Annotated in this window: 56 protein-coding genes (2 of these 56 only partly in view); 33 read left to right on the forward strand and 23 right to left on the reverse strand. The window is 55.2% G+C overall.

Translation table 11 applies throughout. From position 1 onward, the window contains the following. Positions 1-311, reverse strand: partial view of a helix-turn-helix domain-containing protein gene (locus DBR37_RS08530; RefSeq protein ID WP_233588315.1) — the 5' portion only. Its footprint begins 139 nt before the window's first position; only the first 311 of its 450 coding nucleotides appear in the window; it begins with the start codon at positions 309-311; its stop codon lies off the left edge, out of view. Between the two features lie 97 nt (positions 312-408). Here DBR37_RS08530 and DBR37_RS08535 point away from each other — a divergent pair, with 97 nt between their 5' ends. After that, complete coding sequence (locus DBR37_RS08535) at positions 409-1647, forward strand: MFS transporter (protein WP_124574002.1); 1239 nt, start codon at positions 409-411, stop codon at positions 1645-1647. Here DBR37_RS08535 and DBR37_RS08540 read toward each other — a convergent pair. Together DBR37_RS08540 and DBR37_RS08545 are read right to left on the reverse strand one after the other, a co-directional pair. Beyond that, positions 1627-2232, reverse strand: a complete 606-nt coding sequence (locus DBR37_RS08540; protein ID WP_124574003.1) for a glutathione S-transferase N-terminal domain-containing protein — start codon at positions 2230-2232, stop codon at positions 1627-1629. The genes DBR37_RS08535 and DBR37_RS08540 overlap by 21 nt on opposite strands. 1 nt (position 2233) lies before the next feature. Continuing rightward, on the reverse strand, positions 2234-3442 hold the full coding sequence (locus DBR37_RS08545; protein WP_124574004.1) for a YbfB/YjiJ family MFS transporter: 1209 nt from the start codon (positions 3440-3442) through the stop codon (positions 2234-2236). Positions 3443-3564: 122 nt separating this feature from the next. On the opposite strand from DBR37_RS08545, the gene DBR37_RS08550 reads away from it, so the two are divergent. Beyond that, on the forward strand, positions 3565-4461 hold the full coding sequence (locus tag DBR37_RS08550; protein WP_124574005.1) for a LysR substrate-binding domain-containing protein: 897 nt from the start codon (positions 3565-3567) through the stop codon (positions 4459-4461). Positions 4462-4515: 54 nt separating this feature from the next. Beyond that, a complete protein-coding gene (gene gltS / locus DBR37_RS08555) occupies positions 4516-5727 on the forward strand; it encodes a sodium/glutamate symporter (protein ID WP_124574006.1) in 1212 nt (403 codons plus the stop codon). Between the two features lie 17 nt (positions 5728-5744). Here gltS and DBR37_RS08560 read toward each other — a convergent pair whose 3' ends face one another. The 4 genes from DBR37_RS08560 to DBR37_RS08575 are packed head-to-tail and all read right to left on the reverse strand — an operon-like array spanning position 5745 to position 9886. Further along, the gene (locus tag DBR37_RS08560) at positions 5745-6110 is read right to left on the reverse strand and encodes a response regulator (RefSeq protein ID WP_124574007.1); all 366 of its coding nucleotides are present in this window, start codon (positions 6108-6110) and stop codon (positions 5745-5747) included. 35 nt (positions 6111-6145) lie between these two features. Then, a complete protein-coding gene (locus tag DBR37_RS08565; RefSeq protein WP_124574008.1) occupies positions 6146-6697 on the reverse strand; it encodes a hypothetical protein in 552 nt (183 codons plus the stop codon). Positions 6698-6702: 5 nt separating this feature from the next. Continuing rightward, positions 6703-7422 (reverse strand): methyl-accepting chemotaxis protein, encoded by a 720-nt coding sequence (locus DBR37_RS17370; protein WP_124574009.1) that lies wholly within the window; start codon positions 7420-7422, stop codon positions 6703-6705. Between the two features lie 43 nt (positions 7423-7465). Continuing rightward, complete coding sequence (locus DBR37_RS08575; protein ID WP_124574010.1) at positions 7466-9886, reverse strand: HAMP domain-containing protein; 2421 nt, start codon at positions 9884-9886, stop codon at positions 7466-7468. Positions 9887-10210: 324 nt separating this feature from the next. Here DBR37_RS08575 and DBR37_RS08580 point away from each other — a divergent pair, with 324 nt between their 5' ends. The 3 genes from DBR37_RS08580 to DBR37_RS08590 are packed head-to-tail and all read left to right on the forward strand — an operon-like array spanning position 10211 to position 12788. Next, entirely contained in the window at positions 10211-10507 is a 297-nt protein-coding gene (locus DBR37_RS08580) for a helix-turn-helix transcriptional regulator (RefSeq protein WP_124574210.1), read from the forward strand. 21 nt (positions 10508-10528) lie between these two features. After that, complete coding sequence (locus tag DBR37_RS08585) at positions 10529-11701, forward strand: MFS transporter (RefSeq protein WP_124574011.1); 1173 nt, start codon at positions 10529-10531, stop codon at positions 11699-11701. A 28-nt stretch (positions 11702-11729) separates the two neighbouring features. Continuing rightward, positions 11730-12788: an alkene reductase gene (locus DBR37_RS08590; protein WP_124574211.1), complete on the forward strand. Its 1059-nt coding sequence runs from the start codon at positions 11730-11732 to the stop codon at positions 12786-12788. Positions 12789-12792: 4 nt separating this feature from the next. Here the strand turns inward: DBR37_RS08590 and DBR37_RS08595 are convergent, their stop codons facing one another. Then, positions 12793-13152, reverse strand: a complete 360-nt coding sequence (locus tag DBR37_RS08595) for a GNAT family N-acetyltransferase (RefSeq protein ID WP_233588316.1) — start codon at positions 13150-13152, stop codon at positions 12793-12795. Between the two features lie 84 nt (positions 13153-13236). Here DBR37_RS08595 and DBR37_RS08600 point away from each other — a divergent pair, with 84 nt between their 5' ends. Next, positions 13237-13665, forward strand: coding sequence for a DUF4440 domain-containing protein (locus DBR37_RS08600; protein ID WP_124574012.1), 429 nt, complete (start codon positions 13237-13239; stop codon positions 13663-13665). Between the two features lie 35 nt (positions 13666-13700). On the opposite strand, the gene DBR37_RS08605 is transcribed toward DBR37_RS08600, so the two are convergent. The 4 genes from DBR37_RS08605 to DBR37_RS08620 form a co-directional block, all read right to left on the reverse strand. After that, on the reverse strand, positions 13701-14108 hold the full coding sequence (locus DBR37_RS08605; protein WP_124574013.1) for a lysozyme inhibitor LprI family protein: 408 nt from the start codon (positions 14106-14108) through the stop codon (positions 13701-13703). Positions 14109-14223: 115 nt separating this feature from the next. Continuing rightward, positions 14224-14985 carry an ABC transporter permease gene (locus tag DBR37_RS08610; RefSeq protein ID WP_124574014.1) on the reverse strand — a complete coding sequence of 254 codons (762 nt, stop codon included), beginning with the start codon at positions 14983-14985 and terminating at the stop codon, positions 14224-14226. After that, positions 14982-15908, reverse strand: coding sequence for an ABC transporter ATP-binding protein (locus DBR37_RS08615; RefSeq protein WP_124574015.1), 927 nt, complete (start codon positions 15906-15908; stop codon positions 14982-14984). Before DBR37_RS08615 ends, DBR37_RS08610 begins: the two co-directional genes overlap by 4 nt. Positions 15909-16032: 124 nt before the next feature. Next, on the reverse strand, positions 16033-16692 hold the full coding sequence (locus DBR37_RS08620) for an NmrA family NAD(P)-binding protein (RefSeq protein ID WP_124574016.1): 660 nt from the start codon (positions 16690-16692) through the stop codon (positions 16033-16035). Between the two features lie 169 nt (positions 16693-16861). Here DBR37_RS08620 and DBR37_RS08625 point away from each other — a divergent pair, with 169 nt between their 5' ends. Then, the gene (locus tag DBR37_RS08625; RefSeq protein WP_124574017.1) at positions 16862-18688 is read left to right on the forward strand and encodes a diguanylate cyclase; all 1827 of its coding nucleotides are present in this window, start codon (positions 16862-16864) and stop codon (positions 18686-18688) included. 95 nt (positions 18689-18783) lie between these two features. On the opposite strand, the gene DBR37_RS08630 is transcribed toward DBR37_RS08625, so the two are convergent. The 3 genes from DBR37_RS08630 to DBR37_RS08640 form a co-directional block, all read right to left on the reverse strand. Continuing rightward, entirely contained in the window at positions 18784-19833 is a 1050-nt protein-coding gene (locus DBR37_RS08630; protein WP_124574018.1) for an asparaginase, read from the reverse strand. A gap of 176 nt (positions 19834-20009) precedes the next feature. Further along, positions 20010-21539 carry a cellulose biosynthesis protein BcsG gene (bcsG, locus tag DBR37_RS08635; protein WP_124574019.1) on the reverse strand — a complete coding sequence of 510 codons (1530 nt, stop codon included), beginning with the start codon at positions 21537-21539 and terminating at the stop codon, positions 20010-20012. Positions 21540-21855: 316 nt separating this feature from the next. After that, on the reverse strand, positions 21856-22275 hold the full coding sequence (locus tag DBR37_RS08640; RefSeq protein WP_124574020.1) for a hypothetical protein: 420 nt from the start codon (positions 22273-22275) through the stop codon (positions 21856-21858). Positions 22276-22590: 315 nt separating this feature from the next. Here DBR37_RS08640 and hemN point away from each other — a divergent pair, with 315 nt between their 5' ends. The 12 genes from hemN to DBR37_RS08700 all read left to right on the forward strand — a co-directional run bounded on the left by hemN (position 22591) and on the right by DBR37_RS08700 (position 36308). After that, the gene (gene hemN, locus DBR37_RS08645) at positions 22591-24045 is read left to right on the forward strand and encodes an oxygen-independent coproporphyrinogen III oxidase (protein WP_124574021.1); all 1455 of its coding nucleotides are present in this window, start codon (positions 22591-22593) and stop codon (positions 24043-24045) included. Positions 24046-24055: 10 nt separating this feature from the next. Continuing rightward, a complete protein-coding gene (locus DBR37_RS08650) occupies positions 24056-24829 on the forward strand; it encodes a sulfite exporter TauE/SafE family protein (RefSeq protein ID WP_124574022.1) in 774 nt (257 codons plus the stop codon). After that, positions 24829-27315, forward strand: coding sequence for a heavy metal translocating P-type ATPase (locus tag DBR37_RS08655; RefSeq protein ID WP_124574023.1), 2487 nt, complete (start codon positions 24829-24831; stop codon positions 27313-27315). Before DBR37_RS08650 ends, DBR37_RS08655 begins: the two co-directional genes overlap by 1 nt. 8 nt (positions 27316-27323) lie before the next feature. After that, positions 27324-27476 (forward strand): cbb3-type cytochrome oxidase assembly protein CcoS, encoded by a 153-nt coding sequence (ccoS, locus tag DBR37_RS08660; RefSeq protein ID WP_124574024.1) that lies wholly within the window; start codon positions 27324-27326, stop codon positions 27474-27476. A gap of 183 nt (positions 27477-27659) precedes the next feature. After that, positions 27660-29084: a cytochrome-c oxidase, cbb3-type subunit I gene (gene ccoN, locus DBR37_RS08665; protein ID WP_124574025.1), complete on the forward strand. Its 1425-nt coding sequence runs from the start codon at positions 27660-27662 to the stop codon at positions 29082-29084. A 33-nt stretch (positions 29085-29117) separates the two neighbouring features. Continuing rightward, positions 29118-29732 (forward strand): cytochrome-c oxidase, cbb3-type subunit II, encoded by a 615-nt coding sequence (ccoO, locus tag DBR37_RS08670; protein WP_124574026.1) that lies wholly within the window; start codon positions 29118-29120, stop codon positions 29730-29732. 2 nt (positions 29733-29734) lie between these two features. After that, entirely contained in the window at positions 29735-29917 is a 183-nt protein-coding gene (locus tag DBR37_RS08675; protein WP_124574027.1) for a cbb3-type cytochrome c oxidase subunit 3, read from the forward strand. Further along, positions 29910-30851 (forward strand): cytochrome-c oxidase, cbb3-type subunit III, encoded by a 942-nt coding sequence (ccoP, locus tag DBR37_RS08680; protein ID WP_124574028.1) that lies wholly within the window; start codon positions 29910-29912, stop codon positions 30849-30851. Before DBR37_RS08675 ends, ccoP begins: the two co-directional genes overlap by 8 nt. Before the next feature lie 5 nt (positions 30852-30856). Continuing rightward, entirely contained in the window at positions 30857-32257 is a 1401-nt protein-coding gene (gene ccoG / locus DBR37_RS08685) for a cytochrome c oxidase accessory protein CcoG (protein ID WP_124574213.1), read from the forward strand. A 22-nt stretch (positions 32258-32279) separates the two neighbouring features. Beyond that, positions 32280-32813: a FixH family protein gene (locus DBR37_RS08690; RefSeq protein ID WP_124574029.1), complete on the forward strand. Its 534-nt coding sequence runs from the start codon at positions 32280-32282 to the stop codon at positions 32811-32813. A 290-nt stretch (positions 32814-33103) separates the two neighbouring features. After that, entirely contained in the window at positions 33104-33841 is a 738-nt protein-coding gene (locus tag DBR37_RS08695; RefSeq protein WP_158610240.1) for a hypothetical protein, read from the forward strand. Positions 33842-34187: 346 nt separating this feature from the next. Then, positions 34188-36308 carry an autotransporter domain-containing protein gene (locus tag DBR37_RS08700; RefSeq protein WP_124574031.1) on the forward strand — a complete coding sequence of 707 codons (2121 nt, stop codon included), beginning with the start codon at positions 34188-34190 and terminating at the stop codon, positions 36306-36308. 24 nt (positions 36309-36332) lie between these two features. Here the strand turns inward: DBR37_RS08700 and fnr are convergent, their stop codons facing one another. From fnr to DBR37_RS08720, 4 genes are all read right to left on the reverse strand, one after another. Beyond that, positions 36333-37091: a fumarate/nitrate reduction transcriptional regulator Fnr gene (fnr, locus tag DBR37_RS08705; protein ID WP_124574032.1), complete on the reverse strand. Its 759-nt coding sequence runs from the start codon at positions 37089-37091 to the stop codon at positions 36333-36335. A gap of 86 nt (positions 37092-37177) precedes the next feature. Further along, positions 37178-37522: a ferredoxin FdxA gene (fdxA, locus tag DBR37_RS08710; RefSeq protein ID WP_124574033.1), complete on the reverse strand. Its 345-nt coding sequence runs from the start codon at positions 37520-37522 to the stop codon at positions 37178-37180. Between the two features lie 115 nt (positions 37523-37637). Next, positions 37638-37967 (reverse strand): multidrug efflux SMR transporter, encoded by a 330-nt coding sequence (locus tag DBR37_RS08715; protein WP_124574034.1) that lies wholly within the window; start codon positions 37965-37967, stop codon positions 37638-37640. Between the two features lie 40 nt (positions 37968-38007). Then, complete coding sequence (locus DBR37_RS08720; RefSeq protein ID WP_124574035.1) at positions 38008-38970, reverse strand: arsenic resistance protein; 963 nt, start codon at positions 38968-38970, stop codon at positions 38008-38010. 177 nt (positions 38971-39147) lie between these two features. Here DBR37_RS08720 and DBR37_RS08725 point away from each other — a divergent pair, with 177 nt between their 5' ends. From DBR37_RS08725 to DBR37_RS08750, 6 genes are all read left to right on the forward strand, one after another. Beyond that, positions 39148-41349: an OsmC domain/YcaO domain-containing protein gene (locus DBR37_RS08725; protein WP_124574036.1), complete on the forward strand. Its 2202-nt coding sequence runs from the start codon at positions 39148-39150 to the stop codon at positions 41347-41349. A 272-nt stretch (positions 41350-41621) separates the two neighbouring features. Then, positions 41622-42524, forward strand: coding sequence for a substrate-binding domain-containing protein (locus DBR37_RS08730; RefSeq protein ID WP_158610241.1), 903 nt, complete (start codon positions 41622-41624; stop codon positions 42522-42524). A gap of 33 nt (positions 42525-42557) precedes the next feature. Then, positions 42558-42791: a hypothetical protein gene (locus tag DBR37_RS08735; protein WP_124574038.1), complete on the forward strand. Its 234-nt coding sequence runs from the start codon at positions 42558-42560 to the stop codon at positions 42789-42791. Between the two features lie 213 nt (positions 42792-43004). Further along, complete coding sequence (locus tag DBR37_RS08740; protein WP_124574039.1) at positions 43005-45212, forward strand: TonB-dependent siderophore receptor; 2208 nt, start codon at positions 43005-43007, stop codon at positions 45210-45212. Continuing rightward, on the forward strand, positions 45212-46351 hold the full coding sequence (locus DBR37_RS08745; protein WP_124574040.1) for a PepSY domain-containing protein: 1140 nt from the start codon (positions 45212-45214) through the stop codon (positions 46349-46351). The genes DBR37_RS08740 and DBR37_RS08745 overlap by 1 nt, the downstream gene beginning before the upstream one ends. A 6-nt stretch (positions 46352-46357) precedes the next feature. Then, positions 46358-46555: a hypothetical protein gene (locus tag DBR37_RS08750; RefSeq protein ID WP_124574041.1), complete on the forward strand. Its 198-nt coding sequence runs from the start codon at positions 46358-46360 to the stop codon at positions 46553-46555. A 41-nt stretch (positions 46556-46596) separates the two neighbouring features. Here the strand turns inward: DBR37_RS08750 and DBR37_RS08755 are convergent, their stop codons facing one another. Further along, a complete protein-coding gene (locus tag DBR37_RS08755) occupies positions 46597-47685 on the reverse strand; it encodes an NADH:flavin oxidoreductase/NADH oxidase (RefSeq protein WP_124574042.1) in 1089 nt (362 codons plus the stop codon). Between the two features lie 118 nt (positions 47686-47803). On the opposite strand from DBR37_RS08755, the gene DBR37_RS08760 reads away from it, so the two are divergent. Continuing rightward, positions 47804-48109 (forward strand): helix-turn-helix transcriptional regulator, encoded by a 306-nt coding sequence (locus DBR37_RS08760; protein ID WP_124574043.1) that lies wholly within the window; start codon positions 47804-47806, stop codon positions 48107-48109. Positions 48110-48387: 278 nt separating this feature from the next. Here the strand turns inward: DBR37_RS08760 and DBR37_RS08765 are convergent, their stop codons facing one another. Then, entirely contained in the window at positions 48388-49149 is a 762-nt protein-coding gene (locus tag DBR37_RS08765) for a helix-turn-helix transcriptional regulator (RefSeq protein ID WP_124574044.1), read from the reverse strand. A gap of 121 nt (positions 49150-49270) precedes the next feature. Between DBR37_RS08765 and DBR37_RS08770 the strand changes: the two genes are divergently transcribed. From DBR37_RS08770 to DBR37_RS08785, 4 genes are all read left to right on the forward strand, one after another. Continuing rightward, positions 49271-50452 (forward strand): MFS transporter, encoded by a 1182-nt coding sequence (locus DBR37_RS08770; RefSeq protein ID WP_124574045.1) that lies wholly within the window; start codon positions 49271-49273, stop codon positions 50450-50452. 443 nt (positions 50453-50895) lie between these two features. Then, positions 50896-52629, forward strand: a complete 1734-nt coding sequence (locus tag DBR37_RS08775) for an ABC transporter permease subunit (RefSeq protein ID WP_124574046.1) — start codon at positions 50896-50898, stop codon at positions 52627-52629. A gap of 9 nt (positions 52630-52638) precedes the next feature. Beyond that, positions 52639-53940 (forward strand): AAA-associated domain-containing protein, encoded by a 1302-nt coding sequence (locus DBR37_RS08780; protein WP_124574214.1) that lies wholly within the window; start codon positions 52639-52641, stop codon positions 53938-53940. Positions 53941-54081: 141 nt separating this feature from the next. Next, the gene (locus tag DBR37_RS08785) at positions 54082-54900 is read left to right on the forward strand and encodes a class III extradiol ring-cleavage dioxygenase (RefSeq protein ID WP_124574047.1); all 819 of its coding nucleotides are present in this window, start codon (positions 54082-54084) and stop codon (positions 54898-54900) included. A gap of 40 nt (positions 54901-54940) precedes the next feature. Here DBR37_RS08785 and DBR37_RS08790 read toward each other — a convergent pair whose 3' ends face one another. Continuing rightward, entirely contained in the window at positions 54941-55141 is a 201-nt protein-coding gene (locus tag DBR37_RS08790; RefSeq protein WP_124574048.1) for a hypothetical protein, read from the reverse strand. A 94-nt stretch (positions 55142-55235) separates the two neighbouring features. After that, positions 55236-55517: a hypothetical protein gene (locus DBR37_RS08795; protein WP_124574049.1), complete on the reverse strand. Its 282-nt coding sequence runs from the start codon at positions 55515-55517 to the stop codon at positions 55236-55238. 373 nt (positions 55518-55890) lie between these two features. On the opposite strand from DBR37_RS08795, the gene DBR37_RS08800 reads away from it, so the two are divergent. Together DBR37_RS08800 and DBR37_RS08805 are read left to right on the forward strand one after the other, a co-directional pair. After that, a complete protein-coding gene (locus tag DBR37_RS08800) occupies positions 55891-56109 on the forward strand; it encodes a glycine zipper 2TM domain-containing protein (RefSeq protein WP_124574050.1) in 219 nt (72 codons plus the stop codon). Positions 56110-56321: 212 nt separating this feature from the next. Next, positions 56322-56351, forward strand: the 5' portion of a protein-coding gene (locus tag DBR37_RS08805) for a penicillin-binding protein 1A (protein ID WP_124574051.1). 2400 nt of this gene lie beyond the right edge of the window; 30 of the gene's 2430 nt are visible here — the first part of the coding sequence; its start codon is at positions 56322-56324; its stop codon lies beyond the right edge, outside the window.

Below are 56351 nucleotides of genomic sequence, written 5' to 3' on the forward strand. Positions count from 1 at the left end.
TATTCCTCGCCCCATTGCCGCAGGCTGACGATGAGGGTGAAGAGTGCTTCGCCCTTGGCCGTCAGTACATAGTCCTGATACGCGCTGCCGTCCGTCGCCGGGACGGCTTCCAGTATTCCTTGCAGCTGTAGCTTGTGCAGCCTGTCCGACAGGATGTTTTTGGCGATGCCCAGGCCTTTTTGGAAATCACCAAAGCGACCCATGCCGTCAAAAGCATTGCGCACGATCAGCAGCGACCATCTGTCACCGATGACGTCGAGTGCACGGGCGACCGGGCAGGGTTCAGCTTGCAGGGTGATTTTGCCGGGCATGGTGTTGATCCTTGAGGATAAAAATATCTGGTTGCATTTTAAAACCATATTCGATATGCTTCAACTGGTTTTAATTTGAAACCAGATTGGAGTCGTCATGACTTGCCCGCAAGCATCCGCAGCAACCATAAATCCATGTGCCGTATCAGCCGCAGCTGCCAGTGTCCCAGGCTGGATGGTGTGGCTGTTCGCCGTCGCCTGCGGCTTGAGCGTGGCCAATGTCTATTACGCGCAACCCTTGCTGGATGCGCTGGCGACCGACTTCGGGCTGGCAACCGGCGTGATCGGCATCGTGGTCACCGTGACGCAGGCCGGCAGTGCGTTGGCCTTGCTGCTGCTGGTGCCGCTGGGCGATATGCTGAATCGTCGGCGCTTGCTGCTTACCCAGCTTGGGGCATTGGCATTGGCTTTAACGCTGGTTGCGGCTGCAGCGACACCTGCTTATTTATTGATAGGGATGCTGTTTGTCGGCATGCTGGGTACGGCGATGACGCAGGGCCTGATCGCTTATGCCGCGACGGTAGCGGCACCGGGCGAGCGCGGTCGCGTGGTCGGTACGACGCAGGCTGGCGTGCTGGTTGGTTTGCTGTCGGCGCGTGTGCTGGCGGGTGCTATTGCCGATATCTCCGGCTGGCGCATGGTGTATCTGGTTTCGGCCGGTCTGATGCTGATGCTGGCCGTGCTTTTATTGCGCGTGCTGCCGCGCCAGCAGACGCAGGCATCCGGTTTGTCTTACTTGCAATTGCTGGCGTCGATGGGGCAGCTGATGTGGCGCGAGCGTGTGTTGCAAGTGCGCGGCGTGATTGCGATGCTGATGTTTGCCGCGCTGAGTATCTTCTGGAGTGCGCTGGTGTTGCCGCTCAGCGCAGCGCCTTATCACTATTCAAAGACTGCGATAGGCGCGCTCGGCCTGATCGGTGTGCTGGGTGCACTGGCAGCGAGTCGCACCGGACGCTGGGCGGATCAGGGCTGGGGCCAAAGGACCAGTGCCGCTGCCCTGATCCTGTTAGTCCTGTCGTGGCTGCCACTGGCCTTGATGCAGCATGGCTGGATCTTCCTGATCGTCGGCATCATCGCGCTGGATCTGGCCGGACAGGCGATACATGTGACGAATCAAAGCATGATCTTTAATGTGCAGCAGGGATCGTCCAGTCGCCTGGTCGGTTGTTACATGCTGTTTTATGCAGCCGGTAGCGGCCTCGGTGCGATTGCCGCGACCCGGGCCTTTGCTTACGGCGGCTGGTCGGTGGTGTGTCTGCTGGGAGCTACTGTAAGCGGATCGGCCTTGCTGTTCTGGTGGCTCAGCCGCCCGTCATCAACTGAAAACAGTGCCTGAGAAACTCTCGCGTTGCAGCATGCGTGTGCGTAAAGCAGCTAGCGCCGGATACTTGCCTTGCCATTCGACTTCCGGCAAACGAAAGGCGATGTAGTCGAGTGCAACGGCGACGACTATATCTGCCAGTGTCAGTGAGCTGGATGCAGGCAAAGATGCAGCATACGCCGTATCCAGCGCAGGCAAGGTGCGTTCTATCGCCTGCAGGCGACGCTGGCCGAGCACGCTGTCATCGATTTCTTTGCCGTGATGTTTGCGCGTGATCATGGTGGTAAATGCGGCATCGATCAAACCTTGCGCCCAGCCTGTCAATTGCAGGATTTCGGCATAGCGATCGGCTGGCAGCAAGATGTCGCCGCTGCCGACGCGATCCAGATACAAAGCGATCAGCAGCGATTCGCTAATGCTCAGACCGTCATCGGTGACCAGTACCGGTATGCGTCGCACCGGATTGTGTTGTACCAGCTTGGCATCCTCATTCCACGGGTCGCTCCATATTAATAGCAGCTTGTCGGCGCAGCCTTTTTCCAGCGCGACGATACGCGCGATGCGGGCATAGGGTGAGGTGCGATTCAGCAGTAGTTCCATATCAGTTTCCGTTCTTGCAAAGTTTGATTGTAGTTGCGGGTTTGGTTTCAGATCTGGGTGTCAGCATCAGCAGGAGGCAGCCACTGGCCATGAACAGGCTGCCGATGGCAAACAGGGGCAGGTAAGTGCCGAGTACGCCATAAAGCGCAGACATGCCGTAAGCAGACAAAGCTTGCGCGCTGGAAAAGGATACTGCGCCTATACCCCAGACCCGTTTATACGCTGCTGGTCCGACCAGTTCCATCACACGCCCCGAGGTCAGCGTCACCAGTCCGGTCACCATAGTGCCGACGATGAGTGAGGAGGCTGAGCGCCAAAATAGCGTGATCGACAGCAGTGGAATCGCAATTGCCGCTGCCTTGATAAAGAATCCCAAAGCCAGGCTGCGGTGCCAGCCGAAACGCTTGCCGAGGTAACCGGCAAGCAGCGGGCCGATGATTGCCCCTATGCCGAACAGCAACCACTGCATCGACGCAGCATCAGTGCCCAGTGATTTTTCGCGATCGAGGAAGTCGACCCAGAACACGGTGTGTGGGATGAAGCCGATTGCGTCCAGACCATAGGCCAGTACTACCAGCAGTGCGGCAAGGCTGAGTGCCGGCACCGGCTGCGCCACCTCTGACTGGACTGGTACAGATGCTTTATGTATGGCGATGCGACGCATGCCCCAGTCAGCCAGCAAGCCTGCACCTATAGCCAGCAGGCCGAGTACCAGCCAGGCCGCGCTCAGGTTCAGGCGCAACAGCATGGGGATCATGCTGGCCGACAGGATGGCACCCATGCCGATGCCGGTGAACACGAAAGAGGCGACTGCGCTCCGGCGCTCCGGCGGTATCGCGGTCAATGCCACCGACGGCCCGATCACCATCAATAAACCACCAGCCAGTCCCGAGATAAAGCGCCAGACGAAGAACCAGCTAAATACCTCAGGCAATGCACACAGGATGAAGCTGAGTGCGATAGCGACAAAGGACAGGCCGAGGAGTTTGCGCGTGTCAAAACGTTCCGGCAGACGCACCGCCAGCAAGGCTCCCAGCAGATAGCCGAGCAGGTTGGCAGCGCCGAGGTACACCGCCTGCGAACTGTGGAACCAGCCTTCATGGATGACAGCTGGCAACAATGGCGTGTAGGCGAGACGTGCCAGGCCGATGGCAGCCAGGGTGGCTGTGGTACCGACGGCGATGGCGGGTAAGTCGCTCCGTGAAGGCATATGGTTTCCTGTGGCGCAAGAGTGCTTCTTATGGATACATCATAGGCTGGGCTGGCTAACACTACAAACGATTAGTAATGATATGCTGTATCACGTTTAGAGATGTATTCCGGAGTCGAATCATGGACCTGAAGTCGCTGCGTTTATTCCTGGCAGTAGCCGAAACAGGCAGCTTTGTGGCGGCTGCCGAGCGTCATCACACGGTGCAGTCGAATGTGACCGCGCATATCAAAAAGCTGGAAGATGAAGTAGGCGCACAATTAATAGAACGCGGCGCACGTGCTCGTCCGAGTTCGGCAGGTTTTACACTGATGGCCTATGCCGAACGCCTGATACAGACCCACGACGAAGCGCTGGCCTTGTTCAAGGGCGATAAGGTGAGCGGCAGCCTGCGGGTAGGCGCAATGGAAACCACAACCGCGCTGCGTCTGCCACCCATGCTGACGCAATTCCACGCCGACCATCCCGAGGTTGACCTGAAGCTGACCACCGGGCCGACTGCCAAACTCGTGGCTGGCTTGAATGAAGGGCGTTTCGATTGCGTCTTTATCGCGGGCAAGCTGGAAAGCCCGCGTCTGTATCAATACAAAGCTTATAGAGAAGAGCTGGTGCTGGTGTCTGCGTCACCGATGAAGAGCATGCCGTCGGCCGAGACATTACGGGCGTCAACGTTCCTGGTATTCGGCCAGGGCTGCAGTTACCGCCAGCGCGTCGATCTGCTGCTGGCCGACAGCGGCGTGTTTTCATCGCGCATGGTCGATTTCGGTTCGCTTGATGCGATCCTGGGTTGTGTCGGTGCCGGTATGGGCTATGCGTTGATGCCCAAGGTGGTGTTCGATGCGCACAAACACCGCTTCCCGATTTACAGCCTGAAACTGCCACCGAGACTGGGGGCAGTGGATACCTATTTCGTCGCGGCCGACAGCAGCGGCTGGACGCCTGCCTTGACTTCGTTTGCCGAGGCATTGCGTGCTTCGGTCATGACTAAGCAGCTTGAAGGAAAAATTGCAGTGCTGTAATGTGGGACTATCGCTGTTGTTCTGATCGTCGGTCTACGTATCGAAAGGAAGCAGATGATTAGCCTGGACGTGCTGGAAACGCTGGTTGCAGCATCGCTGGTACTGTTATTGGGACGCAAGCTGGTCGCGTCTTCTTCTTTCCTCAAAGCCTATAGCATCCCCGAGCCGGTAGTCGGCGGCCTGCTGGTCGCCTTGCTGTTGTTTGCGCTGCGTGGCGTGTCGGATACGCAAGTGAGGTTCGACGGCAGCCTGCAAGGGCCGCTGATGCTGACTTTCTTTGCCACCATAGGCCTGAATGCGAATCTGGCCAGCCTGAAAGCGGGCGGGCGGACCCTGGCTTTATTCCTCGTTGTCGTACTGGGCTTGCTGGTCGCGCAAAACATCATAGGCATCAGCATGGCGAAGCTGATGGGGCTGGATCCGCTCATCGGTTTGCTCGGCGCCTCGATTTCCTTATCCGGCGGACATGGTACCGGTGCGGCCTGGGGCAAGGTATTTGCAGAGCGGCATGGCCTGGCGGCAGCGACCGAGATCGCGATTGCCTGCGCCACTTTCGGTTTGATTCTGGGCGGCCTGGTAGGCGGTCCGGTGGCGGGATTTCTGGTAAAACGCTTCAAACTGCAATCAAGCGAAACAGAGCAGGATAGCGAAAACACGATACAGCAGAGCTTTGAGAAACCCAAAGCGGTGCAACTGATTACACCGCAGGCTTTCATAGAAGCGCTCGCATTAATAGCGATCAGTCTTTCAGCGGGTACCGTGCTTGCAAATCAATTGAACGGCACCGCATTTGAATTGCCGACCTTTGTGTGCGTATTGTTTGTCGGTGTGGTGCTCAGCAATGGCTTGTCAGCACTGGTCGGTTACAAGATTTTTGAGCGCGCAATCCAGCTGCTGGGCAATGTCAGCCTGTCGTTATTTCTCGCAATGGCGCTGATGAGTTTGCGTTTGTGGGATCTGGCGTCGCTGGCTCTGCCTGTCCTGCTGATACTGGCCGTGCAGGCGGTAGCGATGGCAGCGTACGCCGCATTCGTCACTTTCCGGGTGATGGGTTCGAACTATGACGCCGCGGTGCTGGCAGCAGGGCACTGCGGTTTTGGGCTGGGCGCGACACCGACTGCGATTGCCAATATGCAGGCGGTGACTGAGCGCTTCGGGCCGTCACATGTAGCTTTCCTGGTGGTACCTATGGTCAGCGCATTCTTCATCGATATCGCGAATGCGCTGGTGATCAAGCTATTCCTGGCGCTGCCTATTTATAACTAGCAACCGCAGTAAGGCTATCAGGCAACCAGTTTCTTGAGTGTTGCGAGTACGGCGTCACCTTTGAACGGTTTGACGATCCAGCCCTTGATGCCGGCGGCCTTGCCGCGTTCTTTCATCATCGGCGAATTTTCCGTGGTCAGCATGATGATGTTAACGCCGCTGTTGCCGAGTTCACTGCGGATTTTTTCGGCCATGGTCAAGCCATCCATATTCGGCATGTTCACATCTGAAATCACCAGCTTGATCGCGCTGTCGCCTTTCAGTTTGGCGAGGCCGTCGCGGCCATCAACGGCGAGAACGACATCAAGGTCATTTTTCTTCAGGAAATCGCCCACTTCGTTACGGACGGTGGCGGAATCATCGACTACCAGTATTTGTGCCATGTTTTTCTTCTCAAGTAATTTCTAAAATAATAGGTTTAAAACAGTTCAAGCTCGCCGGTACTGGCGCTTGCTTCATCTTCTGCAACTTCAAAATCCAGATCGTCATAAGCACTGACGCACAGACTGACGTGGAACAGGGGGCTGCCATCCACATCAACCGCGAAGTGCTGGATGTGGCTGCAATTGAGCATTTCGATATACGACAGGCAGTGACCGTCGAGGAAGTTCGGCGTGGACATGCCGATGTGCGGGAAGTAGCTGCCGAGCTCGCGGTTCAGGATGCCGCAGAACAGGTTGCCGTATTCGGCAATGGCGTCCAGAAAGGTTTGCTTGTCGTCGCCGCCTTCACTTGTTTCATGCATGCCTGCCATATACGATTTGGTGGGTGCATCCTGTTTGAAATGGATCATCACCATCAGTCGGAACAGATAGGACGAAACAGTCAGCACAACGGCCTCCTGCTCGACCAGGCCGGCGACGTCGGAAGTGATGCCGATTTCGCTGTGCTCCAGTGCGGACGGAAGACTGGCCTTCAGTGAACGTATGAGTAAGAGGTCGAAACCTTCCTGGGCGTTTGGGCTGATCATGATGCTTAGACGGTGAGTGCTTCTTTGGTTTTATCGTTGACCAGATTCAGGCCGATGACCGCACCGACGATCATCTTGCCGCCTGCCTGCAAGTCCTGGAAGGTGGTGGTCGTGATCAGGTCGCTTTCATGCAGATTGCTGCGATAGCTCTTCGACAGTTTTTCTGCACGTTGTGCCAGTGAACGCACTTCGGAGGCGACCACAGCGAAGCCGCGGCCATGTTCGCCTGCGCGAGCTGCTTCTATCGATGCATTCAGCGCGACGATGATGACTTGATTGACGATGAGGGCGAACTCGTCATTCTTCACACGCATCTCGCGGTTGTGCTTGATCAGCACGCCCATGTCGTCGTGCCAGCGTTCAAAGGTTTTGATCAGTCCCATCAGACGCGCGATGGTATCGGCGGCACGTTCGCAGTTCTCCACTGCGGCTGCATTGCTGTCGGCATTGCGTTCGGACAGGCTCTGTATCAGTTGCTCATGCTCTTCCTGCAATTGCGACAGCTGATCCTGATTCATGAGTTTTTCCTGTTCCAGCAGGATTGCATGTTGTTCCATCTTTTGCTGCATGTCGCGCATGACGTTTTGCAAGTCCTGCTCCAGTGTCTGCGCTTGTGCGATGTCGACCATGCCGGTCAGACGTTGTTGCAGCTTGCGGACGCGTAGTTGCTGCAACAGGCCGCACAGCAGGAATCCGACCACGAAGAAAATAATAGAGTTAAGCATGATGAATGTGATTCTCTGTTCAGTAGACCATGAATGATGTTGCTTACGCGACGCGGCTTTCGTCCTGTGCATCCTTGCTATTGCTGTGCTCGGACAGCGGTGCTTGCAGCAATTCCTGCAGCAGCGTGTCATCCGCTTCATCCGCCTTCACGCCAAAGGCGGCAGGCAGGGCAACGATGATGTGGAACTGGCGGAAGTCAGCGCCGACGGCTTCATCGTCAAAGCGGATATCGATGGTGCCGTTTTCGCGGGTGACGAATGCCAACACTGCATCCATGCCGACGCCACGACCGGAGACTTCGCTGACTTTATCGGCGGTCGAGAAACCTGCCTGCAGGATCAGACGCGCTGCAGCCAGGTCATCCAGTTGTTCTGGCGCTTCATGCAAACCTTTTTGCTGTGCGATCTGGCGTATCCGTTTCAATGCCAGGCCACGACCATCGTCGCGCAGGCTGATGTTCAGCATGTGCTCGTCCATGTCCATGTGCAGACTGATCTTGCCGGCTTCGGCTTTGCCTTGTGCGACGCGTACTTCCGTTGTTTCTATGCCGTGATCCATGGCGTTGCGGATCAAATGCATGAAGACGTCCTTGAGCAGGGCGCTGATCTGGTTATGCACGACATAACCGCCATCCTTGATGTCGATGACTGGTGCTTGCTTGCCGAGTTCCTGTGCCAGCGCCGGCATCGAGGCGATCACGCCGGACAGTGTTTCATCCAGACGTTCGGTGCCGAGCAGGCGCAGGGTGCGACGCACTGCATTGCGCACGGCAACCAGTTCATGCAGGTTGGCGGTGTTGACGTTTTCCAGGCGGTGCAGGCTTTCCTGGATGTGTTTTTTATCGATCATCAGATAGCTGTCGACCTTGCCGCCACGGCCCGGGCCTTGACGGCTCAGGCTGACTTCATTGATGCGTGCATAACGTTCGACTGCAGCACGTACGCCAGCCAGTTCATCCAGCAGCAATTCCTGGTTCCACACACGGCCGCTGTCCGCCTTGCGCAATTCGTCGTAGTGTTGTTCCGCTTCGTGCACGACGTCGGCCAGATGCAGCAAGCCATAGGTACGGCCATTGCCCTTGATGGTGTGCATATTGCGGAACAGTTTGGCGATGGTGAATTCGCCGGTGTCAGTGCTGTGACGGATGATCAGTTCGTTTTCATCGATGAACTTCAGCGAGCTGACGATGAAGTCATGGAATTTATCCTGGCTGACGGCGAGGATTTCACCGATGATTTCGAGTTCACGTTTTTGTTCATTGGCTTCTGCCGCCAGTTGACGCAGTTCCGTCACGTCGCGTACGCACAGCATGAGGCGAACTATCATGTCGTTTTCATCGACGATAGGCGACCAGCTCAGATCCAGCACCTTGATGCGGCCATCGGCCATGCGTTTTTCAATTTCACCCACCATCAGATGCTGGTTGAATTCAAAGTTCATCAGGTCTTCACCTATGCAGGCGCCGCCGATTGCTTCCATTTGCGCCAGTGCATCGGCACCGAGATTGGTATCGGAAAACACAAAGTCCATGATGTCGCGACCGACGATGTCTTTGGTTTCAAACACGGTTTCCAGATACGCCGAGTATTCGGGATGGATTTTGTTGCCATCGACGATGGTCAGAATGCCTTGCGGAATATTTTGCAGCATGGTCTGGATGTCGGCCGTTTTCTGGCGCACCAGTGCTGATGCTTCTTCGATTTTCTCCAGCATGCCGTTAAAGGCCTTGATCGAATGACCGACTTCATCCATGCGATGGATAGGGACGCGGCGCGTAAAGTCCTGACTGGCGGCGATCTCGCTCATCATTTTTTGCATACGGCTGATCGGGCCGGTAATCTGGCGATACAGCAGGAAGCCGATGGTCGCCAGGAAGATCACGGCGAGGATGGTGACGACTGTAATTGCCGTGGTAGTTGTTGCGAGGTTTTCGTTCAACGCGGCGATAGCGACGTCCTTGCTGCGGTTTTTCTCTATGCGCAGGGTGTCGATGATTTGCTCCAGTTCCTGCTGGAACTGGACTACGTTGCCGAACAGCGATGCCTTGGCGATTTCTTCCTTGCCTGCCAGCTTGAGTTGCATGGTGCTGTCTATCGCATCGAAGTAATTGACCAGGCTTTCTTGCGCCTGCTCGACCAGGCCGCGTTGTGCCTGGCTGTCGACTTGCGCCAATTGCTTGTCCAGCGCTTTTTCGAGGATGGCTTTCTTGCCGCCCAGTTTTTCATTGTTCTGTATTGCGATCTGCGCATCCGGCTCGGACACGATGGCCATCGCCGACAGCTGTACTTCTTTCAGCTGCGCTACCAGATCCGATGAAGCGAGCGTGCTTGGTACCACGCCTTCAGTAACAGACTTCACCTCGACAGCGCTGCCGCGTGACTGGAAGACCGCGTAGCCACCGATCAGCGAAATGGCGATGAAGGTCAGTATGACGAGGAGGGTGATGCGCAGGCGTATGGTCATGGCAGAGGGTCTTCCATTGGATGGTGGGCAAATGCCGCAGGCGGAGCGCGTGGCGTAAGACCGTTGGGACTTGCTTGAAGATGTTTCCGTACGGCATTGTTGCACCGGCGCATGACAGGCTTATGACAAGGAATCATCTGTTAACAAGCGCGCCAGGAATTGAAATCCACGCGAATTTGAGAGCGGGCGGCGACAAAATAGGCGGTCGGCAGCAAACAATTTTTATATATCGTACAATTACGATATTAAATTCTGAGGAAGGCGATATTCGTTTCGCCTTTTAACGAAAAGTACTGAACAGAGACATAAGGACAGATGAAGATCATGGACATAGATGCTATTCACAAAGCGCTGGCTAACCCGGTACGCAGGCAAATCCTGCAGTGGCTGAAATCGCCTGAAGAGTATTTTGCAGAGCAGGAGCACCCGCTGGATTTCGGTGTTTGCTGCGGCATGATCGACAAGCGCAGCGGCTTGTCCCAATCCACCATTTCTGCCCACTTGGCGACCTTGCAGGCAGCGGAACTCATTACTCCGCGTCGTGTTGGTCAGTGGGTGTTTTTCAAACGCAATGAAGCCACGATCCAGGCCTTTCTGGATTCGATACACGGCGATTTGTAATCCCATATTCAGAAAGGCTGTATGCCCTTAGCTTTAGTCATCCTGGCGCTTAGCGCCTTTGCCATCGGTACCACGGAGTTCGTCATCATGGGCTTGCTGCCCGACGTGGCACGCAGTTTGTCGGTATCCATACCCAGCGCTGGCTGGCTGATCAGCGGTTATGCATTGGGCGTCGCAATCGGCGCTCCCATCATGGCGGTGGCGACGGCGTCCTTGCCGCGCAAACGCGCCTTACTCTTATTGATGGGTATTTTCATTGTCGGTAATGTCTTGTGTGCGGTTGCGACCAATTACAACTTCCTGATGGTGGCGCGCATTATCACTGCGCTGTGTCACGGCGCTTTCTTTGGCATAGGCTCCGTCGTCGCGGCCAGCCTGGTACCGGAAAATCGCAAGGCTTCAGCAGTTGCATTGATGTTTACCGGCCTGACGCTGGCAAACGTATTGGGTGTACCTCTGGGTACCGCACTGGGTCAGGTCGCCGGCTGGCAAATGCCGTTCTGGGCCGTGGCAGTACTGGGGGTTCTTTCGCTGATCGGTTTGTGGCGCGTGATGCCGGTGAACCGGCATGAAGAAAAAACCGATTTGCGTGCCGAGATAGGTCAATTGCGCAATGCCGGATTGTGGGCGGCGCTGGCAACCACCATGCTGTTCTCCGCTGCGACCTTTGCCTTGTTTACATATGTCGCGCCGCTGCTGGAAGACGTCACCCATCTGTCGCCGCGTGGCGTGACCTGGACGCTGTTCCTGATTGGTGTCGGCCTGACGGTCGGTAACTATATCGGTGGTCGTCTCGCCGACTGGCGTCTGGGCACTGCACTGACTGGCATCTTCCTGGCGCTGGCTGTGGTCAGCTCCATCGTGCGCTGGACCAGCCCTGATTTAATTTCGGTAGAAATCAATTTATTCCTGTGGGCGATGGTGTCGTTTGCCGCTGTGCCAGGTTTGCAGGTCAACGTGATGATCTTTGGCAAAGCGGCACCGAATCTGGTGGCGACGCTGAATATCGGCGCGTTCAATGTTGGTAATGCGCTGGGCGCGTGGGTCGGTGGCTCCGTGATCAGTGCCGGTTTTGGTTTGCAGGCAGTACCGTTGGCAGCAGGCGTGCTTGCGCTGACCGCAGTGCTGGCTATGCGCGTATCAATGCGCCTGGCTGGTGAAGACGCGACAGCACCTGCTGTTGCAGTAGCTTAATTCTGAATAATTTTTTTGAAAGAATATGATGACTAGCCATTTATTTACTCCTGTTAAAGTCGGTGACCTGACTCTTGCTAATCGCGTCATCATGGCGCCATTGACCCGTTCGCGGGCTATCGGCGGCGGTCGCGTGCCAAATGAGCTGATGGTCGAATACTATGTGCAGCGTGCTTCGGCAGGCCTGATCCTGTCTGAGGCCACTGCAGTGACACCGCAAGGCGTCGGCTATGCAGATACGCCAGGGATCTGGTCGGAAGAGCAGGTTGCAGGCTGGAAGAAGGTGACCGATGCCGTGCATAAAGCGGGTGGCCTGATTTCGCTGCAACTGTGGCACGTCGGTCGTATCTCGCATCCGATGTTTCTGAATGGTGATTTACCGGTTGCACCTAGTGCAATCAAACCTGCAGGCCATGTCAGCATCGTGCGTCCGCAAGTCGAGTATCCGACGCCGCGTGCGCTGGAGCTGGATGAAATCCCGGGCATCGTGGCGGCTTATCGCAAAGGCGCAGAAAACGCCAAGCGCGCTGGTTTCGACGGTGTAGAAGTGCATGGCGCCAACGGCTATCTGCTGGATCAATTCCTGCAAAGCAGCACCAACCAGCGCACCGATATCTATGGTGGCTCGATAGAAAACCGTGCCCGCCTGCTGCTGGAAGTGACCGATGCATGTATCGAAGTGTGGGGCGCGGGACGCGTCGGTTTGCACATTGCACCACGTGGCGATTCGTACGACCTGAGCGATTCGGATCCGGCGGCTACCTTTGGCTATGTCGCCGCAGAAATGGGCAAACGCGGTATCGCTTTCATTTGCGCGCGTGAATCACTCGGTGAAAATCGCCTTGGCCCGCAGCTGAAAAAAGCATTCGGTGGCGTCTATATCGCGAATGAAAAAATGACCAGGGAAATCGCAGAGAACATCATTGCTACCGGTGAGGCGGATGCAGTCGCATTCGGTAAATTGTTTATCTCCAACCCTGATCTGCCACGTCGCCTGAAAGACAATGCGCCTTTGAATGCACCACGTCCGGAAACCTTCTACAGCGGCAATGCTGAAGGCTATACCGATTACCCGGCACTGGGTTAAGTAGTCACTGAATGCCGATGCTGAAAATGCGTCGGCTTTCTGCTGTTACGAGGGCGTGATGTTGCGGGTTCTTGCGCAGATAGTTGATGAAGAAACCGCAGATAGGGACGATGCGCTTGTCCAGCGCCTGTATATGTTTGACTGCCATGGTCGCCATACGCGAGCCGTAACCCTGGCCGCCGAGCGCGGGTGATACTTCCGTATGCATGATCATGCATACCTGATCCAGGACGTAATAGTCGATGAAGCCGATCAGACGGCCTTCATCTCTCCATTCATAGCGCTGCAAGACATTGTCTTCGTTCAGGGGAACCAGTTTCATGTCAGCAGAATAAAGCAAATTTCCTGTTGCTGCCTTGCTCATATGTATTCTGCAGTCGGCATCTAGTGACAAAATGAAGAGCGGCAAGTACCCTGTACTTGCCGTTTATTTTTTCCGGGAATGATGATGTCGAATACAAACAACGATTTGAGTGCACGTACGCGTCAACCTGATGAGGTCAGCCGTGTGCTGGTGCAGGCGCTGGAAACAGGTGATATAGAAACCTCGCTGGCGGTGTATGAAGCAAGTGCCGTGCTGTTTTCCAAATCAGGCCGCACCATGACGGGACTGGACGAGATACGTAAAAACAATGCAGCGCTGATCGCACTGAAGCCGAAGTTTGATATCGCCTTCATCAAGTTCACACTGAGCGGCGACGGCACATTGGCGACCAATCGCATGAAAGCGGATCTATCGTGGAAAGATGCGGAAGGGAAGCTGGTGCAGGCCAGCGTGGATACACTGGAAGTCTTGCGTAAGCAGGAAGACGGATCGTGGCGTTACATTATCGACGACCCGTATGGAAGCATGCGCGCCAACCTGAACGAACGCTGATAAGGTTCAGGTCAGGCCGGCAGGTATAACGATGATTACGATTTAGCCTTGCTGCGACGGCTCAGGAAGCGTTCCAGGTCGGAAGTGCGTTGCTCTGCGTGCAGACGGGTGCAGCTGTAGTACTCGATATCCTTCAGGATGCTGCCCTTGTTGTAGATGCTGATGGTCTTGCAATCCTGTTCGACGAACTGGCTCCAGTCCTTTTGCGCGATACGTAATTGTTTCTTGGTCGCGGTGTAAGGGATGCCTTCCTGATCCTGGTTAGGGATTTGTTTCAGCAAAGCCTTATAAACTGTATCCAGCTTCTCTTGCGCTTTTTGATCGGCTTCCTTGGCGCAGGCATTCATTTCTTGTGGCGTGCCTTTGGAGAGACAAGGATCAACTTGTTGGGCAAAAGCGGCTACCGGGAGCAAGGTCAAAAAAGCCAGTGTAATTTTATTCATCGTATCCCTGTTGAAAAGAAGTAAAGGCGCATATGTCGCGGACTGCTAGGTCTGTAGCCTACCGCGACAGCTTGCTTGATATTTTGATTAACGTCAATAAAACCGCAGCCAGGAATCAGGTTTTCAGGCGATAGCCAGTCTTGAAGATATACCAGACCGCAGCCATACAGGCGCTCAGGAATACCAGTGTCATCACGATGCTGACCGCGACACTGACATCCGAGACCCCGTAAAAACTCCAGCGGAAGCCGCTGATCAGGTACACCACCGGATTCACCAGTGCGATCTTTTGCCAGACGTCCGGCAGCATGCTGATTGAATAAAAGCTGCCGCCCAGGAAGGCCAGGGGTGTCACGATCAGCATCGGAATGATTTGCAGCTTCTCAAATCCGGTCGCCCAGATCCCGATGATGAAACCAAACATGCTGAAGGTGACCGAGGTCAGGATCAGGAAGGTAATCATCCACAGCGGATGCGCGATTTCAAAGCTGACGAACAGACGCGCCGTTACCAGGATCAGCACGCCGAGGATGATGGACTTGGTGGCGGCTGCGCCGACATAACCAATCACAATCTCGACGTAAGAGACCGGCGCAGACAATATCTCATAGATAGTGCCGGCATACTTGGGCATGAAGATGCCGAACGATGCATTGGAAATACTCTCCGTCATCAAGGCCATCATGATCAGGCCCGGTACGATGAAGGCGCCGTAGCTGACGCCATTGACTTCGACCATGCGCGAGCCGATAGCGGCGCCGAACACGACGAAGTAAAGAGAGGTGGAGATCACCGGCGACGCGATGCTCTGCATCAGGGTGCGCCAGGTGCGCGCCAGTTCAAATTTATAGATGGCGCGTATTGCGTAGATATTCATGCCGGCGCCTTTACCAAATTAACGAAGATTTCTTCCAGCGAGCTCTGGCTGGATTGCAGGTCCTTGAAGTCGATGCCGTGTTCACCCAGCTTCTTCAGCAATTCGGCGATGCCGGTCTGTTCGCTTTGTGCGTCGAAGGTATACACCAGTTCGTTGCCGTCGGCAGATAGTTCCAGCTGCCAGTTCGACAGTTCCGACGGGATGGTCTGTAACGGCTGTTGCAGGTGCAAACGCAATTGCTTCTTGCCCAGCTTGGCCATCAGCGCCGCTTTGTCTTCCACCAGGATCAGTTCGCCTTTGCGGATCACACCTATGCGGTCAGCCATTTCTTCGGCTTCTTCAATATAGTGGGTGGTGAGGATGATGGTGACGCCGCTTTCACGCAGACCGCGTACCATTTCCCACATATCGCGCCGCAGTTCGACGTCAACGCCGGCAGTCGGCTCATCCAGGAACAGGATTTGCGGCTCATGCGACAAAGCCTTGGCGATCATCACACGACGCTTCATGCCACCCGATAGCGCAAAGATCTTGGAGTCGCGTTTTTCCCATAAAGACAGTGAGCGCAGTACTTTTTCTACATACGCGTGATCCTTCGGTTTGCCGAAAATGCCGCGGCTGAAATTGACGGTCGCCCAGACGGTTTCAAATGCATCGGTCGATAGCTCCTGGGGTACCAGGCCTATCTTGGTACGCGCCGCGCGATAATCCTGCACGATGTCATGACCATCGGCCAGAACCTTGCCGGTGCTGGGATTGACGATGCCGCAGATGATGCTGATGAGGGTGGTTTTGCCGGCGCCGTTCGGGCCGAGCAGGGCGAAGATTTCGCCGCGCCGGATGTCGAGATCAATGCCCTTGAGTGCCTGGAAGCCGGACGCATACTGCTTGGTCAGGCCCTGGACGGAAATAATGGATTGCAAACTGCCTCCGTAATAGTGAACGGCGGCGCGGGCGGGATGCGCGGGCGCTGTCGCTAATGATATGGGGTGATGCTGTTGCTGCGGTTTGCTACAGGAACGGCACAGCAAACTGATTGGTGCGTCATTATCGCAGTGTCGCGATATCTTTGCTTTCGAGCAGCTTTTTATCGCTGCCACGCCTGGCGACGATGAGCATGGCCTTGCCCACCTGTTCGGTGGTGGTGATTTGTTGCGGGAAGATGGCGCGGAACACAGGGAAGAGCGGTGCCGCCAGCGTGTAAAAGAATTGATAGAGGCGGGTCTTGGAACGCACGCCGTGCAAGGGCTGGATGATGCCGGGGCGGAACATATACGCGCGTAGCGGCAGGCGCAGCAGTGCGTTTTCGGTTTTGCCTTTGACGCGCGCCCACATGACGGCTCCTTTTTCCGTGCTGTCGGTACCCGCGCCTGATACGTAGGTGAACACCATATTCGGGTTGAGCCGGGCCAAAGTGGCGGCGGCGGCCAGTGTCATGTCGTAGCTGATATGCGCGTAGTCGGCTTCGTTCATGCCGACAGAAGATACTCCAAGGCAATAAAAGCAGGCATCTACACCTGTTAATTCCGCCTCGATGTTGCTGTAATCGTACAGATCGGTATGGACGATCTCGCGCAGTTTCGGGTGCTGTTGGCCAGTCGGATTACGCCCGAGACAGAGTGCCTGCGTGACCTCGGGGTCCAGCAGGCATTCCCGCAACACACCTTGGCCCACCATGCCGGTGGCGCCAAAAACCAATACTTTCATGTGGTTCTCCCGAGTCGTTTCCGGATAGTATTATTATTAGCTCCATAAGGAGGATTAATCACTCAACGAATGTGCTGTTGCTAAAGATTCTTTACTGAAAGGCCGCTATTAAGTAAGGACGGTCTTTTAATACGCAAGGTGAACAGGGCCCGCGCGGCATGACATGTGTATGGTAATCATTAAACGAATCTTGCAAAGCCTGCGCTGGTCGCTGTTGCTGCTGCTTGCCTGCGCCTCGCTGGCACAAGCCGGCGTGATTAAGCTGGAGCCGGCGCGCGACAGCTATCTGGTGCACAAAGTCGTTGATGTGATGGAAGATCCGGGCGGGCAGCTTAACTTTGCGGATGTCAGCAAAGACGCCTCAAATATTGCCTTCAGGGAATATCATACCGGCGTGTTCAGCTTCGGTTTCACTGACTCGGCTTACTGGTTCCGCTTCGAAGTCGATAATCCGTCAACCGATGTACGCAATATGATGCTGGTCCTGCGCACTGCCTGGCTGGACGACATCAGCGTGTACACACCGGAAGGTGAGGGCAGTTACCGCGGCATACAGCTCGGGGATAGCTTGCCCTTTGTCCAGCGCCTGCATCCGAATCCGCAATTCCTGGTCGACTTGCAGGTACAACCCGGCAAGCAAACCTATTATCTGCGCATCAGAAGCACGCAAGCTTTGCTCTCGCCCATCGAGTTGTGGGACGCGCAGGCTTTTTATGACAACGACCGCCTGTTGCTGGGCTATTTCGGCATGTTCTACGGCGTGGTGCTGGTCATGCTGCTATACAACGCCTTCATCTGGGGCTCAACGCGGGATCGCAGTTATTTGTATTACTGCCTGTATCTGGCGGCGTTCTTCATCATGAACTTCTCTTACAACGGCTTTTCCTTCCAGTACTTATGGCCGGAATTGCCGCGCTGGGCGAACCTGACTTATACCAGCTGGGTTTTCCTGTATCAGCTGATGGCGATCATATTTGCGATGGTGTTCCTGGAGACGGCCAAGCGTTTGCCGCGCATGCACCGGGTGCTGTGTCTGTTCCTGTATGCGATGGTAGCGGCGTGGCTGTTTACCTTGATCTTTGCAGATCCGGTCTTGCATAACGCGACCGGCGTGTACTTTGTATTCCTGTATTCCCCTCTGACCGCGATAGCCGGATTCCTGGCCTGGCGTGCCGGTTTTCCGGCCGCGCGCTTCTTCGTGGTGGCATCGATGGGCAATCTGGTCGGCGCGTTTATTACCGCGATGACGGTCAGCGGCTTCATGCCGTATAGCTTCGTCACTTTCCATGCGGTCGAATTTGGCATCCTGCTGGACGTGATCCTGCTGTCGCTGGCCCTGGCAGATCGTATCAAGTTCCTGCGCCTGCAAAATGAAGCGACGGAAAAGCGGATCATCGAGCACCAGCTCGAGTCGCATGCCTTGCTGCATCAGGCCAAGGATGATCTGGAGCGCATCGTCTCGGAGCGCACCGCCGAGCTATGCAAGGCCAGGGATGAGGCCGAACGCCTGTCGCGCATAGATGCACTGACCGGGGCTTATAACCGCAGGTACTTCAATGAGGTGGCGACACTGGAGTTTGCCAAGGTACGGCGTCATCACCAGCCGCTGTCCATGATTTCGTTCGATATCGATCTGTTCAAGCTGATCAATGATAATTATGGTCATGCTGCGGGAGATGAAGTGATCAGGGCGGCCGCCAGTGTGAGCAGGAATGCGGTACGCGAGATCGATTTCGTGGCGCGCATAGGTGGTGAAGAGTTTGCGATTCTGTTGCCGGGCTCGACCGCCGAGCAGGCTGCGGCGACCGCTGAACGGCTGCGCGAACTGGTGATTGCCGAAGAAATTCATTACCAGGGTAAAAAGCTGGCCTTCACCGCGAGCTTTGGTGTGGCGCAACTCAAGGATAGTGATCCGAGTTTTGAAGCGTTGCTGCAACGCGCCGATGAAATGATGTACCGGGCTAAAAACATGGGCCGCAACAGGGTCGCAGCCTGAGCCAGCGTCAGCATTTGCAATACGATGAAGATTAAAAAACGCCCGGTGTTTGCCGGGCGTTTTTACTTGATCAGTTAATCCGGCAAGTGCCTGGATTAACGGTCGAAAACTTCCTGCAGGCCTTTTTGTGTGCTGATGCCGTGTTGCAGCGCCAGCATCAGCAGTATGCGTGCCTTCGCTGGTTTCAGGTCATCCGCCATCACAGCACCAGCCTCGAACGAGGTTTTGCCGCCGCCCTGAAAGCCGTAGCTAGGCAGTACGCGACCGTTGTGGACACGGGTGGATACCACGACGGCTACGTTTTTCGAGATTGCGTACTTCACTGCTTCCAGCATGGCGACGTTCATATTACCCATGCCCAGTGCCTGTACCACGATGCCACGTACGCCGCGATCAACCGCATTGCGCAAAGCTGCTCCATCGGCACCGCCGTACATCGCAATGATTTCAACTTCCGGCATCTGCTCGGTGCGGATAGGGATGTGCATGCGACGCAGCTGGGTGTAGGAGAAGGTCACGCGATCCGGATAGACTTCGCCCAGGAAGCCATAGTCGCCGGACTTGAAGGTCTCGACGTTGGCGGTATGTGTTTTGGTGACATAGCGCGCGGCATTGATCTGGTTATTCATCGCCAGCATTGCGCCTTTGTCCTTGGCTTGCGGATCAACCGCGATACGCACCGCATTGAGCAGGTTGCGCGGGCCGTCAAAGTCGGACACCGAGGCATTGCGCTGCGCGCCGATCAGAACAACAGGCTTGTTTGACTTGACCGTCAGGTCCAGCCAGTAAGCGGTTTCTTCCAGCGTGTCTGTGCCGTGCGACACGATCACGCCGGACACATCGCTGCGATCCAGTGCCGTCTGTACTGCTTTGGTCAGGCCTATCCAGCGCGGTGGGTCCATGTAGTCGGATGGCACATTCGACAGGTTGTTGACTTCGATAGTCGCGTATTTGGCGACATCCGGCACCGTCGCCAGCAAGTCATCACCGGAAATCGCCGGGACAGGCGCGTTCTTGACCGGGTCTATCTTCATCGCAATCGTGCCGCCGGTAGCAATGAATTGCACGACAGGTTTGTTTTGCGCGAACGCAGGCAGGGCCGCCAGGAACAGCAGGCTAATTGCAGTTTTTTTGAATGTATTCATCTGTCTCGCTCCATTATTTTTAGTGTTTGCTTCTACTACCTTACATGACGTTGCCATCATCTTTTGCTTATGAAAATTAAAGCTATTAATTAATACCATAATCTGACATATCAGGAGCTGTCATTCCAGCCCAAAATGCAGAAATATTTTGTTTGACGATGTCGTGCTTCCGGGTGTCAATCGCTGTTGTACTTGATCCAGAGGTCTTCGGCTGAGCGCATCACATAGCCATCGTTGCGTCGCATGATGATGATGTTTTCATTCTCACTGACGAAGCTGGTTTCCGGCAGGAGTGCCAGGCGTTCGGCCCAGGATTTGCCGACATGTTCGTAGGGACTATCCGCCATCAGGTCTGCCACCAAACTGAATAGGCCGAAGTAGCTGATAGGGTGCTTCACTTCCAGCGGCGGCCCGGCTTCCTTGTTGCGTTCCAGACCGACCAGTTTGATGGCGACCGGTACCAGCGTCAGTTTCGGACTGGGTATTTCGCGTATCCCGGCGGCCTGCAGGGTGTCGCCGCGCATTGCGACACCATGGGCCGGGATCAGGATGATGACGGTGGGGCGTTTGCTTTGCTCCACCTGGTCGATGAATTGATCGAAATCCTGCAGCAGTTTATCCAGCCGCGGCTTATAGCTTTGTACGCTATTAATGGCGCGTGCATGATCCAGGGTGGTGCCGTCATGCAGGGTGATGGTGTTGTAGTACAGTGCGATGGGCTTGCCGCCCGGATGGGAGTGATGCTTGCTCCACCATTTGGATAGCACCGAGAAATCGTCATAGACCGGGGTGCCGTCGAAGCCGTGCATGGTGACAGCACCCCATTTTCCTTCCTGTGCTTTAGTCCCGGCATAAGCGCTGATGGTGGTGCCGAACTCGTTATAGCGGCCATTGTGATTCATGACGACCGCGGTATCGTAGCCAGCCTGCTTCAGACCGGGGAAGAGTGCGCAGCCGGGCGCCGCGGTTGCGGCCAGCACGCTGTCGCTGCTCTGGCCGCAACTGCCTCGCATCAGGCGCCTGGCGGCTGGTGTGCTATGGCTGGTCGCCGAATTAAAGTTGAGCATGACTGCATCAAAGCGATTCAGGAATCTGGGATAAGGGGCATCGACGAAGGCCAGGTCGTCCCAGCTCAGTTCTCCCGGCTGCAGGATCACGATATCGAACGGATGTTTGGCCTGGGCGATGGACGGCAGGCTGAGCTTGCGGCCTTTTTCTTCGGCGTAGAAGGCATTCAACATGACGCCGGGGTCGCGTTCAGTACCGCCGTCAACCAGTTCGACATCCTTGCCGGGGAAACCCATCTGCGCCAATAACGGTATGCACAGGATGCCGACAAAAACGAAGCTGCTAAAGCGCAGGCGGTTGGCCAGCAAGGCATACAGCGCCACCATCACGGCAAATATAAAGACGTACCAGAGGTTGATGAAGCGGGCCAGCAGTTCCAGCAAATAGTCGAAACTATAGCCGCTCATACGCCCGGCCTCGGCCAGCAGGCGTGCTGGTGGGGGCAGGCTGGATTCGGAGTAAAGGAGAGCGACGGCGGCAATGACGGCGACGGTTTGCCGGGCGATGCGCCAGCGTGGGTGGCGGATACTGAATGTGACGAAAACCGCGAGCAAGAGATTCAGGAACCAGTTGAATTTAATCGCATGGTTGAAATACAAGGCGAACTTGGCAAAGAAGTACAAGCTCCAGTACTGCATCTCAGCGCTCCGACTCGGATAGTTTGAAGTGGGGTTTGCTACTTATAAAGAAACAAAATCCATGTACTGCCAATACCAGTCTGCTTACTGCCGAAGCCGCGGTCGAGTTCGGATATCGCTTAAAGCATATATCTTCTGTCAACTTTCGTTAGCATACCCTGAGTTGGGTCGCTGGTGGAATATTTGCAAATTGATATTTTCAGACGCCTCGTACGACCGCTATACCGGGACCTATGATGGCGACGGCATGCAGCACGGAGGTGGGGGAGTGTGGCTGGATCTGCAAACTATCCAGCCTGGGGCCGGGCGGTAGAATTCAGGCGGCGTAGCGTTGTTCGCTGGCCGGTTTCTGTGCTGCTGCAGGGCGGCGTGTCAAAGTATCGTCCGGCGACAGGCGCAGCTCTTGTTGTACGACCGTTTTGGGGGCGATGAAGAATGTCCGCAGCAGCCATTCCAGTGGCGAATGGCGGTTTTTTACGCCGAGGTGAGTTGCCAGCACATGCAGCGGATCAGGCACCTGCTGCAGCGTCAGGTTAACAGTTTGCTCCGGACGTACGAAAATGCGGCGTAACCACAAGCCCGCGTCATGCGGACGCTCGACACCCAGTTGCAGCGCCAGCCAGTGCGTCACGCGACGCGCGCGGCTGGCCAGCAGTGGATGCATCACCCGCAGGGTGCCATCTTCGTTGTTGACGGTGACGGACTGGACGGAGATCGTAGTGCGATGGGTTTTCATGGCATTCCTTCCGGGGCCGATGTATATGTGGCTGCTACTGGTCTGCTTCCACCTTAGCAAAGGGTACTGGCCGCCACGAGTAAACCATTGTTAAATCGCGTGTAGAGTTGTGCAAAGCTACACTTAACTTGTGAAAACCATAATGATATTGGCCTGTATGCGTCGCTTGCAGTACACACATGGCGACCTTCCGACCTTCTCCGGCGCTCTCTATCGTTTTTGATATATGTCAAAGCGACTACCTCTGACCCTGCTTACACTCTGAACTCATCTGGGCGCATCCATGTCGGACGCGGCCGGCACCAGGAGTCAGGCATGGAAGGAACGGTAGGATCGGCAGCACTGCTACCCGTAACGCAAACGGTTGAATTCGATACGGCGCTGATCAGGAAACTGAGCCAGCTCGGGCCGCGCTATACCTCGTACCCGACCGCAGACAGATTCAACGCCGAGTTCGGTTACCGCGATTACTTGCAGGCGGTGACCGGCGCTACCGCACGCGGCAATATGCATCCGCTGTCGCTCTACATCCATATTCCGTTCTGCGAGTCCATTTGCTACTACTGCGGCTGCAACAAGATCGTTACCAAGGACAGGAGCAAGGCGGCTAACTACCTGGTTTACCTGAAGCGCGAAATCGAAATGCAGGGCAAGCTGCTGGCCGGGGCCAACCGGATCGAGCAATTGCATTTCGGCGGCGGCACGCCGACTTACCTCAGCGATGCGCAGATGGGCGACCTGATGCAGCACTTGCGACGCTGGTTCAACTTCGCACCGGATGCGGAAGGTGAATATTCGATAGAGGTCGATCCGCGCACCGTCACGCCGGAACGGGTGCACAGCTTGCGCCGTCAGGGCTTCAATCGCATCAGCCTTGGTGTGCAGGACTTCGATGCGGACGTGCAGGAAGCCGTCAACCGCATCCAGCCGGAAAGCGAAACCGTCGCCATCATCGATGCTGCGCGCGCTGCCGGTTTCCGTTCAGTCAGCGTGGATCTGATCTACGGCCTGCCGAAGCAAAATCTGCACACGATGGAGCAGACCTTGCAGAAGGTGATTGCCGCCGATCCTGATCGCATCGCCATTTACAACTATGCGCACATGCCGCATCTGTTCAAGCCGCAACGGCGCATCGCGGAAGCCGACCTGCCATCTGCTGAAACCAAGCTGGATATGCTGGCGCTGTGTATCAGCCGTCTGAATGAAGCGGGTTACATCTATATAGGCATGGATCACTTTGCCAAGCCGACTGACGACCTTGCGGTTGCGCAGCGCCAGGGCAGGCTGCATCGCAACTTCCAGGGCTACTCGACGCATGTCGGTGCCGACCTGGTCTCGTGCGGCGTCTCCGCCATCAGCGCAATCGGTGCGACCTATAGCCAGAACGTTAAAACGCTGGATGAATACTACGAACACATAGAGCAAAACGAATTGCCGATAGCGCGTGGCATCAAGCTGAATATGGATGATCTGCTGAGGCGCATCATCATCCAGATGCTGATGTGTAACTTCGAACTGTCGATTGCATCGATAGAGCTGGCTTATCCGATTACCTTCAATAGCTACTTCGCTACCGAACTAGTGAAGCTGCGTGAGCTGGAGCAGAGCGGTTTGCTGACCATCGATGAAGAGTGGATCACAGTCACGCCGAAAGGGCGACTGCTGATACGCAACATCTGCATGGTGTTTGATCGTTACCTGGCGTCTGCGCAGAGCGCCAGGGCTGACGACAGCACGACGCAGCCTTTGCGTTATTCCAAAACGATTTAAAAATAGACAGATGAGCAGCGTCGCACTCATACCCATCTTCATGTTAGGCCTGCTCGGCAGCCTGCATTGCATAGGCATGTGCGGCGGTATCGTTAGTGCATTCTCTGCGGCATCGGGACCAAGGCGTCCATTTCCAGCGGTAGTTGTCACCATACCTACCGTTCGTCATCAGGCATTAACAGATGCCACACAGGTACTGGCGTATAACGCAGGTCGCATAGGTAGCTATGCAGTGGCAGGCGCTATCGTCGGTGGCCTCGCCGGTGGTGTGCACAGCCTGACCAATATTGCAGCCTTGCAGGTAGGCGGTTACTGGCTGGCGAACCTGATGCTGGTGGCGCTGGGTCTGTACCTGATGGATGTGTGGCGCGGCCTGGCGCGACTGGAAGCGTGGGGACAAGTGTTGTGGTCGCGTTTACGTCCGTTGATGCAGCCTTTGCTGCCTATGGATAAGGTGGGCAAAGCCTTCGCACTGGGCGGGATCTGGGGCTGGCTGCCGTGCGGCATGGTGTACAGCGTCTTGCTGACGGCGATGTTTTCCGGTTCTGCCTTATCCGGTGCCAGCGTGATGCTGGCTTTTGGCCTGGGTACTTTGCCGGCGCTGCTGGGGCTGGGCATGCTGGGGAGTCGTTTGCGTGAACTGGCGCAGCAGCGCAGTGTGCGCATCGCTTGCGGTTTAATCGTGCTGGCTTTCGGCGTGCTGGGTTTGCTGCGCGCAGGTGGTGTGGTCGCCAACGGCTGGCTGGATATCCTGTGCCTGACGCCACAGACCGGAGGCCATTGATGGATATGTCCTCACAAGTTAACGCTTGCTACCACTGCGGTTTACCGTTGCCGATGGCCGGAGCCTGGAGCGTACAGATAGATGGCGTGGCTCGCGCGTTGTGTTGCCCCGGCTGCGAAGCTGCGGCGCAAGCCATCGTCGGCATGGGACTGGAAGATTACTACCGTACCCGTTCTGCTTTTGCATCAACGGTGGACAGACAATCATTGCTGCCGCCGGAGTTGTTGCTCTACGATTTGCCGGATGCGCAGCAGCAATTCGATCTGGATGAAGAGAGTGCGGAAGCAACATTGACCGTTGAAGGCATACGCTGTGCCGCCTGCGTCTGGCTGATAGAACGGCGACTGGTGCGTGTGCCCGGTGTATTGGCTGTGAACCTGAACGTGGCGACTGAACGTTTGTATGTGCGCTGGAGCAAAGCCGCTTGCAAGCCCAGCGCCGTCTTGCAGGCAGTGCGTGATATCGGCTATGCCGCCTATCCCTACGATGCCGGACGGCACGAAGCACAATTGCGCCGCGCCGGTAAAACCCTGTTCCGTCAATTGTTTGTCGCTGGTCTCTCGATGATGCAAGTCATGATGTATGCGATCCCTGCATACATTGCTGACGACGGCACGCTGGATGCCGATATGGCGGGTTTAATGCGCTGGGCCAGCCTGTTGCTGACGATACCCGCGGTTTGCTATTCGGCCTTGCCATTCTTCCGTGGTGCGTATGCTTACCTGCGTCAGCGTACGCTGGGCATGGATGTGCCGGTCGCGCTCGGTATAGCCGCAGCTTTCGGCGCCAGCGTGCTGGCAGTATGGCGTGGCAGCGGTGAAGTGTATTTCGATTCGGTGACCATGTTCATCTTCCTGCTGCTATGCAGCCGCTATCTGGAGCTGGTGGCACGCCGCAAGGCCGCAGGTGCGCTGGAAAAACTGCAGCATGCCTTGCCAGCCTCGGCGGCGCGCATGCCCGCATATCCGGCCCGGCGTGAAGTGGAGGTGGTCGCGGCAGCACAGTTGCGGGCAGGAGATTACATCCTGGTTAAACCGGGTGAAGCGATACCGGCCGATGGCGAAATCGTGTTTGGCAGCAGTTCCCTGGACATGTCTTTGCTGACAGGTGAAAGCGCTGCGATGCGCAAAGACAAAGGCGAGCAAGTGCCGGGTGGCGCGATCAATATTGCACAGGCGATTGTGCTGCGTGTCAGCAAGGTAGCGGCAGACAGCACACTCGCTTCATTACTCAAGCTGATAGAGCGCGCCGGGAATGGCAAGCCGCGTATCGCGCTGTGGGCCGATAGCGTAGCGAGCTGGTTCGTAGCGGCCTTGTTGCTGTTCGCCATCGCCGTATTCGCATTCTGGCAATGGCATGATCCGGTACGTGCGTGGCCGATAGCGATTGCGGTACTGGTCGTATCCTGTCCATGTGCCTTGTCACTGGCGACGCCGACTGCACTGGCGGCAGCGACTGACAGGCTGGTGCGGCAAGGTGTGCTCATCGTGCAGCCACATGTACTCGAAGTCCTGCATCGCACCACGCATATCGTGTTCGATAAAACCGGCACGCTCACAGTCGGCAAACCGGCTTTGCAGAAACTGATTACCTTCGATGAAATGGAAAGTGCCGCCTGCCTGCAATTTGCTGCTGCGCTGGAAGCGAACAGTGCGCATCCGCTGGCACAGGCCATCGTAGCCGCAGCGGATATCACCTTGCTGGCGGAAGTGGTGGCGGATGAAGTCGTCAGCAGTCCGGGGCAGGGACTGGAAGGTCTGGTTGACGGCATCCCGTATCGACTCGGTAATGCGGCTTACGTCGCCGAGCTGACCGGCACACCTATACAAGACAAGGTGCCAGCAGGAATGACAGCTGTGTATCTCGGTTGCAGTGGCACCTGGCTGGCGCGCTTCGATCTGGCGGATGCGATACGCAGCGATGCGCAGCAAGTGGTGCAGCATTTCCAGAAGCTGGGCAAGCAAGTTGTCCTGCTCAGTGGGGATAAACAGGATGTTGCGCAATACGTGGCCGAACGGCTGGGCATACGCGAAGTACATGGCAGCTGCCTGCCGGAGCAAAAACTGGCCTATGTCCAGCAGCTGCAGCACCAGGGCGCGATGGTGGCCATGGTCGGTGACGGTATTAATGACGCGGCGGTATTGAAGGCTGCAGATGTCTCATTCGCGATGGGTAGTGGTGCCGAGCTGGCGCAGACGCATGCAGATACCGTCTTGCTGTCCCCACGCCTGTCAGCTATAGCCGATACTGCGGAGCTGGCAGCACGCACCATGCGCGTGATCCGGCAAAACCTGGGCTGGGCCACGGCCTACAACCTGATAGCGATTCCGGCAGCAGCCATAGGCTGGATCAACCCGTGGATGTCGGGCATAGGCATGTCGCTCAGTTCGGCGCTGGTGGTGCTGAACGCCTTGCGCCTGCGTCGTGTCTCGCGACTCAGATTCGCACCTGAACCGGCACGCCTTGCGCGTCCGTTACGGATGTAGGAGGGTAGATGGAAGCACTGTATCTCTTGATCCCGCTGAGTACCGGTCTGGTCTTCTTTGCGATCTGGCTCTTCTTCAAGGCGTCCGACGGCGGGCAGTTCGAAGACTTGCAAGGACCGGCCGAACGCATCCTGCAGGATGATGACAGCACAGCCGGCTGATTCCATACTCGCGCTTTTCTTTGATTAAACGACACTTGTCATCAGCCTTGCTGATACCAGCCTGTGTCTGATAAAAGCCGCGCCCCGTCTGTTGTTTCACTTCCGTTTGATGCAAATCAAAACGTCAGACTCTACTCGCACTTACTCTCTGATCATCATAGTGAGTTACTAGGGGAGTGGTCAGTGGATACAGCACTTAATTACAACTACAAGGTCGTCAGGCAGTTCACGATCGCGACAGTTGTGTGGGGCGTGATCGGCATGCTGGTCGGCGTCTTTATCGCAGCACAACTGGCATGGCCGGCGCTGAATTTCGATATTGCGTGGTTGAGTTACGGACGCTTGCGTCCTTTGCATACGAACGGCGTGATCTTCGCCTTCGGTATCTGCGGCCTGTTCGCCACGTCATATTATGTGGTGCAGCGTACCTGCCAGGTGCGACTGTTTTCGGACAAGCTGGCCGCTTTTACCTTCTGGGGCTGGCAACTGGTGCTGGTACTCGCCGTGATTACGCTGCCTATGGGCTGGACCCGCGGCAAGGAATATGCTGAACTGGAATGGCCTATCGCCATCCTGATTACTATCGTCTGGGTTGCGTATGCAGTGGTTTTCTTCGGCACACTGATCAAGCGCAAAGTACAGCATATCTATGTCGCCAACTGGTTCTTCGGCGCCTACATCATTGCGGTGGCCTTGCTGCACATCGTCAACGGCGCGGTGAGTCCTGCCTCATTGGGTAAATCCTACTCGGCCTATGCCGGCGTGCAGGATGCGATGATTCAGTGGTGGTACGGCCATAACGCAGTGGGCTTCATCCTGACTGCCGGATATCTCGGCATGGTGTACTACTTCATTCCGAAGCAGGCAGAGCGTCCGGTGTATTCGTATCGCTTGTCTATCGTCCACTTCTGGGCGCTGATCTTCACATACATGTGGGCGGGTCCGCATCACTTGCACTACACCGCATTGCCGGACTGGACCCAGTCCATCGGCATGGTGTTCTCGCTGATCCTATTGGCGCCGTCATGGGGCGGCATGATAAACGGCATGATGACCTTGTCCGGTGCGTGGCATAAATTGCGCTCGGATCCTATCCTCAAATTCCTCATCGTCTCCTTGTCTTTCTACGGTATCGCTACGTTTGAAGGTCCGATGATGTCGATCAAAACCGTGAATGCCTTGTCGCATTACACCGACTGGACCATAGGTCACGTGCACGCTGGTGCGCTCGGCTGGGTCGGCTTCATCACTATGGGTTCGATCTACTACCTGATCCCGCGTTTGTCCGGCAAGAAGCAAATGTGGAGCACCAACCTGATCGAGCTGCACTTCTGGGTCGCGACTATCGGCATCGTGCTGTACATCGCATCGATGTGGATCGCCGGTGTGATGCAGGGCCTGATGTGGCGTGCGGTGAATCCGGACGGCACCCTGACCTACACCTTTGTGGAAAGCGTGAAAGCGACGTATCCGTACTACGTGATCCGCTTTGTCGGTGGTGCGCTGTACCTGAGTGGCATGTTGCTGATGGCTTACAACACCTTCATGACCATGCGTGACGGCGAAGCGGTGGCTGCGCGCATACCTGCCGTCACGGCTCACGCCTGAACATCGCATATCGAATAGTTGCAAGGAGCAAGTATGAAATTTTCCCATGAGTGGATAGAAAAGAATCCCTGGCTGTTGATCGCACTGGTAACGCTGGTGGTCAGCGTTGGTGGTGCGGTAGAGATCGTGCCTCTGTTCTTCCAGAAATCAACGACCGAACCGGTGGCCGGACTGAAACCGTACTCGCCGCTGCGCCTGGCCGGACGTGATGTTTACACCCGCGAAGGTTGCTACAACTGTCACTCGCAAATGATCCGTCCGTTCCGCGCCGAGACCGAGCGCTACGGCCATTACTCGGTGGCAGGTGAGTTCGTCTACGACCATCCGTTCCAGTGGGGCTCGAAACGTACCGGCCCGGATCTGGCACGCGTAGGCGGACGTTACAACGATGAATGGCACCGTGCGCATCTGGATAGACCACGTGATCTGGTACCGGAATCGAATATGCCGGGCTATCCGTGGCTGGCGAAAACCAAGCTGGTGCCGAATGAAATCATGCCGCGCATGCGCGCCTTGCAACGTCTCGGTGTGCCGTACACGGATGAAGAAATCAAAGCCGCACCAGCCGAGCTGGAAGGCAAGACGGAGCAGGATGCGCTGGTCGCATATCTGCAGGGATTGGGCACTTTGATCAAAACGAGACGTTAATCATGACACTAGCCAATATCAGCATAGATGCCAGCAGCATCGTCACCGTAGTGAGTTTTCTGACCTTCCTCGGCATCCTGGCCTGGACCTTCATCCTGCATCGTGACGCCGACTTCGCCGTGGCGGCACGCGCACCGTTTGCCGATGAAGAAGACATGGAACAGCAGGAGAATAAGCATGGCTGATTTCACCAACGGGTTCTGGGATCTGTACATCACCGTCCTCACGCTGCTCGGTATCTTTGGCTGCGGCATCCTGCTGTGGTCGCAATCGAAAGTGAAGGTCAAGGTCGATAAGGAAACCGGACGTGTGTCGGAAACCACCGGCCATGTCTGGGATGAAAACCTGACCGAACTGAATACACCGATGCCGCGCTGGTGGATGTGGTTGTTCTACCTGACCATCATCTTCGGCCTGGCCTATCTGGTGCTGTACCCAGGGCTGGGCAGTTATGCCGGCAAGCTGGGCTGGAAGTCGGCAGGTGCATACGAAACCGAACTGAAGAAAGCCGATACCGAATACGGCCCCTTGTTTGCCAAGTATCAGCAGCAGGATCTGAAGGAAGTGGCGGCTGACCCGCAGGCGCAAGCCATCGGTGAACGTTTGTTCCTCAACTACTGTGCGCAATGCCACGGCTCGGATGCCCGCGGCAATAAGGGCTTCCCGAACCTGACCGATAAGGACTGGCTGTATGGCGGCGACCCGGAAACCATCAAGACCACCATCCTGCACGGACGACATGGCGTGATGCCGCCTATGGCGGCTGCGCTGGGTGCCGACAAGGATGTGGAAAACGTTGCGCACTATGTACTCAGCCTGTCCGGCAGCACAGCGGATCCGATCAAGGTGGTATTCGGCAAGCCGAAATTCATGGCGGCTTGCGCTGCCTGCCACGGTGCGGACGGCAAGGGTAACCAGGCACTGGGTGCGCCCAACCTGAGCGACAAGATATGGCTGCATGGCGGTGGTGTGAATTCCATCATGGAAACCATACGCAAAGGGCGCGACAACAATATGCCGCCGTTTGAAGACTTCCTCGGTGACGCCAAAATACAAGTGCTGGCGGCCTATGTCTGGAGCCTGTCGAACGCCGAAAAGAAAGACGCAGCTAGCAAGTAATGAGCATGGAAAACAGCAAGCCGGAAATCTCCGTCATCAAGATGTATGCAGCACGTGAGGAGATTTATCCGCGCGAGATCAAAGGACGCTACGCCAGCATACGCTGGCTGTGCGTGTGGCTGACGCAACTGGCCTTCTACGGTTTGCCGTGGTTGAGCTGGAATGGTCGGCAGGCCTTGCTGTTTGATCTGGCGGCGCGCAAGTTCTACATCTTTGGCATCGTCTTGTGGCCGCAGGATTTCATTTACCTGGCAGCCTTGCTCATCATCAGCGCCTATTTACTCTTCCTTGCTACCGCGATAGCAGGTCGGGTATGGTGCGGCTTTTCCTGCCCACAGACGGTCTACACAGAAATTTTCCTGTGGATAGAACGCGTGATAGAAGGCAAGCGCAGTGCACGCATGCGTCTGGACAAGCAGCCGGCCTCGGTCGCCAAGTATGCAAAAAAAGCAGCCAAACATCTGGCCTGGGGTAGTGTGGCGTTGTGGACAGGCTTTACCTTCGTCGGTTACTTCACCCCGATACGCGAACTGGCGCTGCAGGTAGCTGCGATGACACTGGGTCCATGGCAAACCTTCTGGGTGCTGTTCTACTCATTTGCCACCTATGGCAACGCCGGCTGGCTGCGCGAGCAGGTATGCAAATACATGTGTCCGTATGCGCGTTTCCAGAGTTCGATGTTCGACAAGGATTCGCTCATCATCAGCTACGACCGCAAGCGTGGTGAGCCGCGTGGCATGCCGAACAAACACAGCGACGCTAAAGGTATTCAATTCGGTTCCTGCATCGATTGCTCGATGTGCGTACAAGTGTGCCCGGTCGGCATCGACATCCGGGATGGTTTGCAATACGAATGCATAGGTTGCGCGGCCTGCGTCGACGCCTGTAATTCGGTGATGGACAAGACCGGAGCGCCACGCGGACTCATACGCTACACGACCGAAAACGCACTGGCCAACAATCTGTCCGTCAAGGAAATCAAACGGCGTACCTTGCGGCCGCGCGTGCTGATCTATGGCGCGATCCTGGGCATGGTAGTGATTGCCTTCTTCACGGCGCTGACCATGCGCACACCACTCAAGCTGGATGTCATACGTGATCGCGGCGCGCTGGGACGTGAGGTGGAGGACGGCATGATAGAAAACGTCTACCGCCTGCAAATCATGAACACTTCAGAGACAGCTCATTTATACAAAATCACCGTCGATGGTATCGATACCTTGACGCTGCTTACGTCGGATGAAGTCCAGCTGGATGGCACAGAAACACGCGCTGTACCGGTACGGGTGCGGGCAGAAGCAGGACAGGGCGCGCCAGGGTCGAACGATATTACTTTCAGCCTGCAGGCCGTGGATGATGAGAGCCTGCACGTCACCGAAAAAGCGGTATTTTTTGTGCCGCGCTGATATGCGTAACGAGGAGAAAGACATGAACACGACATCGCCGGTATTAAACCGCCTGCCCGAAGAAGCGCCGTGGTACAAGCATCGCTGGCCGTGGTTGCTGATGCTGGGACCGTTCACAGTCGTCATTGCAGGCATTTTTACGATATGGATAGCGGTCAAGCAGCAGGATGCACTGGTGGTCGATGACTACTACAAGCAAGGCAAGGCGATTAACCAGGACTTGCGTCGCGACCGGGTGGCCAGCAGTCTGGGCATGCATTTCAAGGTCTACTACGATAGCGATAAGCAGAAGCTGGCCGGCCAGGTTTCCAGCGATGCGCGCCAGGCAATAGGTGATATCCAGCTACGACTGATCCACGCGACCCTGCCTGAGAAGGATATTGTGCTCTACGCACAGACCGGTGAGGCCGGACGATTTGAAATCAGCCTGCCTTATCTGGAAGCGGGGCGCTGGCAGGTCCTGGTGGAGAACAAGCAACGTGAATGGCGCCTCGGCGGCGTCTGGCTGTGGCCGACACAAGACAGTCTGGCGCTGGATGCCGACCAGACACAGTAATGTGAGCCTGGTAAGTTAACAGACGTTTTCTCTCTCGTATCTCTCTTTATGCACCGCTCCATGCTGCGCGCAAAGGATCGATGCGTACATCAAGTGCGACACATTTGTAACGATGTCGTCACGTCAACAAACGTCAATCTTCGAACGATATTTCCATGAACGGACGCTGATCAAATCTTTTTGATCAGCCGTGCCGGACAATTCTCTTCATTGTCACAGGTTGCTGCACAGTACCAGGCACATCTCGATGCTTGTTGCTGCGGTATGTGATGTCGTCATGGAGAACACAGATGTCCGGATCACAAACGCTACATGTCGCGTCGAAGTGCGTGCACAGGAAATATCATTTCTTCGCTGCCATCGCCCTTTCATTGCTGTCCTTGCATGCGCATGCCGAATGGGAGGTGACGGATCAGGGTACCCTGGCCGAGGGAGCTACCGCGACCGCGGTATCAGCGGATGGCCGTACCATCATTGGCCAGCGAATCATGGCAGGCGATAGCAATCATGCATTCAAGTATGTGGATGGCGTCATGACTGACCTTGGCACGCTGGGTGGCAAGCACTCCAATGCCACTGCTGTATCTGCCGATGGCAAGGTAGTGCTGGGTGTCAGTGAACGGGCAGATGGCTCTTACCATGCATTCAGACATGTACATGGCCAGGGTATGGTCAGCCTGTGCACTCTGGGTGGGAATTTTTCAGCAGTGCGCGCCAGTTCCTCCGATGGTGAGGTGGCCGTTGGCGAAAGTCGTTTGCGCAACGGTGAGACCCATGCCTTCAAATATACCGATCAAGGCGGTATGCAGGATCTGGGTACGCTCCCCGGAGGGTCACGTTCATTTGCGTATGAGGTGTCGGCAGATGGCGTGGTCGTGATCGGCATGGCCGACATGGCGAATGGCGATATACATTCCTTCATGCATACCGATAGCAAAGGTATGGTGGATCTGGGCAAGGTATCGGAGCAGGGCGCCTTGTCTGCACCCTTGCTATTACTGAACTCAGTTCGGAAACATGATTCCTGATTTCGCTGTTGAGTCCTGCTCGGAATTTTCTTATGGATCTTTCATAAGAAGAAGCATGTTTTTAAGCGAAGTATGTTGTGCGTGACTGGGTGGCAAAAAATAATTTGTAAGCGCTTGTTAGCGTCCGTTATCTCTCCTTCCCGACGCCTCGGGAAGCGTGCCTTTTATCCGTGAAATAAGAGTTCCCTTGTTGGAATTGCCATGCATATGGTCGAACGTGTAAGTAGAGCCATGTCTAGCAAAGATATTTATTAAGGAGTACGTACGCATATTTTTACCCATTCAGGATTTGGAAAGATACATAGGCTCTTTGCGTAAGTATTCGGTACAAAGGGAGGTAGAAAGTATGTCGAAACTTCATGCTCAGGATGCCCGGACGATATCTCATGTCAGTAACACCAAACTCACCTTTACATTAATGGGTCTATTCATACTCACTTCATTTGAAGCGTATGCGGAAGTAGACGTACATGATCTGGACAGGGCTGCACACTGGAGTAGTTCTGCTGCAAAGTCAATTTCTGCGAATGGCGCGGTTACCGTTGGAGAAATCAGCACTACGGATGGCTTGCGTGCTTTCAGGTATGGAAATAGCGGTGTCATTGAGAATCTTAAGGTGTTGAAAGGCGGAACATTTTCATCCGCGCGCGCCGTTTCCGCGGATGGCATGGTGATTATCGGTGTTAGCGATACGGCCAGTGGCCATATCCGTGCGTTTCGTTACACCGATAGCGACGGCATGAAGGATTTGGGTGCATTGCTTGATGGCAGCACGTCATCTGCTATTGCGGTCTCTGCGAACGGACAAGTGGTGGTTGGTGCAGGCGATACGACTGGCGGTTATGTTCATGCTTTCAGATATACCGATCATGACGGCATGCAGGATCTGGGTGTATTGCCCGGTGGCGTGTTTTCAACTGCGTCAGGTGTTTCGGCTGACGGTTCAGTGGTAATTGGCAGTGCCGATGTGGCGAGTGGCAATGTTCATGCCTTCAAGTACACGGATGGCCATGTAATGGAGGATCTGGGTACTTTGAGCGGCGGAGCGAAAGCCAATGCAATTGCGGTATCGGCAGATGGTCGCGTGGTAGTGGGGAGAAGTGAGATTGCAGGTGGTGCGGTCCATGCCTTCAAGCATGCAGGAGCTGTGATGGCGGACATTGGAACCTTGTCCGGTGGCCTAAACTCATTTGCCACAGCTGTTTCAGAGGATGGTGTAGTGGTGGTGGGAGGCAGTGATTCCGCAGATGGTGAGCGCGCTTTCAAGCATACGGATGGCGGCGGTATGGTGAGTCTGGGTACGCTTGAAAACGGCGCTTCGGTTGCCGCGGCGGTTTCTGCCAATGGCGCAGTCATCATCGGGCAAAGTGATACGGCCACTGGTACACATGCATTCAGGTATACGGATAGCGGCGGGATGATCGATCTTGGCACGCTGGGAGGGAATACCTCGGTTGCCACTGGTATTTCCGCCGACGGTTCGGTCATCGCCGGGTATGCTGATGCTGCAAACGGCGATAGCCGTGCAGCGCTTTGGAAGAGCAATGTGATCGTGGATGTAAACAGTACTGTCATGGCACTGAATCAAACAGCGCAGCAGGCGCAGAAAGTTCTGGACATGCGCGGCGCACAACTGCAGATGTTGTTGCAACAGGATTGTCAGGTTGATGTTGGCTCCTACTGTATAGGAGCAGGTGCTTCCTACAACCGCAATCACGAAGCGCGTGTCAACACTGCGAATCTGGTTCTGGGTAAGCGGCTGACATCGCAATGGCGCATCGGTATGAATCTGAACCAGAACATGAGCAACAGCTTGCCTGCCAACTACCAGGCCGGTCATCACGTTCCGGGCCTGGGCGTATTCGCCCAGTTCAACGCAAGCAAACATGGTCTGGGTTGGAAGACGAGAGTGGCGGCTGCTTATCAGCAGTCCAGAGTGAACATTACACGTACAAGCATGGCGAATACAGAAACGGGTGTCGGACGTGCCGAGATCAGGGGCAAGGCTGCGAGTATCGAAGCAGGCTATCGCTATATCTGGCAGGATGGTCTGCAATTTGAACCATATGCAGGTCTCGCTTACAGCAATGTAAGTCGCGCGGCTTACACTGAGGTCGGCGAACTCGCTTTCGCCGCCAGCTATGCAGCGATGGGGCGTAGCGCGACTAGCGTGGATGGCGGACTACGGGTGGCGCGACAGGTAAATAATAAGTTAACGCTGACAGCCCTTATCGGTGTTACACGTGATATCTCGGTTGATCAGCGCAACTTCGCGGTTGCGATGGATTACATCGGAAATTACAGCCGGAATGCTGCGCCTGATAAACGTACACGTGCGCAGATAGGCGCGCAAGCGCGTTATCTGTTGACGCCGGACAGCACCATTCAGAGCGGCTTGTATTGGTCGCAACAGGCTTATGGCAATAACGCAGCTGGTGCACGATTCATGTATGTGCGGCAGTTCTGACCGCAGAACACAGGCGCAGCCAGCTTAAGCGCAGGTTTCGGTGCCTGCTGCCATCGCTTTCAACATCGTCAGATCGAGCAATTCGATTTCACGGTTGTTGACTTTCAGCAGCCCCTGCTTCTTGAACTTGGAGAGCAGGCGGCTGATGCTTTCTATAGTCAGGCCGAGATAGTTGCCGATGTCTTCACGCGACATGCGCAACTGGAAATTGGTTGAGGAATAGCCACGTGTTGTGTAACGCGATGCAAGGTTGACGAGGAAAGCCGCAAAGCGCTGTTCGGCGCGCATATTTCCCAGCAGGAGCATGACGCTTTGTTCGCGTGTGATTTCCTGGCTCATCATGCGATGGAAGTGGCGCAGCAAGGTCGGCATCGTGCTGAACAACTCTTCCAGACGCGGGAACGGGATTTCGCAGACTTCGCTGTCTTCGAGTGCGACTGCATTGCAATGATGACGGTCAGTACTGATCGCATCCATGCCGAGCAATTCGCCCGTCATCTGGAAACCGGTAATCTGTTGTTCGCCACCGGCATTGATCTGACAGGTTTTGAAATGCCCGACGCGCACCGCATACAGATTGGTAAAGGCATCGCCCATCCGGTACAGATAATCATCACGCGCCACCTTGCGACGGCGACCGATAATCTTGTCCAGCCTGTCCATATCGTTTTCACCCAGGCCCATCGGCAGACACAGCTGATGCATGCTGCAGGTGGAGCAACTGGCGCGTAACGCGTTGACGCTCAAAGCGGGATCTGTGCTGGTGGGGGAAGGCTGGCTCATATTCCTGGCTCGTATTCTTTACTCATGTAAACCGTGATGCGAGGGCAAGACGGTAATTTGTTTATCTGGTGCGAACGAATGTTACTTCATGCGATCTTGTCATCAATCAGCAGCAAGGGCAACTTGTCTTTGACCTGCGCCCATTTCTCGTGTTCGGGCATGGGGTCTTTTTGTTTGCTGATGCGTTTCCAGTCAGGATGCTGTGATAGCTCACGATTCAATGCAACGAAGTGCTGCTGTTCCGGCGCCACCTCGGTCGCGCCGATAATGGCATTGACCGGACATTCAGGTACGCACACCGAGCAATCTATGCATTCATCCGGATTGATGGCCAGGAAGTTCGGACCTTCAAAAAAACAGTCCATCGGACAAACGACGACACAATCAGTGTATTTACATTGAATACATGCTTCGGTAACGACAAACGGCATTTGCTGCTTTCATTTCTACGCTCAGATACGACATTGTAAACGGTCGAGGCAAATTTGCCCCTAAAGGGGGAAATTGATGATGTAGAAGCAGGTGAGTGATGCCGCTGTGGCAGTCTTAAATCGAGCGCTCTTGCGAGACCAGTTTGAGGCCGACGATGCCGGCGAGGATGAGACCAAAGCAGCACATGCGCAGCAAGCCCTTGTCTTCATCCAGCACCGTGATGCCGTAGATCGCCGTGCCGAGTGCGCCTATGCCTACCCACACTGCATAAGCGGTGCCGATAGGAATCGTGCGTGTGGCCAGCGACAGGAAGTACATGCTGAGGCCGATAAAGAATATACAGAACAGGCTGGGCCCGAGTCTGGTAAAGCCATCCGTTCTGGGCATGGCTGCGGCATAAAAAATTTCGCACAGACCCGCCAGTATTAAATACAACCATCCCATCAGGCAGCCTTTTTCAAATTGAATGCAGATAAAGTCAGTTTCATTCCTGTCCCCAGCGAGCGATTACGCGCACATAAACGAGTTCACTGATCAATTCCACCAGCGTCTGCGCCACGATGATGGCAGGTAGCACTGGTATCGCGCCGGGAACGGCCAATGCCAGCGGCAGAACCACCAGTGAATTGCGCGTGGCTGAACTGAAGGCGACCGCTCTGGACGAGGCGGAAGCCAGTTTTGCCTTGCGCGCGATCCACCAGCCGCAAATTGGTGCGAGTACGGCATAGGTTACATACAGCGGCAATACCTGGCGTACCGATGCAAGGGCTGTGCCTAGTTGTGGCAGTACCGCGATGATGACGATGATCAGTACCAGTGCGGTGGCCGGAACCGGAGTCAGGCCCAGATAGCTGCTGATGGCTTTGCCGGTGCGGCTGCGCTGGGCAAATAATTGGGTGATCCCGGCCAGAAACAGCGGCACGGCGATCAGCCAGACGAAGGCATGGACGAAAGGACCTGCTTCTATATAGTTGGCGACTTCCGCGCCCAGCATCAGGCTCAGGTAAAGCGGCAGCATCAGCATCTGGGCGATCAGCAGCATGGGTGTGGACGCGAGCAGCAGCCTGGCATCGGCGCGGCCGAGGTGGGCGAAGGTGACCACGTAATCGATACAAGGTGCCAGCAAGACCAGCATCACGCCCAGACGCAACATCGGATCGTCAAGGAAAACCCCAACCAGCGTGAACACCAGCAGCGGGATGACGATGAAATTTGAAATCAACAGCGCAGCCATGAAACGCAGCTGTTTGAGTGCCTGGCCCAGCTCGACCAATGGCACTTGCAGGAAGGTGACGTAGAGCATGAACGCCAGCGCCGGATTGATGGCAGCCTCGGCCGCAGTAGTGCCGGGGATCAGCATGGCAGCGATTGCCGCGATGACAACTGCCGCAAAGTAGATTGCGACTTGCCTTTCCTCCAGCTGCGACCTTATGTTTTCGACATTCATTCTTGCTATCCGTCTTTGAAGAAACGCAATTTTCAACGGGATAGGTGTTCTGTGCAATGCCGGATTTGTACGCAGGATGACGTGCGTGCTGCGCTGCCTGGCAGGAGCGCTCGTGTTAAAGTGTCGCCGCCAGAGCGCCGAGCGCTTCATATCAAGCATCATTTTTGGAATTCCCCCATGGAAATTAAGGTCAACTTTCTCGATAAGCTTCGTCTGGAAGCCAAATTCGATGATTTTACGGTGATCGCCGATCAACCCATACGCTACAAGGGCGACGGTTCCGCACCCGGCCCATTCGATTATTTCCTGGCTTCGTCTGCCTTGTGCGCGGCGTATTTCGTCAAGTTGTACTGCAATACGCGCAATATCCCGACCGAGAACATTCGTCTGTCGCAAAACAATATTGTTGATCCGGAAGATCGCTACAAACAAATCTTCAAGATCCAGGTTGAGCTCCCGGCAGACCTGCCGGATGTAGATCGCCGCGGCATCTTGCGCTCGATCGAGCGCTGCACGGTAAAGAAAGTAGTGCAGGCAGGCCCTGATTTCGTGATCGAGGAAGTAGACAACCTGGATGCCGATGCGCAGGCTCTGTTGACGCTGGCACCGGCTGCTGATGCGCACACTTATATCGCAGGCAAGGATTTGCCACTGGAACAAACCATTGCGAATATGTCCAGTCTGCTGGCCGGACTGGGCATCAAGATAGAAATCGCTTCCTGGCGCAACATCGTGCCGAATGTGTGGTCGCTGCATATCCGCGATGCGCATTCGCCGATGTGTTTCACCAATGGCAAAGGCGCGACCAAGGAAAGCGCGCTGGCTTCGGCGCTCGGCGAGTACATCGAACGCCTGAGCAACAACCATTTCTATGCCGGTACCTACTGGGGTGAAGCGCTCGGCTATGCGGAATTCGTTCATTATCCGAACGAGCGCTGGTTCAAACCGGGCCGTAAAGATGCGCTGCCCGCCGACATCCTCGATGAATACAGCCGGGCTATCTATGATCCGGATGGCGAATTGCGTGGCTCGCATCTGATCGATACCAATTCCGGCAACGTCGAGCGCGGCATCTGTTCGCTGCCGTTTGTGCGGCAATCGGATGGTGCAACCGTGTACTTCCCGTCCAACCTGGTGGAGAACCTGTACGCCAGCAATGGCATGAGTGCAGGGAATACGCTGGTGGAAGCGCAAGTGCAATGCTTGTCTGAAATCTTTGAGCGCGCCGTCAAACGCGAAATTCTCGAAGGCGAAATCGCCTTGCCGGACGTGCCGCAGGATGTACTGGCGAAATATCCGGGCATAGTGGCAGGGATCAAAGGCCTGGAAGAGCAGGGCTTTCCGGTATTGGTGAAAGATGCATCGCTGGGCGGTACTTATCCCGTCATGTGCGTGACGCTGATGAACCCACGCACCGGCGGTGTATTTGCCTCGTTCGGTGCGCATCCCAGCCTGGAAGTCGCACTGGAGCGCAGCCTGACGGAGCTGATGCAGGGCCGCAGCTTTGAAGGCCTAAACGACTTGCCGCGTCCTACCTTCGCCAGCAATGCCGTGACCGAGCCGTATAACTTCGTTGAACACTTCATTGATTCCAGCGGCGTGGTGTCATGGCGCTTCTTCAGTGCCAAGGCTGACTATGAATTCGTCGAATGGGATTTCTCAGGGCAGGGCGAGAACTCGAATGCGGAAGAAGCCGCGATGCTGTTTGGCATACTCGAGGGCATGGGCAAGGAAGTGTATACGGCTGTGTACGATCAGCTGGGCGCAACTGCCTGCCGCATACTGGTGCCGGGTTACTCCGAAGTCTACCCGGTAGAAGATTTGATCTGGGATAACACCAACAAATCGCTGCTGTTCCGCGCCGATATCCTTAACCTGCATACACTCGACAAGAAGAAGCTGGCAGCACTACTGGATCGCCTGGAAAACAATGAGCTGGATGAGTACTCTGACATTGCCACCCTGATCGGCGTTGAATTTGACGAGAACACAGACTGGGGCCAGCTGACCGTGCTCGAACTGAAGCTATTGATCAATCTGGCGCTGAAGAAGTTCGAAGACGCGCATGATCTGGTGGGCGCATTCCTGCAATACAACGACAACACGGTAGAGCGCGGCTTGTTCTACCAGGCGCTGAACGTGGTGCTGGAAGTCGTGCTGGATGACGATCTGGAGCTGGAAGACTACGAGGTCAACTTCCGTCGCATGTTTGGCAATGCACGCATGGATGCGGTGCTGGGCTCGGTCGATGGCAGCGTGCGTTTCTATGGATTAACGCCTACTAACATGCAACTGGACGGTCTGGACAGGCATCATCGTCTCATGGATAGCTACCGGAAATTGCATCAGGCACGTGCCAGGGCAGCGGCATCCAGCTAAACATCGCTATATATAGATGGCTACAAAGCACCCTGATCGGGTGCTTTTTTTATTGCCCGTCACTTGTTCAAACCTCATGTTTGATTACTGCATGTAATCGCTTGATAAGCAGAAGTTATCAAGCATCTCGCTATCTGAAATTTCTTCATTTTTGCGCATCAATTCCTTGCGTAGTGAAGGTCAACGCTATATCCTTCCGTGCATATCGAATCGTGCAGGCTCAAATGCATCTTTCGTTACCACCGAAAATTTTTGTTTAAAGAATGAACGACATGAAAGAACTTCGTATTCTCGCTGATGCTTGTTTCTCGGCACAGGTAGGTCAGGCACTGAAGCGTTTTAACGCAAGCCACCCGGAAATACAGGCAGTAGTCAGCATTGCTGGTGCAAAAGACTGCCTGCAACAACTGAAAACAGGCGATGTGTACGATCTGGCGATTCTGGCAGATAGCGGCGTGGCCGCTGCGATGATGCCGGACCATACAGACGGCTATTACGTCTTTGCCGGTAACAGCATGGTGCTGGCTTATGCACCAGGAAAGATACTAAATGCGAAGAACTGGCGTGAAAAGCTGAGCGATCCGAAAGTATCGATCTCCCACCTGGAACCAAATGCACACTCGGTTGGGTATGCCGCGCTGATGGCGTGCATGCTGGCTGACAGCGTGGCACCGGGCATGTCGTGCACCTTGTTGAACCACCCAGGCCGTAAAGTAGTGGCAGCCGATGCGGAAGTGACTGACTATGCATTCGCTTACCGTACGGAGTGCATCGCAAAAAAGATATCGTACGCATCCTTGCCAGACACGATGGACCTTTCTAATCCGGCATTCAATGCGCATTATTCGACTGCAAAGCATGACCTGACTGGCGATGGAAAAAACATCGTGCAGGCCTCCGCCATCTCGCATGCAGTAACGATTCCGCTGGCAGCCAAAGAACCAGAAGCGGCGCGTGATTTCATCGAGATCTTCCTGGAGCACAATTTCACCGCGCAAGGCTTCCAGCCACGCAGCGAAATCGTCGGCAAATCGCCGCGCAGAATACATGCGGCGCTGGAAGTCCGTAAGCCACCGCGCGTACAAAGCGCCAACTACGAAGACGAAGCAGATGTCCATCTGCTGCAAAGAGCGCGCTTGCTTCATCGTCAGCAGCCTGCCGCAGAAGCAGGTTAACATTCCGGCTTTCGGGCCAGCAGTTTCTTTGAAATGATTCTTCGTCGTGCGCGAGAAACAGACTTCGGCGCCATGCTGCCTATTTTTCAAAAGGTCCTGGCGCCGGGTGTGAGTGATGTCTTCGCTGCAGATATCCGTTACGACGATGCATGCACATACTGGTTTGCATCCGGAGTGAGGTCTTACGTTGCAGAAAACGACGGACACATCATCGGCATGTACAAATTGATCGCCAATCAGCGCGATCTCGGTTCGCACTTCGTGTAGGTTGTTGTTCACTGACCACAGCTGCAAACATTCCATCTCCCTCTATAGCGATGTTGCTGCCTTTGTTCCGGCAGAAGGAAAACGCTCGTCTGCTTAAAGATCATTTGCGACACCTTTGCATAAAAATTATAATGAGAATCATTTTCATTTATTTGCAGCTGTTTCCAGCATTCAGCATCCGCTTCTCTCCCTTCAAGAACAAAGGAAACATCGATGGCTGTCCATCTCAATCTTCAGGATTTTTTCAAACCGACTTTACTGGTGTGTGCCTTGCAGGCAGCGCTCCCATTCTTCGTTAATGCAGCGCATGCACAGACTGCGCAAGCACCGACTACTACGCAGCTGGAAGCGATCACGGTGACATCGAGTGCCGACGCATCGGCGGAAGGTTTGTCGAAAGCGTATGCAGGCGGGCAGGTAGCACGCGGCGGGCGCGCTGGTATTTTGGGTACGCAGGACAATATGGATACGCCGTTCTCCATTACCAGTTATACCAATGAACTGATACAGAATCAGCAGGCGCGTAGCGTCGCGGACGTGGTGCAAAATGATCCCTCCGTGCGAGTAGCACGCGGTTTCGGAAATTTTCAGGAGTTATACGTCATTCGGGGTTTTCCTGTTTATTCAGATGACATTGCCTACAACGGCTTGTATGGAATGTTGCCACGTCAGTTTGTGGCTACTGAGCTGGTCGAGCGAGTAGAAGTTTTCCGTGGCGCAAACACCTTCCTCAATGGTGCGGCACCGGGTGGTAGCGGTATCGGTGGGGCAATTAATCTGATGCCTAAACGCGCGACGAACGAACCGTTGACACAATTCACCGCAGGTATAGAAAGTGGTGGGCAAGCGTACGGTGCGGTCGATATAGCGCGCCGCTTTGGTCCTGATCAAAGTACAGGTGTTCGCTTCAACGCAGCGCGTCGTGATGGTGAAACATCGGTGAAAAACGAGAATCGTGAGCTTAGCGTTTTGGCTATCGGTCTCGATTGGCGTGGTCGTAATGCGCGCTTGTCGGCAGATATCGGTTATCAAAACCATCGCATTGATCAGCCTCGTCCGAGCGTAACGCCGAATGGTGGTATCCCGCGTGCGCCAGATGCTTCCAGCAACTTTGCTCAACCTTGGACTTACTCGAAGGAGAAGGATACTTTCGGTACCTTGCGTGGCGAATTTGACCTGAGCGATACCGTAACAGTCTGGGCGGCCGCAGGTGTGCGAAAAGGAGATGAGTCCAATGTATTGGCCAACCCGAGATCTGACGCAAACGGCGTTACCTCCACGTATCGCTTTGATAATGTACGTGAAGAAACAGCAAAAACCGGAGAGATAGGTATACGTGCCAAAGTCGTCATCGGCGCAGTAAAACACAATTTGGTCGCTTCCGCTTCTATATTCTCGCTGGAGAAAAAGAATGCGTACGCATTCTCTGATTTCGCTGGTTTTGCGGGCAATTTGTACAACCCGTTTCCGGTAGCTGCGCCTCCTGCTACGGCATCGGTCGGTGGGAATTTGAACAACCCGTTGCTACAAGCAAAGACAAAAACTTCCAGTTTTGCGATTGCTGACACGATGTCCTTCGTTGATGACAGGGTATTGCTTACACTTGGTGCCCGGCATCAGAAAATCGAAAGCAGCTCCTTCGATTACAACACTGGTGCGCCGGATTTATCAAATTCAAAAAGCCGTCTGTCTCCTGTCGCAGGTCTTGTGTTCAAAGCTTCAGATAAAGTTTCCCTATATGGTAACTACATCGAAGCCTTGGTTGATGGCGGAAATGCACCTTCAACCAGCCAGGGTGTGGCAATGCTGAATGTGGGAGCAGCATTGAATCCATATGTATCCAAGCAAAAAGAAGTCGGTGTTAAATATGACGGTGGTCGTTTTGGTGGAGCCTTGAGCTTGTTTATGACTGACCGTGCAACCGGTCGAGGTGTTAATCAAATTTATGTCATCGACGGCAAGCAAGAAAATAAAGGTATCGAGTTGACCATGTATGGCGAGTTACAACGAGGCCTCCGTCTGCTGGGTGGGATAACCGCGCTGGATGCCAAGCAAGTGGCGACGGATGGCGGCTTTAGTGGCAAGAAAGCGATCGGCTCACCGGATACCCAGGCTAACGTGGGTGTCGAATGGGATGTGCCAAATCTAAAAGGACTGACACTTACCGGAAGAGCGCTGTACACGAGTTCGCAGTACGCGAGCCAGGATAACTCCCTTAGCATCCCTTCGTGGACACGTTTGGACATAGGCGCGCGCTACCTGACGATGCTAGGTGGTAAATTGGTTACCTTGCGTGCTCGTATTGATAATCTGACTGATCGCAATTACTGGGCGTCTGCCGGTGGTGCAAGTGCTACGGATAACTACCTTGTTCTGGGCGCTCCACGTACTGCCACCCTGACCGCTTCCGTCGACTTCTGATGACGGGTACCAAACTCAGGCGCTGGGCCTGGATCCATAAGTGGTCCAGCCTGGTATGTACAGTGTTCATGCTGCTGCTATGCGTGACCGGCTTGCCACTGATCTTCCATCACGAGATCGGGCATTTGCTCGGTACCGAGATAGAGGCGAAGGAGATGCCTGCGCATACGTCGCGCATCAGCATGGATCGCGTGATGGAGATTGCGCTGGCGCAGCATCCGGACAAGGTCGGCATGTTTGCCTCGCAGGAACCGGACGATGATCGCATCTGGTTCGTGACGCTGGCGACAACGCCGACTTCTGAAGTGGATATGAAGCAGGTAGCGGTGGATGCGCGTACTGGCGAAGTGCTCGGACAGCCACCGTTAAGCAGTGGCTTTATGTACATCATGTTTTCGCTGCACGTGAATCTGTTTGCCGGTCTGGCCGGGATGCTGTTCCTCGGCTTCATGGGCATCTTGCTACTGGTGGCTATCGTGTCCGGTGTGGTGTTGTACGGACCATTCATGAAAAAGCTGGAGTTCGGCACGGTACGCGCTGAACGATCCAACCGTCTGAAATGGCTGGACCTGCATAATCTGCTCGGTATCGTGACGCTGTCATGGTTGCTGGTAGTCGGTGCGACAGGTGTGATCAATACCTGGGCTGATTTGCTGGTGAAGTACTGGCAGTTCGATCAGATGGCAGAGATGGTCGCGCCATACAAGGGCAAGCCGCCTTTGACTGAGCTCGGCTCATTGCAAAAAGCAGTGGATGCGGCGATCACGCTGGAGCCTGATATGAAGATGGGCTTCATCGCGTTCCCCGGTACCAGTTTTACCAGTCCGCATCATTACGGTATTTTCATGCGTGGAACGGAAGCGTTGACTTCGCGTTTGTTCAAGCCGGTACTGGTTGATGCGACTACCGGTGAGGTAACGGACAGCCGTACCTTGCCGTGGTATTTGACGGGTCTGTTGTTGTCGCAGCCTTTGCATTTCGGTGATTACGGTGGCCGTCCTATGCAAATCATGTGGGCGATACTCGACCTGATTTCCATTGTGGTACTAGGCAGTGGTTTGTATTTGTGGATAGTACGGCGCAAGACGAATGAGGCGCGCATGGAGAAGCTGATACAGGCGCATCAGTTAGAGACCTGAAAGAATATGAAACCTGCTCACACTGCAAAACGCAGTAACTTCTGGTTCGTCTGGCGCATGCCCTTGCTGCTGGCTGCGCTGACCTTGTTCGGCCTGATCATTGCATTGGTCAAGACCGGTGTCTGGCACTGGTTCGCATGGGCTGCTTTGGCTGCACCCATCGTAGTGGGGCTGTGGTATAGCTTTGTACGCTCAAAAAAATAGGCGGCGACGCGTCAACGTCACCGCCTGTTTCACGCAGTTAATCAGTAACGTTCCAGCCAGTGCGCATATGGCGCCGGCAAAGTCCACGAAGCACGTTCAACCTTGAGTTCTTTCGCTGCCTGGTAAGTCCAGTGCGGCGTAGCCAGGTGCGAGCGTCCGACCATGACGATGTCCAGCTGTTCTTCTGCAACTACGCGTTCGGCAATTTCCGGCGTACCAAAGCCCCAGGCGGATGAAACCGGTACACCGGCTTCGCGGCGTACACGTTCGGCGATTGAGCCGAGGAATGCCGGACCCCACGGAATGGATGTTTCAGGAATCGTAAAGCCGATGCTGACACTGATCATGTCCATGCCGGCTTTTTTGAATTCGCGGACCAGATTGATCGATTCCACCAGCGTTTCTTCATCACGGCCGTCGTATTCGAGTACGCCGAAACGGACGGTCAGCGGCAGGTTTTCCGGCCACACCGCACGTACTGCGCGCAAGGTTTCCAGCAGGAAGCGCGCACGGTTTTCTGCACTGCCGCCATAAATGTCATCACGCTGGTTCGAGTGTGCGGAGAAGAAACTCTGCGCCAGATAGCCGTGTGCAAAATGCAGTTCCAGCCATTCAAAGCCAACGTCACGTGCGCGGATCGCAGCATCGACGAAGTTTTGGCGGACACGGGCGATGTCGTCCAGTGTCATTGCGCTTGGCACTTTCGGCAAACCTTTGCCAAAGGCGAGGGCGGACGGTGCGATGGTTGGCCAGCCGCGGGCATCATCTTCAGCGATATGGTCGTCGCCTTCCCATGGGCGGTTGGCGCTGGCCTTGCGTCCGGCGTGTGCGATCTGGATGCCGGGTACGGAGCCGGCTGCCTTGATCGCTTGCACGATAGGGATAAACGCTTGTGCCTGTTCTTCATTCCAGATGCCGGTGCAGGCAGGTGTGATGCGACCTTCAGGCGCGACCGCTGTCGCTTCGACGATCACCAGGCCAGCGCCGCCGCGTGCCAGGCTGGCGTAGTGAGTCTGATGCCATTCGTTGACGACGCCGTCGACCGCCATGTATTGGCACATAGGCGGGATGGCGATGCGGTTGCGCAGGGTGATGTCTTTAAGTGTGTAAGGCTGGAATAGGGCGGACATGATGGCTTTCGGTAAGTTATCTATAAATAAATGATCTGTGTGGCGCGTTCGATGCTTCGTTAGTTCGTATATATACGAACAATGGAAGAAGTATAGCGCAAAGCGTATAATGTTGCTCATGCGTCCTTTTAAACATCCTGCTGCCAGTGAGTTTTCGCTCGAACGTGTGCTGTATGCGTTGAGCGATTCGATACGTCTGGACATCGTGCGTCATCTCGCACGTGTTGATGCTGCTACTTGCGGTGAGCTGGATGGCGGGCGTCCCAAATCTACCGTCTCCCATCATTTCAAGGTATTGCGCGAGTCCGGCCTGGTGCATACGGAAAATACCGGCACCATCCACATGAATACATTGCGCCGCGCCGATATTGAAAGCCGTTTCCCCGGCTTGCTGAACGCCATCCTGGCGCAGCACAATTCCTGAGTTGCTTGCCGCGACTTGCGGATAAATTAATCGCGATACAGCCTAAAGACGACTGCGTGTTGAGCGCTGCGTGAGGAGGGAGATGTGTGCCGAAACTGCAGATAGGCAGGTGTTTCAGCAATAGAATTGGTACCGGTATATTTTCGAACCGCCGGCTCCGGTGTGATGGGAAACATAGTATCCGAAGATAAAAAATTGCGATGTCGGCGCATGTTGCGACTTCTTGTAAGAATGCAGGAAGTTAGTTGCAGCAATTGCAAAATTCATCGCGCTGGATGTCATATGTTTTCGGTATCGGAACGCTGCATCATTTCACTCGGCGTCATGTCCATGATCTGCCGGAACGCGTGACCGAAGGCAGCGACGCTGCTAAAGCCCAGTTGCGATGCCAGTTGTTTGATAGATGTGTGGCCATTGCCCAGCACTTCGACGGCTGCCATGATGCGTGCGCGTTGCCGCCATTCCTTGAAAGTCAGATTGGTCTCAGCCGGAAACAAACGCGTGATGGTGCGTGCTGACGCACCTGCAGTGTGCGCCAGTAATTCCAGTTCGCTATCGTTTGCCGGATCGGCCAGGATGATGTCTGCGACGCGACGTGCACGCGCATCGTTAGGCATGGGCATGAAGGTGGCTGCATCTTCATCTTCCGCCAGCTCAAACAAAGCCAGCTCAATCAGCAGCGCAATGCGACGCGGATGTTGCGATGAATTCAAACCAGGTTTGAACGCAGCGAGTATGGTTTCGCGTAACAAGGGGCCGACTGCCACAACAAACTCTTTTTCCAGCCGTGGTGCTGCCGGATGCCGGGCCAGCATCTCCGATGGAATCAGCAAGGCACGCATTTCTATATCTGCCAGCATATCGACCGCATGTTCTATCCCCGGCGGCAGCCAGACGGCACGTGCAGGCGGCACCAGCCAGCGTCCTTTCGGTGTCGTCACTTGCATTACGCCGCTGGACGCAAAGAGCAATTGCGCTTCGCGATGCACATGCAAACCCAGGTGCGTGCCGCGTGGATAAAACCGGGCTTCTATATTCATTACATTTCCCGAGACGGTAACTGATTGCAAACATGCAGTTTGGCGCATGGTCGATGTTGCTTGTCTTCCTATCGATGACTGGTCATATTAACCTAGCGGCTGTTTTTAAGGAAAGCAGCTCATGGATCAGTCCCGGAATCAACCTCGCAGCGTCATCGCATACATCAACATCGCCCACTTTATCGATCACTACGCCATGCTGGTATTCGCAGCGGCGGTGATCGTCATCGCGCCGGTGTTTGGCATGAGCTACGGCGAGTTGCTGCCTTACGCGACGCCGGGTTTTGTCGCTTTCGGTGCGGGTTCGCTGGTCACAGGCTGGCTGGGTGATCGCTGGAGTCGGCGTCACATGATGGTGATTTTCTTCGTCGGCATCGGCGCCGCGATGATGGCGGTAGGCTTGACGCAGACACCACAGCAATTGGGCATCGCCTTACTGGCAGTCGGTTTGTTCGCTGCGATTTACCATCCGGTCGGTACTGCCATGCTGGTCGCACATGCTGAGAGATTAGGGCGCGAAGTCGGTGTTAACGGCGTCTGGGGCAATCTCGGCGTGGCGTCGTCGGCATTGATTACCGGCATCGTTTGCCAGTACCTGGGCTGGCGCTGGGCGTTCCTCTTGCCGGGCCTGGCGACAATAGTAATCGGGGTCTTGTTTGCCATCAGCATTCAGCATGAAGCGCGCGCTGTGCGCAAAGGAGGGCAGCAGAGTTCGGTGCGTGTTTCCAAGGATGCGATGTGGCGCGTGATCGCGGCGCTGGTGATCACCATCATCGCCAGCTCGACAACCTTCAACGCTTTCACTGTCGCCATGCCTAAGCTATTTGCAGAACGTCTGTCAGGCATCACGGTGAATGCTGCATTGCTGGGCGTGATCGTCGCAGGGACTTATGTGTTCGGCGCCCTTGCGCAGTACATCATCGGCCATTTGCTGGACAGGCACTCGCTGAAAACCTTGTTCCTGCCGTTGGCATTCACACTGGCACCGCTGCTGTACTTCAGCGCGAGTCTGTCCGGTCTGCCGTTGATATTGACTTGCATAGGCATCGTGATTTGTATCTTCGGTCAGGTCACGGTGAATGACGCGATGATAGGCAAGTACACCAGCGATGAGTGGCGCGCACGTGCCTATTCCGTGCGCTACTTCCTCGGCTTCACCGCAGCCGGTGTGTCGGTCGGCGTGGTCGCAAGCTTGCATGAGCGTGGTGGCTTTGGCTTGATGCTGCAGGCGCTGGGAGGTTTGTGCGTGCTGGTGATCGTTGGTGCGATTTGTTTTCCGCAAGAGCAGCGCGTACCGGATTAAGCGTGCAGGTATATCTGCCAATAAAAGTTTTTTTGCTATAAACCAAGAACCGCATATCCGCTGGCGGAGGTTCTGACTTGGTGGTAAAGTGCGTCGATTATTTTGTTACGGGGTTTCAGTATGGGCTGTTCCAGTTGTAGTTCTCTCACAGGCAGTACACTGGCAAGGTAGCTCATCTCCTCATCGCTACCTTGCCGCAATGGCGGGTAGTGGCATACCGGACTGACGGTTCTCGTTAGTCCTTTATCTACTCCCTAGGTTTTCTATTACATAGCTGGTCCCTGCGTTGCGCGTGTGCACCGGACAGGGCCTGGCTGCGTTGTATCTGGCTGACGGCATGCCAGGCTGATTTCGCTATGGACGCGTAAGCGTGTCGTCACATATGGCTGTCATCCTGTCTTGTGCCGTTGTCGCCGATACCCCTGAATACAAGGTTTTTTAATATGTTAGAGGCAGCCGTTCCTAGCAAGACTGAGCGTTCCCTGCTCGCGGTCACTCCCAATCGCTGGGACTGGGCCTTGCTGCCATTGGTGCTGTCGGTACTGGTGGCGGCAGGTTTCGGTGCGATGCAGATGGCCCGGCCATTCGTGGTCGGTGAAGTGACGCCTATCTCGCTCGACCCATCGAATCTTCCTTACTACCTGTTGCGCACGATTTTGCGCATGTTTATCGCGCTCGGCTTTGCCTTGCTGTTTAGCTTTGTGTTTGCGGCGATTGCGGCCAAGTACCGCGCGGCCGAGAAGGTGATGATTCCGACGCTGGATATCCTGCAGTCGGTGCCTATCCTGGGTTTTCAGGCGATTGCGATTGCGCCGTTCATCGCATTGTTTCCGGGTAGCTTGCTCGGTGTCGAGTGCGCCGCTATCTTTGCGATTTTTTCGTCGCAGGCGTGGAATATGGCATTCAGCCTGTATCAGTCGATACGTACAGTGCCGCTGGAGCTGAATGAAGCGGCGCGCGTGTTCCGCCTGTCCGGCTGGCAGCGCTTCTGGCGGCTGGAGTTGCCGTTTGCGATGCCGGGCCTGTTGTGGAACATGATGATGTCGATGTCCGGCGGCTGGTTTTTCCTGGTCGCGGCGGAAGCGATTTCAGTGGCTAACCAGGATATCAAGTTGCCCGGCATCGGTGCTTATATCGCGGTAGCGATCGAAGAAAAGAATTTGCACGCCATCCTGTGGGCGATTGTGGCGATGCTGGCCGGTATCGTCCTGTATGACCAATTGTTCTTCCGCCCGTTGCTGGCCTGGGCCGATAAATTCCGTTTTGAAGAATCGCAGGGTGAGACCGAACAGCGTTCATGGTTGCTGAACTGGGGACGTCGCAGCCGCTGGATGCGCGCGGGGACTGACCGCATGTGGGCGATGCTGCGTAGTACGCTGGGCTGGTTCAGCGTCTCGTATGACGGCACTGCGCCACGTGCAAATCCTCGATCCATCAATCCGGTGTGGATGCGGGCGTGGAATGTTTTCTTGCTGGTTGCAGCTTGCCTGGCCTTATACCGTCTGGCGACCTTTGTGCATAGTGATGTCGGCTGGGCCGAGGTCGGGCATGTGGTGTGGCTGGGATTGATTACCTTGACGCGTGTGTTGTTGCTGATCGCGCTGGCCTCGCTGGTGTGGGTGCCGATTTCAGTATGGATAGGTTTGCGTCCCAGGTATTCGCAACGTGTGCAGGCCGTAGCGCAATTCCTGGCGGCGTTCCCGGTGAACCTGATGTTCCCGCTGGTCGTGTATTTGCTGCTGACCCTGCAACTGAATCCGAATATCTGGCTCAGTCCATTAATGGTGTTTGGTACGCAGTGGTACATCCTGTTCAACGTAGTGGCGGGTGCATCGACGATCCCGAATGAGTTGCGCCTGGCAGCAGATAACCTGGGACTCAAGGGCTGGCTGAAGTGGAAACGGGTTTATCTGCCCGCCGTGTTCCCCAGCTATATCACGGGCGCGATCACGGCCAGCGGCGGTTCGTGGAATGCGAGCATCGTGGCTGAGTATGTAACCTGGGGCAAGACCACGCTGGTCGCCGATGGCCTGGGTAGTTATATCAAGCAGATGACGGATGCGGGTGATTTCCACCGCATCGCGCTCGGCATCGGCGTGATGTGCATATTTGTAATGTTGTTGAACCGATTTTTCTGGCGCAAGTTGTACCTGCTGGCAGAAGACCGCAGTCGTTGAGGAGGCATGATGAGCCAGAATGTATTGATAGATTTGAAGGGCGTCGATAAATCCTTCCAGACTGCGGACGGCACACCTTCGAGTGTGCTGGAGCAGGTTGATTTCACGCTGACTGAAGGCGAGATCGTTGCCTTGCTTGGCAAGTCCGGTTCCGGTAAGTCTACGCTGTTGCGCATCATGGCTGGGCTGATTCCTGCCGATAGCGGTAGTGCGACGTATCGTGGTCAGACTATTTATGGTCCGGTCGCAGGTATCGCAATGGTGTTCCAGTCGTTTGCCTTGTTCCCGTGGCTGACGGTGCAGCAAAACGTGGAGCTCGGGCTGGAAGCGCAAGGTGTGCCGCCGGAGGAGCGCGAGAAACGTGCGGATGCAATGCTGGATCTGATCGGGCTGGCGGGCTTCGGTGGCGCGTTGCCGCGCGAGCTGTCGGGCGGCATGAAGCAGCGCGTCGGTATCGCACGCGGGCTGGTGACCGGGCCGGATGTGTTGCTGATGGATGAAGCCTTCTCGGCGCTGGATGTGTTAACAGGCGAAACCCTGCGCGATGACATCCTCGAGATGTGGGAAGAAAAACGTATTCCAACCAAGGGCATCCTCATCGTTTCGCACAATATTGAAGAAGCCGTGATGATGTCGGATCGTATTCTGGTGTTGTCGAGCAGCCCGGGACGCATACGCAGTGAGATCAAGATTACTTTGCCGCGTCCGCGCAATCCGGACTCTGCTGAAGTACGCGCACTCATAGATGAGGTGTATGCGCTGATGACCATGCGCACGCCGCAGGAAGCGACGACCGGTGTGGCCTTGCAGGCCAACCTCAGCTATCGCTTGCCGGAAACCGACGTTGCGCACATCGAAGGCGTACTCGATTTACTCGCAGCACCACCATTCAATGGACGCGCCGACTTGCCGGAACTGACCGAAGAAGCGAAGCTGCCGGACGAAGAATTGTTCCCGACTTACGAAGCGCTCGGCTTGCTGGGACTGGCGCAGGTAGAGAAGGGCGACATTACGCTGACTGCCCTCGGTCATGGCTATGCGCAGGCAGCACATATGCGGCGCAAGGAAATCTTTGGCCAGCAATTGCTGACGCATGTGCCGCTGGCCACACATATACGTCACAGCCTGGAGCGTGAACCTAATGGCTCGCTGTCGGAAAAACGTTTCCTGGATACGCTGGAAGAATTCCTCAAGGAAGAAGAAGCCAAGCGCGTGCTGGAAGTGGTGGTGGAGTGGGGGCGTTATGGTGAAGTCTATGAATACGACTATCACACCGGTCAGCTCAAACTGCCGGAAAACGAAGCGGAGTAATCAGGTAATAGCTTGTTCCTGCCGTGCGCTGACACCTGAAAACGCAGCGCCAGCAAAAAAATCGCAATGGCCGCACAATACTGTTTTAATTAGTACTAATTTGCCAGGTACTGCTTTAATACATAGCGACAGGATATAGCCATGACCGACTCGACACGCGTCCCGACTTTTTTCATTCCACACGGTGGTGGTCCATGTTTTTTCATGGACTGGCCGGGTGACCCGCATATGTGGGACAAGATGGCGGACTTCCTGCGCAATATGCACAAGGAGGTCGGTAGCAAACCCAAAGCCATCCTGATTATTTCCGGCCACTGGATGGAAGATGAGTTCACCGTGATGACGACGGCGCAGCCGCCGCTGATCTACGATTACTACGGTTTTCCTCCGCATACCTATCAGCTGACGTATCCGGCACCCGGTGCGCCTGATGTGGCGCAACGCGTGGTCGAATTGCTGACGGCTGCCAATATTCCGGTGCATACCGATAATCAGCGCGGCTACGATCACGGCGTGTTTATCCCGTTCAAGCTGATTTATCCGGATGCGGATATCCCGGTGCTGCAATTATCGATGAAGAAGACGCTGGACCCGGCCGAGCACCTGCAGGCTGGTGCCGCCTTGCAGCAGTTACGCGACGAAGGCGTACTCATCGTCGGCAGCGGCATGAGCTTCCACAATATGCGCGGCTTTAGTCCAGCCTTTACCGAACCGTCGAAACGCTTCGATACCTGGCTCAGCGATAGCATTGCTGCACCGAGCGCACAGGAACGTGATGCCTTGCTGACGGAATGGGAACAAGCGCCGGACGCCAAACTGACACAACCGCATCCGGATCATTTGCTGCCGCTGATGGTCGCAGCCGGTGCTGCCGGGGACGATACCGGACGTAAGATATTCGAAGACAAGGTAATGAATGTGGTCGTGTCCAGCTATGTATTCGGCGGACAGACAGCCTGACGAGTGTCAGGCCTGGCTGGTTTGCTGAGAGACTAAGGTCTTAAGCGTGGGCAGGGGCAGCTGATTTGAAGCTGCTTTTGCCGAGGTCGATCGACATCAGGGCCTGGATTTCCGGGCTTTTCGATTGGTCTGCCGGTTCTTTGCTGTAGGTTGCTGCGAAAGCAGCTTCTGCGGCACTACGGTCCATGCCTGTTTTTACCAATGCCTTGATCCAGCGCTCACGCCAATAGTTCGAACTCATGCTTGCTTCCCTTATTTAAATAGTGCCCCAAGTATATTTCTGACGGGCGTCGACAATAATATCGCCCGCATTCTAGCAAAAGATAGGAAAACTGCTAACCGCGTCGGTCAATAAAATCGCGCGCAATCATCATGCCGCCCTGTAAACATTGTGCCGGCGTCATAAAACAGTGTTCTGTGGCGACATCCAGCTCGCGGAAACCAATGGAAAGTTGTTCGGTGACGACGATGCGCGGCGCATACATGCACATGGAGGCATCTTCATAACGGGAGGCGCCGGAGATTTCGACCAGGATCTTCCAGCCTTTGTAGACTTCGCGGCGCGATTCCATGATCGTCTGATCGACGGCGGCCAAATACTGTGTAGTGCTCATCATGCTGCCTGAATACGGTAATGAGGTTTGATTATAGCGAGCTATGTCCAAACGTATATAGCGAATCCGGCCAAATGCGAATTATTTTCATCAAATTTTCAAAAAATCCGTTGCAAGGCTGTTGGCAATGATCCGTATCTTCCCGGATTCCTACAGCAAGTCGCTGCATTGTCTGATGGCTAACTCAGGCAGGTTTTTTTACGATGACGCCGCTGTCGCAGTTTTCGCCCTGATCATGCACCACATGTTTTGTTGAGTGTCGGCAAGACTGGAAATTTGCTGCGATGGGCAGGGAATCTTTCCACTGTCTTTGTTGTCAGTGACAGGTAATTAACTTTTTCAACACCTGTTTACATTATCTGTTTTGAGGCTTTCAATGAAAATGATGCAAAAAATTGCCAGTACCGCTGTGATCGCTGTCGTAGTGTTGACTGTCGCTGGTTGTAGCGGCATGTCGCGCCGTGATCGCAATATGGTGACCGGTGCCAGTATCGGTGCGGTCGGTGGCGCTATTCTGACCGGCGGCAGCACGCTGGGTACCGTGGGCGGTGCGGCGGTAGGTGGCGTGATCGGTAATGAAATCGGCCGCAGATAACAGGCAGAGCAGATACTGAGTAACCAGCTTACAGCCGTATACTCTACAAAAACACTACAAAATGGCCCGCATTACAGCGGGCCATTGCTATATGGATAGGGTAAACAGGTGTTTAAAACATAAATGTATTTCTAACAAGATAACAATTGGTTTCAACTTAAATGGCCAATGCCTGCTAAAGTTGCGACGCTAAGACTTAATAGGGGATCGCGTTGCGGTTTTTCTCGTATATTTCATCACAG

It is taken from the genome of Herminiimonas sp. KBW02 (assembly GCF_003852535.1).
GTDB lineage: Bacteria > Pseudomonadota > Gammaproteobacteria > Burkholderiales > Burkholderiaceae_D > Oxalicibacterium.

Excerpts from the sequence above, each read along its gene's own strand:
- DBR37_RS08535 (WP_124574002.1), top strand. The coding sequence starts at position 409 with ATGACTTGCCCGCAAGCATCCGCAGCAACCATAAATCCATGTGCCGTA.
- DBR37_RS08540 (WP_124574003.1), bottom strand. The coding sequence starts at position 2,232 with ATGGAACTACTGCTGAATCGCACCTCACCCTATGCCCGCATCGCGCGT.
- DBR37_RS08545 (WP_124574004.1), bottom strand. The coding sequence starts at position 3,442 with ATGCCTTCACGGAGCGACTTACCCGCCATCGCCGTCGGTACCACAGCC.
- DBR37_RS08550 (WP_124574005.1), top strand. The coding sequence starts at position 3,565 with ATGGACCTGAAGTCGCTGCGTTTATTCCTGGCAGTAGCCGAAACAGGC.
- gltS (WP_124574006.1), top strand. The coding sequence starts at position 4,516 with ATGATTAGCCTGGACGTGCTGGAAACGCTGGTTGCAGCATCGCTGGTA.
- DBR37_RS08560 (WP_124574007.1), bottom strand. The coding sequence starts at position 6,110 with ATGGCACAAATACTGGTAGTCGATGATTCCGCCACCGTCCGTAACGAA.
- DBR37_RS08565 (WP_124574008.1), bottom strand. The coding sequence starts at position 6,697 with ATGATCAGCCCAAACGCCCAGGAAGGTTTCGACCTCTTACTCATACGT.
- DBR37_RS17370 (WP_124574009.1), bottom strand. The coding sequence starts at position 7,422 with ATGCTTAACTCTATTATTTTCTTCGTGGTCGGATTCCTGCTGTGCGGC.
- DBR37_RS08575 (WP_124574010.1), bottom strand. The coding sequence starts at position 9,886 with ATGACCATACGCCTGCGCATCACCCTCCTCGTCATACTGACCTTCATC.
- DBR37_RS08580 (WP_124574210.1), top strand. The coding sequence starts at position 10,211 with ATGGACATAGATGCTATTCACAAAGCGCTGGCTAACCCGGTACGCAGG.
- DBR37_RS08585 (WP_124574011.1), top strand. The coding sequence starts at position 10,529 with ATGCCCTTAGCTTTAGTCATCCTGGCGCTTAGCGCCTTTGCCATCGGT.
- DBR37_RS08590 (WP_124574211.1), top strand. The coding sequence starts at position 11,730 with ATGACTAGCCATTTATTTACTCCTGTTAAAGTCGGTGACCTGACTCTT.
- DBR37_RS08595 (WP_233588316.1), bottom strand. The coding sequence starts at position 13,152 with ATGAGCAAGGCAGCAACAGGAAATTTGCTTTATTCTGCTGACATGAAA.
- DBR37_RS08600 (WP_124574012.1), top strand. The coding sequence starts at position 13,237 with ATGTCGAATACAAACAACGATTTGAGTGCACGTACGCGTCAACCTGAT.
- DBR37_RS08605 (WP_124574013.1), bottom strand. The coding sequence starts at position 14,108 with ATGAATAAAATTACACTGGCTTTTTTGACCTTGCTCCCGGTAGCCGCT.
- DBR37_RS08610 (WP_124574014.1), bottom strand. The coding sequence starts at position 14,985 with ATGAATATCTACGCAATACGCGCCATCTATAAATTTGAACTGGCGCGC.
- DBR37_RS08620 (WP_124574016.1), bottom strand. The coding sequence starts at position 16,692 with ATGAAAGTATTGGTTTTTGGCGCCACCGGCATGGTGGGCCAAGGTGTG.
- DBR37_RS08625 (WP_124574017.1), top strand. The coding sequence starts at position 16,862 with ATGGTAATCATTAAACGAATCTTGCAAAGCCTGCGCTGGTCGCTGTTG.
- DBR37_RS08630 (WP_124574018.1), bottom strand. The coding sequence starts at position 19,833 with ATGAATACATTCAAAAAAACTGCAATTAGCCTGCTGTTCCTGGCGGCC.
- bcsG (WP_124574019.1), bottom strand. The coding sequence starts at position 21,539 with ATGCAGTACTGGAGCTTGTACTTCTTTGCCAAGTTCGCCTTGTATTTC.
- DBR37_RS08640 (WP_124574020.1), bottom strand. The coding sequence starts at position 22,275 with ATGAAAACCCATCGCACTACGATCTCCGTCCAGTCCGTCACCGTCAAC.
- hemN (WP_124574021.1), top strand. The coding sequence starts at position 22,591 with ATGGAAGGAACGGTAGGATCGGCAGCACTGCTACCCGTAACGCAAACG.
- DBR37_RS08650 (WP_124574022.1), top strand. The coding sequence starts at position 24,056 with ATGAGCAGCGTCGCACTCATACCCATCTTCATGTTAGGCCTGCTCGGC.
- DBR37_RS08655 (WP_124574023.1), top strand. The coding sequence starts at position 24,829 with ATGGATATGTCCTCACAAGTTAACGCTTGCTACCACTGCGGTTTACCG.
- ccoS (WP_124574024.1), top strand. The coding sequence starts at position 27,324 with ATGGAAGCACTGTATCTCTTGATCCCGCTGAGTACCGGTCTGGTCTTC.
- ccoO (WP_124574026.1), top strand. The coding sequence starts at position 29,118 with ATGAAATTTTCCCATGAGTGGATAGAAAAGAATCCCTGGCTGTTGATC.
- DBR37_RS08675 (WP_124574027.1), top strand. The coding sequence starts at position 29,735 with ATGACACTAGCCAATATCAGCATAGATGCCAGCAGCATCGTCACCGTA.
- ccoP (WP_124574028.1), top strand. The coding sequence starts at position 29,910 with ATGGCTGATTTCACCAACGGGTTCTGGGATCTGTACATCACCGTCCTC.
- ccoG (WP_124574213.1), top strand. The coding sequence starts at position 30,857 with ATGGAAAACAGCAAGCCGGAAATCTCCGTCATCAAGATGTATGCAGCA.
- DBR37_RS08690 (WP_124574029.1), top strand. The coding sequence starts at position 32,280 with ATGAACACGACATCGCCGGTATTAAACCGCCTGCCCGAAGAAGCGCCG.
- DBR37_RS08695 (WP_158610240.1), top strand. The coding sequence starts at position 33,104 with ATGTCCGGATCACAAACGCTACATGTCGCGTCGAAGTGCGTGCACAGG.
- DBR37_RS08700 (WP_124574031.1), top strand. The coding sequence starts at position 34,188 with ATGTCGAAACTTCATGCTCAGGATGCCCGGACGATATCTCATGTCAGT.
- fnr (WP_124574032.1), bottom strand. The coding sequence starts at position 37,091 with ATGAGCCAGCCTTCCCCCACCAGCACAGATCCCGCTTTGAGCGTCAAC.
- fdxA (WP_124574033.1), bottom strand. The coding sequence starts at position 37,522 with ATGCCGTTTGTCGTTACCGAAGCATGTATTCAATGTAAATACACTGAT.
- DBR37_RS08715 (WP_124574034.1), bottom strand. The coding sequence starts at position 37,967 with ATGGGATGGTTGTATTTAATACTGGCGGGTCTGTGCGAAATTTTTTAT.
- DBR37_RS08720 (WP_124574035.1), bottom strand. The coding sequence starts at position 38,970 with ATGAATGTCGAAAACATAAGGTCGCAGCTGGAGGAAAGGCAAGTCGCA.
- DBR37_RS08725 (WP_124574036.1), top strand. The coding sequence starts at position 39,148 with ATGGAAATTAAGGTCAACTTTCTCGATAAGCTTCGTCTGGAAGCCAAA.
- DBR37_RS08730 (WP_158610241.1), top strand. The coding sequence starts at position 41,622 with ATGAAAGAACTTCGTATTCTCGCTGATGCTTGTTTCTCGGCACAGGTA.
- DBR37_RS08735 (WP_124574038.1), top strand. The coding sequence starts at position 42,558 with ATGATTCTTCGTCGTGCGCGAGAAACAGACTTCGGCGCCATGCTGCCT.
- DBR37_RS08740 (WP_124574039.1), top strand. The coding sequence starts at position 43,005 with ATGGCTGTCCATCTCAATCTTCAGGATTTTTTCAAACCGACTTTACTG.
- DBR37_RS08745 (WP_124574040.1), top strand. The coding sequence starts at position 45,212 with ATGACGGGTACCAAACTCAGGCGCTGGGCCTGGATCCATAAGTGGTCC.
- DBR37_RS08750 (WP_124574041.1), top strand. The coding sequence starts at position 46,358 with ATGAAACCTGCTCACACTGCAAAACGCAGTAACTTCTGGTTCGTCTGG.
- DBR37_RS08755 (WP_124574042.1), bottom strand. The coding sequence starts at position 47,685 with ATGTCCGCCCTATTCCAGCCTTACACACTTAAAGACATCACCCTGCGC.
- DBR37_RS08760 (WP_124574043.1), top strand. The coding sequence starts at position 47,804 with ATGCGTCCTTTTAAACATCCTGCTGCCAGTGAGTTTTCGCTCGAACGT.
- DBR37_RS08765 (WP_124574044.1), bottom strand. The coding sequence starts at position 49,149 with ATGAATATAGAAGCCCGGTTTTATCCACGCGGCACGCACCTGGGTTTG.
- DBR37_RS08770 (WP_124574045.1), top strand. The coding sequence starts at position 49,271 with ATGGATCAGTCCCGGAATCAACCTCGCAGCGTCATCGCATACATCAAC.
- DBR37_RS08775 (WP_124574046.1), top strand. The coding sequence starts at position 50,896 with ATGTTAGAGGCAGCCGTTCCTAGCAAGACTGAGCGTTCCCTGCTCGCG.
- DBR37_RS08780 (WP_124574214.1), top strand. The coding sequence starts at position 52,639 with ATGAGCCAGAATGTATTGATAGATTTGAAGGGCGTCGATAAATCCTTC.
- DBR37_RS08785 (WP_124574047.1), top strand. The coding sequence starts at position 54,082 with ATGACCGACTCGACACGCGTCCCGACTTTTTTCATTCCACACGGTGGT.
- DBR37_RS08790 (WP_124574048.1), bottom strand. The coding sequence starts at position 55,141 with ATGAGTTCGAACTATTGGCGTGAGCGCTGGATCAAGGCATTGGTAAAA.
- DBR37_RS08795 (WP_124574049.1), bottom strand. The coding sequence starts at position 55,517 with ATGATGAGCACTACACAGTATTTGGCCGCCGTCGATCAGACGATCATG.
- DBR37_RS08800 (WP_124574050.1), top strand. The coding sequence starts at position 55,891 with ATGAAAATGATGCAAAAAATTGCCAGTACCGCTGTGATCGCTGTCGTA.